Here is a 50601-nt window from a genome sequence, read left to right as displayed (position 1 = left end):
GCAATCTGTGGACCGGGCGCGAGAGCGACCGCGCCGGCGCCGTGTGCCGCTTTTGCGACACCGATTTCGTCGGCACCGACGGCGAGGGCGGCGGCAAGTTCGCGCAGGCGGTCGATTTGGCCGCGCGCATCGACGGCCTCTGGCCCGCCGCCTACCCGGCCCGCAAATATGCCGTGTTCACGGGCGGCGAGCCGCTGTTGCAGCTCGACGCCGCCCTGATCGCCGCCATGCACGCGGCCGGCTTCACGATCGCGATCGAGACCAACGGCACGCTGCCGGTGCCGGCCGGGGTCGACTGGATCTGCGTGAGCCCGAAGATGGGTTCCACCCTGGTGGTGCACAAGGGCGATGAGATCAAGGTCGTCATTCCGCAGACCGGGCAGGACCTGCGCGCCTATGAGCATCTTGATTTCGAGCATTTTTTTGTGCAGCCGATGGACGGCCCGCTGGCCCAATTCAACACGCGCCTGGCGATCGAGACCTGCAAACGCAATCCCAGGTGGAACCTGAGCCTGCAGACCCACAAACTTTTACACATACCTTAAGCCCAGGCACCCATGCTAACGATCACACGCAAGCTCGAATTCGACACCGGCCACCGGATTCCCGACCACAAAAGCCAGTGCCGCAACCTGCACGGCCACCGCTACACCCTGGAGATCACCCTGACCGGGGCCGTGATCGAAGTCGAGGGCAACTCCGACAACGGCATGATCATGGATTTTTCCGACATCAAGGCGCTGGCCAAGGAGCATCTAGTCGACATCTGGGACCACGCCTTCATCGTCTACGAAAAGGATGACAAGGTGCGTGAATTCCTCGCCTCGCTGCCGGGCCACAAGACGGTCGTGATCGACCGCATCCCCACGGTCGAGAACCTGGCGCAGGTGGCGTTCGGCATCCTGAAGGCGGCCTACAGTGACCGCTTTGGTACCGGGCTGCGCCTGCACAAGCTGGTGCTGCACGAGACGCCCAATTGCTGGGCCGAGATCACCGATGCCTGACCAGCGCTTCATGGCGCTCGCGCTCGAGCAGGCGCAGCTGGCCTGGGAGCAGGGCGAGGTGCCGGTCGGCGCGGTCGTGGTGTGCGACGGCGAAGTCATCGCCGTCGGCCGCAACGCGCCCATCGGCAGCCACGACCCGACCGCGCACGCCGAGATCGTCGCCCTGCGCGCCGCTGCGGCCAGGCTGGGCAACTACCGCCTGCCCGGATGCGAGTTGTACGTCACGCTCGAGCCGTGCGCGATGTGCGCGGGGGCGATGATGCACGCGCGCATCGCGCGCGTGGTCTATGGCGCCACCGATCCCAAGACCGGCGCCTGCGGCTCGGTGCTCAATCTGTTCGACCAGGAGAAACTCAACCACCACGCCGAGCTGGTCGGCGGGGTGCTGGCCGAGGAGGCCGGCGGCATGCTCAAGCGCTTCTTCGCGCAGCGGCGCGCGGCGGCGCGCCCGCCGCCGCCGCCGGTGTGAGGGCGGGGCGGGACCGGCGCGGCCAAAAATGGTATGCTATTTAGACCATAAAGATATAAGCGGGCCATGCGGCGCCTTGTTCCGGCGCGCAATGGCGACAGGAGACCAGCTTGCCACGCAACATGACCAAACCTACTATCGAAGAAACCGCACCCGGCCTGGTTCGCCTCGCGCTCGAAATGCGCGCGCCCTGGGAGCTCGGCGTCGCGCTCGCCTCGCTGCCCTTCATGCGCGGCGCCCCCGCCGGCGACGGCCACCCGGTGCTGGTGTTTCCGGGCCTCGCCGCCGGCGACATGACCACCGCCGTGATGCGCCGCTTCCTGCAGGGGCAGGGCTACCAGGCCTACGCCTGGGAGCAGGGCCTCAATTTCGGGCCGCGCCCGGGCGTGCTCGAGGCCTGCGTGGAGCGCGTCAAGCAGTTGCGCGCCGAGCACGGCTGCCGCGTCAGCCTGGTCGGCTGGAGCCTGGGCGGCGTCTACGCGCGCGAAATCGCCAAAATGCTGCCCAAGGACGTGCGCCTGGTCATCACGCTCGGCTCGCCCTTCACGGGCAACCCCAAGGCGACCAACGCCTGGCGCGTCTACCGGCTCGTGTCGGGCGAGAAGGAAATCGACCAGGCGCGCTTCGACGCGCTGCGCGTCGCGCCCAAGGTGCCGACCACCTCGATCTTCAGCCGCAGCGACGGCGTGGTGGCCTGGCAATGCAGCGTCGAGCAGGAGACCGCCAAGTCCGAGAACATCGAGGTCCAGGCCAGCCACGTCGGCATGGGCATGAACCCGACCGCGCTGTACGCGATCGCCGACCGGCTGGCCCAGCCCGAGGGCAAATGGAAGCGCTTCGACCACACCGCGCACACCGGCCTGAAAAAACTGCTGTTCCTCGACCCGGGCCGCGCGTCCTGGCCCAACCCCTTCTTCGGCTTCTACTGAGGGCCACGCCATGCCCACGCTGACCTCGAACGGCATCGACATCAGCTACCAGGCGAGCGGCGACCCCAAGGGATTGCCGCTGCTGCTGGTCATGGGGCTGGGCATGCAGCTCGTCGCCTGGCCCGACGAGCTGGTCGACGGCCTGGCCGAACTGGGTTTCCATGTGATCCGCTTCGACAACCGCGACAGCGGCCTGTCGACCAAATTCGACGCCGCCGGCATCCCGAGCGTGCCGCTGGCGATCATCAAATCCTTCCTGCGCCTGCCCGTCAAGCCGGTCTACACGCTCGACGACATGGCCGCCGACGCGCTCGGCGTGCTCGACGCGCTGGGCGTGGCGCGGGCCCATGTGGTGGGCGCCTCGATGGGCGGCATGATCGCCCAGACGCTGGCCGCGCGCCACCCCGGGCGCGTGCTGAGCCTGACCTCGATCATGTCGAGCAGCGGCAGGCGCGGCCTGCCGGGGCCGTCGAAGGCGGCGCGCAAGGCCCTGATGCGGCGCACGGCCGGGGCGCGCGACCACGAGGGCCGGGTCGAGGACATGGGCGAAAACATGAGCGAAAACATGTTCCAGATCATGCGCGCGATCGGCAGCCCGGCCTATCCGACCCCGCCGGCCGTGCTGCGCGCGCGCATCGCGCGCGCGATGGGGCGCAATGTCTGCGCCGGCGGCGTGGCGCGCCAGATGCACGCGATCATCGCCCATGGCGACCGCAGCGCGCTGCTCGCAGCGATCCGCGCGCCCACGCTGGTGATCCACGGCGCGGCCGACCCGCTGGTGCCGCCCGCCTGCGGCGTCGACACGGCCGACAAGGTGCCCGGCGCGCGCCTGGTGCTGATCGAGGGCATGGGCCACGATCTGCCGGCCCAGCTGATCGAACGCCTGCTCGCCTTGATAGATGCCCATGCGCACGGTAATATGTCGCCAGACTCCACCCTGCGGCTATTCGAAAAACAGTGATCACAAAGAAAATCGGCATTGCCATCGTCGCGCCGAGCGGCTACGCGCGCGGCGACGAAGCGATCGAGCGGGGCATCGCGCGGCTCGGCGCGCGCGGCTTCAGCGTACACAACTACTACGACCCGGACCAGGTGTTCGAGCGTTTCGGCGGCACCGACCAGGCCCGCCTGGAGCAACTGGCCGCCGCCGCCGCCAACCCCGCGGTGCGGATCGTGATGGCGCTGCGCGGCGGCTACGGCCTGACGCGCCTGCTGCCGCACATCAACTTCGAGGCGATGGCCGCCAGCGGCAAGATCTTCGTCGGCTTCAGCGACTTCACCGCCTTCCAGATGGCGCTGCTGGCGCGCACCGGCGCCGGCAGCATGACCGGGCCGATGTTCTTCGGCGACTTCGGCGCGCCGCTCGAGCCGGTCGACTTCACGCTCGAGAGCTTTTGGCGCTGCCTGGCCGGTCCGACCCACCAGATACTGACGGACACGCTGGGCAACCCCGAGCTCGAAACCGAGGGCAAGATCTGGGGCGGCAACCTGGCGATGCTCGTGTCGCTGCTCGGCACCCCGTATTTTCCCCATGTCGAGCAGGGCATCTTGTTCGTCGAGGACGTCAACGAACATCCCTACCGGGTCGAACGCATGCTCTTGCAACTGCACCAGGCCGGCGTGCTGGCGCGCCAGCGCGCGCTGATCCTCGGCGACTTCTCCTCCTACCAGCTGAGCCCGGCCGACAACGGCTACGCCTTCGAGACCATGCTCGCCTACCTGCGCGAGACGCTGCCCATCCCGGTGCTTGGCGGCCTCGAATTCGGGCACACGGCGCGCCGCGTGACGATTCCGTTCGGCGCCATGGCGCGCCTGTCGTCCGACGCCACCGGCTTCGCCCTGACCATGCGCGACTATCCGACGCTGCCCCATGACTGAGCCGTTGCCGGGGCAGAGCTACTACCAGGACGGGTCCAAGGCGCCGCGCTACGCGCGGCTCGAGGGCCAGCACGACTGCAACGTGTGCATCATCGGCGGCGGCTTCGCCGGCCTCGGCACCGCCATGTCTTTGATGGAGCGCGGCGAGAAAAACATGATCGTGCTCGAGGCCGAGAGCATCGGCTTTGGCGCCTCGGGCCTGAACGGCGGCTTCGTGTTCGGCGGTTTTTCGCTCGGCGAGCGCAGCGTGGTCGACGCGGTCGGGCCGGCCGAGGGGCGCAAGCTGTACCAGCTCACGGTCGACGCGGTCGAACACATAAGGCGCCGCATCGCGCGCTACGGCATCGAGTGCGAGGCGCGCCACGAGGGCATCTACCTGGCCAACTGGTTCGACGACGAGCGCATCCTCGACCAGCGCCGGCGCTTCATGGCCGACAGCATGGGCGTCGAGTGGCAGCGCGTGGGCCGCGCCGAGCTGGCCGAAAAACTCGCGACCAAACGCTATTTCGGCGGCTTGTTCGAGCCCGACGCCTTCCATTTCCATCCGCTCAAATACGCGCGCGGGCTGGCGCGCGCGCTCGACGATGTCGGCATCGGCGTCCACGAGCGCAGCAAGGTGGTGCGCATCGCGCCCGACGGCGGGGGCTGGCTGGTCAAGACCGCGCGCGGCCAGGTGCGCGCGCGCGAACTGGTGGTGTGCTGCGGCGGCTATATCGAGCGGCTCTATCCGCGCCTGGCGAGCGCGGTGCTGCCGATCGCCACCTATGTGATGGTGACCGAGCCGCTCGGCGAGCGCCTGGGCACCGCCGTGCGCACCGGCGCGGCCGTCTACGACACCCGTTTCGCGTTCGACTATTACCGTCCGCTGGCCGACACCCGGCTGCTGTGGGGCGGGCGCATCTCGATCCGCGCGCGCGGCGCCGGCGAGGTCGCGCGCATGCTGTACCAGGACATGCTCAAGGTCTATCCGCAGCTCGCGGGCACCCGGGTCGACTACGCCTGGAGCGGCATGATGAGTTACGGCCGCCACAAGATGCCGCAGATCGGGCGCCTGCCCGAGGGCCTGTGGTACGGCATGGGTTTCGGCGGCCACGGCGTCGGGCCGACCACGCTGGCCGGCGAGGTGCTGGCCGCCGCGATGCGCGGCGACCGCGTCGACCTGGCCCGTTTCGCGCCCTGGGGCCTGCCCTCGACGGGCGGCGCGGCCGGCCTCTACGCGGCCCAGCTGGCCTACTGGTACTACGAGTTGCGAGACTGGATGCGGCAGTAGGATGGCGCCCGCCGCGCGCCTCGAGCGCATCGACACCCTGCGCGGGATCGCCGTGTTCGGCATCTTGCTGGTCAACGTGTGGGCGATGGTCCACGGCGCCTCCAGCTACCGTTACGGGGTGCAGGCGGCCGCCGCGCCCCTGTTCGACCAGCTGGTCATCCTCCTGACCGCCGCCTTTGCCGAGGCCAAGTTCTATCCGATCTTCTCGTTCCTGTTCGGCGCCGGCTTCGCGCTGCAGACGCGCTCGCTTTGGCGCGCGCTGGGCGACTGGGCCGGCGCCAAGGCGCTCTACCGGCGCCGGCTCGGCTGGCTGCTCGGGTGCGGACTGGCGCATGGATTCCTGGTCTGGTTCGGCGACATCCTCGCGGCCTACGCGGTGACGGGTTTTCTGGTGCTGGGACTGGCGGGGAGCCGCCTGCGCACGGTGCGCACCTGCCTGCGCTGGCTGCTTGTCGGCAATCTGGGCTTGCTCTTCATCGTCTTGCTGCCGACGCTGGGCCTGGACGGGGCCGACCTGCGCGCCGAGATCAACCTGGCCCTGGCCGACATGGCCACCTATACGACGGGTGGATGGCCCGAAGCCTTCGCCCTGCGGGCGCGGGACTATGCGGTTTCCTTGTTCGGCATGTTGTTCATCGTGCCGGAACTGGCGCTGCTGTTCCTGCTCGGCGTGATGGCGGTGCGGCTTGGCTACCTGACCCGGCCGGCGCGCCACCGGGCCTTCTGGCGCAAGGTCCAGAGGATCGGTCTCGGTGTCGGCCTTCCCGTCAATCTGCTGTGGGGCTTCGTCGCGCTCGGCGACGCGCGCGCGCCGCAGGCGGCCGGCGCGGCCGGGTGGGCGATGGCGGTGGCGCTGCCCTGGTTCGGGCCGCTGCTCGCGGCCGGCTACGTGGCCACCGTCATGCTCGCGCGCCGGGCCGGGCTCGCGCGCTGGCTCGCGCCGGTCGGGCGCATGGCGCTGAGCAACTACCTGATGCAGTCGGTGCTCGGCGTCGCGCTGCTGCAGGGCGTCGGCCTCGGGCTGGGCGCGCGCCTGCCATACGCGGGCCTGTTCATGTATTGCCTGTGCGTCATGGCGCTGCAGGCGGGCTGGAGCCACTGGTGGCTGGCGCGCCACGCGCAGGGGCCGGTCGAGGCGCTGTGGCGCCGCCACACCATGGCCGGGATCGGGCGGCGGCCCTGAATTTGGGGGCGATCCGGCCGTGTGCACCGCACAATGGTAAAATAGTCGGTTAAATCTTCGCTTTTAAGGGCTTCGTCCGTGTTATCTACCGCAAACATCACAATGCAATTTGGCGCCAAACCACTGTTCGAGAACATCTCGGTCAAGTTTGGCGACGGCAACCGCTATGGCCTGATCGGCGCCAACGGTTGCGGCAAGTCGACCTTCATGAAAATCCTCGGCGGCGACCTCGACCCGTCGGGCGGCACCGTGATGCTCGACCCCAACGAACGGCTGGGCAAGTTGCGCCAGGACCAGTTCGGCTTCGAGGACCGCCGCGTGCTCGACGTCGTCATGATGGGCCACACCGAGTTGTGGAACGCCATCTCCGAGCGCGACGCCATCTACGCCAATCCCGAGGCGACCGACGACGACTACATGCACGCGGCCGAGCTCGAGAGCAAGGTCGCCGAGTACGACGGCTACTCGGCCGAGGCGCGCGCGGGCGAATTGCTGCTCGGCGCGGGCGTGTCGATCGACCAGCACCAAGGCCTCATGAGCGCGGTCGCGCCGGGCTGGAAGCTGCGCGTGCTGCTGGCCCAGGCCCTGTTCTCGAACCCGGACATCCTGCTGCTCGACGAGCCGACCAACAACCTCGACATCAACACCATCCGCTGGCTCGAGGACGTGCTCAACGAGCGCGATTCGACCATGATCATCATCTCCCACGACCGCCACTTCCTCAACCAGGTCTGCACCCACGTGGCCGACATGGACTACGGCACGCTCAAGATCTATCCGGGCAACTACGACGAGTACATGTTCGCCTCGACCCAGGCGCGCAACCAGCAACTGTCGAACAACGCCAAGGCCAAGGAAAAAGTGGCCGAGCTGCAAGACTTCGTGCGCCGCTTCGCCGCCAACAAGTCGAAGGCGCGCCAGGCGACCTCGCGCGCCAAGCAGATCGAGAAGATCAAGGTCGACGACATCAAGCCGTCCTCACGCGCCTATCCGTTCGTCCGCTTCGACGGCGAGAAGAAGCTGCACCGTCTGGCCGTCGAGGTCGAGGGTATCTCGAAGAAATACGACCGCCAGTTGTTCAAGAACTTCAACATCATGGTCGAGGCCGGCGAGCGGGTGGCCATCATCGGCGCCAACGGCGCCGGCAAGACCACGCTGCTACGTTCGATCGGCGGCGATCTGTGCGGCCTGCAGCCCGACAGCGGGCGCGTCAAGTGGGCCGAGAACGCCAACGTCGGCTATATGCCGCAAGATCCAACCGAAGAGTTCGCAACCGACCTGGTGCTGACCGACTGGATCGGCCGCTGGACCAAGGAGGGCGGCGACGACCAGGCCGTGCGTTCGATCCTCGGACGCCTGCTGTTCGGCGGAGATGACGTCAAGAAGTCCGTCAATGTGCTCTCGGGCGGCGAAAAGGGCCGCATGATGTACGGCAAGCTGATGCTCGGCCGCCACAACGTGCTGCTCATGGACGAGCCGACCAACCACATGGACATGGAATCGATCGAGTCGCTCAACATCGCGCTTGAAAAATACGCCGGCACGCTGATCTTCGTCTCGCACGACCGCGAATTCGTCTCCTCGCTGGCCACGCGCGTGCTCGAGATCAAGGAAAATGAAATCGTCGACTTCCGCGGCAACTACGAAGACTATCTGAAGAGCCAGGGCATCGACTAAGAGGCTGAGAGTCTTTCGATCATGCCCGCTCAGCACGCCAGAAAGCGCCAGTTCGTCGTTGCAAATGCTCGCCATAGCCCGCTATGGCTGTGCTTTGCGCCTCGATCTGCCGCTTTCTGGCGCGCTGCTCGGACACGCCCGAAAAACTCTCAGCCTCTGATTCCCGCAACATCCACCTTTTAGACGAGACAGGCTGCCCATGAAAATCCTACCAATCATGCCCGTCGAGTACGAGCGTCCCGAGGGCGATGGCAGTTGCACCGCCAAAGCCTGGGCGCGCGCGCCGGCGGCGCCCTCGGCGGCCGAAAAAACGGTCCTCAAGGAGCGCATCCGGCGCCTGCTCAAGGAGCGCGGGGCCGTGCTCGTGGCGCACTATTATGTCGACGGCGAGCTGCAGGACCTGGCCGAGGAGACCGGCGGCTGCGTCTCGGACTCGCTCGAGATGGCCCGTTTCGGGCGCGACCACCCGGCCAAGACGCTGGTCGTGGCCGGCGTGCGTTTCATGGGCGAGACCGCCAAGATCCTCAGCCCGGAGAAGACCATCCTGATGCCGGACCTGGACGCGACCTGTTCGCTCGACCTTGGCTGCCCGGCCGACGAGTTCGCCGCGTTCTGCGACGCCCATCCCGACCGCACCGTGGTCGTGTACGCCAACACAAGCGCGGCCGTCAAGGCGCGCGCCGACTGGATGGTGACCTCGTCGATCGGCCTCGACATCGTGGCCCACCTGCACGCGCAGGGCAAAAAAATCCTGTGGGCGCCGGACAAGCATCTGGGTTCCTACATCCAGAAGAAAACCGGCGCCGACATGTTGCTGTGGCAGGGTTCGTGCATCGTGCACGACGAGTTCAAGGGCATTGAACTCGACCTGCTCAAGGCCGAGCATCCCGAAGCGAGGGTGCTGGTGCACCCGGAGTCGCCGGCCAATGTGGTGGCGCTGGCCGACGTGGTCGGCTCGACCACGCAACTGATCAACGCGGCCGTGTCGATGGCCGCGACGACCTTCATCGTGGCCACCGACAACGGCATCCTGCACAAGATGCGCGCGGCAGCGCCCGGCAAACGCTTCATCGAGGCGCCCACCGCCGGCAACAGCGCGACCTGCAAGAGCTGCGCGCATTGCCCGTGGATGGCGATGAACGGCCTGCAGAACCTGGCCGACGTGCTCGAAGGCATCGGCAACGCCGGCGCGAACGAGATCCACGTCGACCCCGAGGTGGGCAGGCTGGCCGTGCGCGCGATCGACCGCATGCTCGATTTCGCCGCCGCCAAAAAAGCCAAGGCCCTGCCGTCCGGCGGGCTCGAGAAGGAAGCGACCTTGTTTTCGGGAGTGGGGCCAGCATGATCACCAATTTACGCAATCCCCATAAGGATTTCGACGCCGCGTTGCAAAAGGCGTTCGAGGGCAATCTGCTGGCCGCCTTGCTCGAGGATGTCGGCAACGGCGACCTGACGGGCAAGCTGGTGCCCAACGACACGGTCGTGAGTGCGCGCGTGCTCGTGCGCGAGGAGGCCGTGCTGTGCGGCGCGCCGTGGTTTGAAGCCGTCATGGGCGCGCTCGACCAGCAGGTCGAGATCGACTGGCGCTACGCCGAGGGCGAGCTGATGCAGGCCGACACCGTCGTTTGCATGATCAAGGGCGGGCCGCGCGCCTTGCTCACGGCCGAACGCAGCGCGCTCAATTTTTTGCAATTGCTGTCAGGGGTCGCGACGGCCACGCGCAAGTATGTCGACGTCATCGCCGGCACCAAGGCGGCCATCCTGGACACGCGCAAGACCCTGCCGGGCCTGCGGCTCGCGCAAAAGTACGCGGTGCGGGTCGGCGGCGGGAAGAACCAGCGCCTCGCGCTGTATGACGGCATCCTCATCAAAGAAAACCATATCGCCGCTGCGGGCGGCGTGACCTTGGCGGTGCGGGCGGCGCAGGCCCTCGACGCCGGCGTCTCGATCCAGGTCGAGGTCGAGAACCTTGAGCAATTGGGCGAAGCGCTGGCCGCCGGCGCGACCTCGGTGCTGCTCGATAACTTCAGCCTTGCGCTGATGCGCGAGGCGGTCGCTCTCAACGCGGGACGCGCGCTGCTCGAGGCGTCCGGCGGCGTGAACATGGACAGCGTGCGCGCGATCGCCGAGACCGGGGTCGACCGGATCTCGGTCGGTGCCCTGACCAAGGACGTGCGCGCGACGGATTACTCGCTGCGCATTGTCGGCTAAATTCCCGGGCACGGCTGTGGCCGCGGCGATATGATCATGCCGCGGCCCGGCTTGCGGCGGGCTTGTTGGCGGCGCCTTGCCCGCCGGAGCGCGCGAACCGACAATGATTCCAAGATCGGTGATGCGACGCCGATCCAGTGCCTTGTTTCAATCACCTCGCCCAGCACGCCCCCTACAACAATCCCGCCACGGGGTGGATCGCTGTGAGTAGTGCAGTCTAGCCGCCACTAAGCTTTGACGGGCCCCTGGTACCAGGGTTAGAAGCCGAGCACGGTTGGCATCAGGGCGTGGTAGACCGCCGCGCCGACGGCACGGTTGGCAAGGCCGCTTAGGATGCGTGCGTCCGCTGGAGCAACGCCAGCACCGCACAGAACGCCATCGACAACACCGACATCGCGCAGGCGACCAGCAGGCCCGAGCTTGGTGACGGGGTAAAGCATGCCCTGAGGCCGGGACTTCCCTGATCTCCTATTTCGATATCGCATCTATCACTTTTGCACCCGCTGGTCGACAAATATAAGCTTGCTGGTTTCGAAACCGAGCGCCTGCGCCTTGGCGACCAGCCTTTGCTGTGTTACCGGGTCCATGGTGGGGGTGCGCGAGAGCAGCCACAGATACGATTTGTCGGGTCCGCTGACGAGCGAATAGCTGTAGTTTTCGTGGTCGAGGTCGAAGATGACGTAGGCGCCGTAGAACGGGCCGAAAAAAGAGACCTTGAGATAACCCACGTCGGCCTGGTCGACGAAGTAGGCCTTGCCGCTCGCGTCTTTCCATTTTGAATCTTCGGCCTTGTAGCCGCGGTTGAGTACCTTCAGGCCGCCGTCTTCGCGCAGGCTGTACTCGGCCGTTACCTGGCTCAGGCCGCGCTCGAAGGAATGGTCGAGCCGGGCGATCTCGTACCATTTGCCAAGGTATTTAGCCGTTTCAAAATTCTTGACCGGGGTGATGTTGTCCGGCTTGGAAACACATGCCCCGAGCAGCAGGGCGAACAAGATGATCAGTTTTTTCATTGGGGTGCGCCTGCCTTTTGTTGAGCTCGCACCAGTGTAGCTGAAAGCGCCATATTGCTACGCCCCCGACGCCGCTTGGGCCATCTGTTGGGCGCGGCCCGGCTGGAACGGGGGCGGCGCTTCGGGCGGGCCGGCCTGCGACGACAGTTCGTCGATGGCGGCGATGATGTCGTCGGGCGTGGCGTAGTGGATCATGTGGCCCGTGCCCGGCTCGAGGTGCAGATCGCTGCCCGGGACTTGCTCGTGCAGGCGGCCCGACTGGTGCCCGGCGTCGGCCACGCGATCCTGTTCGCCGGCGATGATTTTCACGGGTACGGCCAGTTCCGGATAGTGCTTCTTGAGCATCATGGCGGCTGGCACCATCATCGCCGCCTCGGCGGCGCTGGCGCGCAACTGCGACGGGCGCAGCACCATCCACACGGGCAGGCGGCGGAACCGTTCTGGCAACGACAGCGGGCCGAACATCTTCTTGATCACGGACGGCCACATGAGCCGCCCCACCAGCGGCGACAGCGTGAAGCGCATCAGGTCGCCGATGATCGGGATCGCCGGTTGTGCCAGCAGGGGAACGTCGAGCCGCAGTGTCGGGAAGTAGTAGCCCGAAAGCAGCACGAGGCCGCGCACGTGGGCCGGTTGCGCGATCGCCATCGCGACGGCGACCAGCGTGCCCCATGAGTGGCCGAGCACGATGGGGGCCTCGACCCCGATTTGCCCGAGCGCCTTGTGCAGCAGATTGGCTTGCGCGACCGGGGTCCAGATGGTGCTGCGCGGCCGCTCGCTGTAGCCGTAGCCGGGGCGGTCGAAGAGGATCACGCGGTATTTCCGGGCGGCGCGTTCGACCAGGCCGCAGAGCTCGAAATCATTGGCGAGCACGCCGTTGCCGTGGAGGAGCACAAGCGCGGGCCCCCGCCCGAATTCGAGATAGTGCAGGCGGACGCCGTCGACCTCGATGAACTTGCCCCGGGGGGGATTGTTGCGCTCGGCCTTGGCGGTTTGCCTGCGCACGACCAGGAACGCCGCGCCAAGCGCGGCGGCGCCTATAAGAAGGGGCGTGGCGACGCCGCGCCGGGCGGGGGACGAATTGCTGATGCGCGCTGCCTTGGCCACGATCTCACTCCTGAAATTGCTCACTCAGGTATGACCATGCCGGGGTTTTTGAAGTTCGCGCGCGACGACGCGCCGCGACCGGGCTTTGCGAAAACGCTAATGCGCGCGCATGACGCGCGCGAGCATCGGCAACACGTCCTCGGCGCCGGCCGCGAGCTTGAGTTCAAGCAGGTCGTCGGCGCGCGTCCAGCCCAGATTGACGGCCGCGATCGGCTTGCCCGAGGCCGCCGCCATGCGGCAGAAGCGGAAACCCGAGAACACGGCCAGCGAGGAACCGACCACCAGCAGCGCGTCGGCGCGCTCGATCTGAGCCAGCGCGCGGGCGGTGCGGTCGGCTGGCACGCCGTCGCCGAAAAACACGACGTCGGGCTTGAGCGTGCCGGCGCAATAGATGCAATCTGGCACGTTGAAATCGTCGAGCGCCCCCGGTTCGAGCTGGGCGTCGCCGTCGGGCGCGGGCAGGGCGCCGGTGCCCGCCGGCGCCGGATTGGCGCGCTCGAGCTGGGTCTGGACGAAGGCGCGCGGGAATTGCGCATGGCAATCGAGGCAGACCACGGCGTGGATGTTGCCGTGCAGCTCGGTCAGGCTGACGCTGCCGGCGCGCTGGTGCAGGCCGTCGACGTTCTGGGTGATCAGCGAGGCGATCGCGCCGTCGGATTCGAGTTCGGCCAGCGCGTGGTGGCCCGCGTTCGGCCGGGCCTGCTCGAGCAGGGGCCAGCCGACCATGCTGCGCGCCCAGTAGCGCTTGCGCACCGCCGCGTGCCGGCGGAAGTCGGGGCCCTGGATCGGCGCCGCGCCGCGCCGCGCGCCGTCCCTGTCGCGGTAATCGGGGATGCCCGACGCCGTGCTCAGGCCGGCGCCGGTCAATACCAGCACCTGCCGGTGGCGTCCGAGAAAGGCGGCCAGTCTTTGCACCCCGTCGATTCCGTCTGAGCGATCAAGCATTGTCTTCCTCCGCGATGCTCGATCGTATCACCGGCGCGCCGATGCCGCAGCCATCCCGGATCGCTACGTGGCGCGCGGGGCGGAGGCGGCGATCCCGGCCACGATCATGGCGAACGCGAGCATATGGTAAAGGTGGGGCAATTCGCCGAGGAAGGCCGAGGACATGAGGGCGGCGAACAGCGGGGTCAGATTCGTGAAGAAGGCACCGGTGCCGGGGCCGGCGCGGCGCACGCCCTCGCCCCAGCAGCCCATGGCGATCACGGCCGGGCCGACGGCCACATACAACAACGCGGCCGCCAGCGCCCAGCTCCACTCGACGTGGGCGGAGCCGGCCGCCCATTCGGCGCCCGTGAACAGGCCCGACCACAGCACCCCGTAGCCGACCTGCGCCAGCAGGAAGGCGGCCCAGTCGGCGCGGATCTGTTGCGGCTCGCGCGTCCCGGCCAGCATCCAGCTGTAGAACGAGAATGAGATGGTGGCCAGGATCATGTACAGGTCGCCGGCGACGAGGCGCAGCGCGAGCAATTGTTGCCAGTCGCCACGGCACAGCACGAGCAGCACGCCGGCGACGGAGAGCAGGGCGCCGAGCACCTGCCTGCGGCCAATGCCGGCGCCGAAGAACAGCGCGCCGACGAGCAGCATCCAGACCGGCATGCCGGCCGCGACGAGCGTGACGTTGATGGGTGTGGAGGTTCGCAGCGCCAGGTATTGGAGCGAGTTGTAGAGGCCGATGCTGAGCAGGCCCAGCATGCAGAGGCGGCGCCAGTGGGTCAGCCAACCGCTGCCCGGACGCAGCAGCGCGCGTCCGAGCGGGAGCAGGATCAGCAGCGCGAGCGACCAGCGCAGCAGGTTCAGGGTCATCGGCGAGACGGCGTCGCGCACGAGGCGGCCGACGACGGCGTTGCCCGCCCACAGCAAGGGCGGCACAGTCAGCAGCAGGACCGTCGACGGCGTCAATGAAACGTTTCTCAATCGTGGCCCAAGCAAAATCGTTAAATGTTCACAATCGGGGTCAGACCCCGGTTGCGAAATGTTTCGCGGGCGCACTTGTACGCGCTCTGCGCCGCATGTTCGCGTCGCAATGTTCCGCTATCGGGGTCTGACCCCGATTGTTAAATGTTTGCAATCGGGGGCTTGGGAAACTAGCGGCGCGGCGGGGTCAGCACGCTGGGCAGCGCCTTCGGCAGCGTGTCCGGGTAGTCGCGGCTGAAGTGCAGGCCGCGGCTTTCGTGGCGCGACAACGCGCTCGTGACGATCAGCGAGGCGACGTCGACCAGGTTGCGCAACTCGAGCAGGTCGTGCGTGATGCGGAAGTTGCGGTAGTACTCGTCGATCTCCTCCTTGAGCAGCGCGATCCGGTGCTGGGCCCGCTCGAGCCGCTTGGTCGTGCGCACGATCCCCACGTAGTTCCACATGAAGCGGCGCAACTCGTCCCAGTTGTGGGCGATCACCACCTCCTCGTCGGCGTTGGTGACCCGGCTCTCGTCCCAGGCCGGCAGCGCCGGCGTCTCGGCGCGCGCCTCGCCGGCGATGTAGTGCGCGCACGCGCGCCCGATCACGAGGCATTCGAGCAGCGAGTTGCTGGCCAGCCGGTTGGCGCCGTGCAACCCCGTGCAGGCCGTCTCGCCGACCGCGTACAGGCCGGGGATGTCGGTGCGCCCGTCGAGGTCGGTGACGATGCCGCCGCACGTGAAATGCACCGCCGGCACCACGGGAATCGGCTCCTTCGTGATGTCGATGCCGAGCTCGAGGCAGCGCGCGTAGATCGTCGGGAAGTGTTCGATGAGGAATTCGGCGCTCTGGTGGCTGATGTCGAGCTGCACGTAGTCGAGCCCGCGCTTCTTCATCTCGAAGTCGATCGCGCGCGCGACCACGTCGCGCGGGGCCAGTTCGCCGCGCTCGTCGTACATCGGCATGAAGCGGGTGCCGGCCGCCGCGCCCGCCTCGGGCGGCAGCTTGAGCAGGCCGCCCTCGCCGCGGATCGCCTCGGTGATCAGGAACGATTTGGCGTACGGGTGGTACAGGCAGGTCGGATGGAACTGGATGAACTCCATGTTCGAGACGCGGCAGCCGGCGCGCCAGGCCATCGCGATGCCGTCGCCGGTGGCGGTGTCGGGATTGGTGGTGTACAGGTAGACCTTGCCGGCGCCGCCGGTGGCCATGACGGTGTGCTCGGCCTCGAAGGTGAGCACCTCGCCGCTTTTCACATTCTGCACGTACAGGCCGCAACAGCGCGGCTGGCTCGGGCTGTGCGGCGCGCCCGCGTGCACCTTGCCGCCGGCCAGTTTGTCGGAGGTGATCACGTCGATCGCGCAGTGGTGCTCGAACAGGCTGATGTTCGGGTGCGCGCGCACCTTCTGTTCGAGCGTGACCTGCACCGCGTGGCCGGTGGCGTCGGCCGCGTGGATGATCCGGCGCGCGCTGTGCCCGCCCTCGCGCGTCAGGTGGAATCCCATCTCGGCGCTCGGGTCGCGCGTGAACGGCACGCCCTGCTCGATCAGCCATTCGATCGCCTCGCGCCCGTGCTCGACGATGTAGCGCGTGGCCGCCTCGTCGCACAGGCCGCCGCCGGCGACCAGGGTGTCGTTGATGTGCTCGGCGTGGCTGTCGCTTGAATCGAGCACGGCGGCGATGCCGCCCTGGGCCCAGTTGCTCGCCCCGTCGAGCAGCGCCCGCTTGGAGATGATGGCGACGGTGCGCGTTTGCGCCAGGTGCAGGGCGACCGACAATCCGGCCAGGCCGCTGCCGACAATAGCGACGTCAAATTTCATGGCATGAATATTGTTTTGTAAGGAGGCATCACTATAGTCTATTTGCAATGGGAATGTCCGCGAAGGCTTAAACGGCCGTGGCCGCTTGTCGCCAATCAATGACTGTTTTGCAATAGTCATCCATGATGAAGTCGTCGTTCCTGCGCTTGCGCACGGGACAGGCGTGACTTTGCGGAGGGGCCGTGATACGCATTTTTAATCATTATGTTTCAAAAATGGCGTTCATCCTGCTGCTTCTGGAGTTGCTGATGCTGCTCGCCTCGGCCAGCCTGGCGTCGGCGCTGTGGGTCTCGGACGCACAGGGGAGGTTTCGGGCCGACAATTTGTATCTGTCCTCGCTCACCTTCGCGCTCGTCATCATCTTCAGCATGAGCGCGCTCGGCATGTACCAGCATAGCGCGAAGGAGGGCATCCGCACCACCCTGATCCGCATCATGCCCTCGTTCGCGCTCGGCTTCGGGCTGCTCAGCGCGCTGATCGCGATCCGGCCCGAGTTCTATTTCGGCCGCGGCATCAGCAGCGTCATCTTCGCCCTCGGCGCGGCCGGCGTGGTGCTCACGCGGCTGGTGGTGTTCAAGTCGGCCGAGTCGGCGCTGCTCGAGGCGCGCGTCATTTTCATCGGCAGCGGGGCGCTCGCGCGCGAGTGCATCGACCTGGCCGGCAGCAAATTCGGCCTCCACCAGTTCAATGTGGTCGGTTGCGTGCCGATTCCGGGCGAGGAGAACTGCGTGGCCGAGGCCGACCTGCTCCCGCTCGGCGAGACGCTGCTGGTCATGGCGCAAAAATACGAGGCCAGCGAGATCGTGGTCACGGTGTCGAACCGGCGCAGCAGCTTTTTTCCGAACCGCCAATTGCTCGAATGCGCGCTCGGCGGCGTCAAGGTGGTCGACGCGGCCACCTTCTTCGAGCGCGAGGCCTGCCAGATCCGCATCGATTCGCTCCAGCCGAGCTATCTGATTTTCGGCGGCGGCTTCGACCAGAGCTTCCTGCGCGCGAGCTCGAAGCGCATCTTCGATCTGCTCGCGAGCACCTTCATCACCATCGCCACCGCGCCCGTGATGCTCGTCACCGCCGCCTGCATCGCGTGCGAGGACGGCGCGCCCGTGTTCTACCAGCAGGAGCGGGTGGGGCGCAACGGGCGCATCTTCAAGGTGCTCAAGTTCCGCAGCATGCGGCGCGACGCCGAAAAGGGTGGCACGCCGACCTGGGCCTCGGCCAACGATCCGCGCGTCACGCGCGTCGGGCGCCTGATCCGCAAATTGCGCATCGACGAGTTGCCGCAGATGCTCAATGTCCTCAGGGGCGACATGAGTTTCGTCGGGCCGCGCCCCGAGCGCGCCTATTTCGTCGAGCAGCTCAATGCCGAAGTGCCCTACTACAACGTGCGCCACAGCATCAAGCCGGGCGTGACGGGGCTGGCGCAGGTGCGCTACCAGTACGGCGCCTCGGTCGGCGACGCCATCGAGAAACTGCAGTACGACCTTTACTACGTCAAGAACAACAGCCTGTTCCTCGATCTGCTGATCCTGATCGACACCGTGCAGGTGGTCGTGTTCGGCAAGGGCAGCCGCTGATGCAGGCCGTCGTCCTCGGTTTCAGCCATGGCATTGCCGCCCTCGGTTTCCTGATGCTGTTTTTGGTGCTGGCCGGACGCTGGCGCGCGCGCGTGCACGCCGCCGCGCTGGCGCTGGCCTGCCTGGTCAGCGCGTTGTGGAGCGGCGCGCTGGCCTCGGGCCTGGGCGCCATCGCCGGCGCGCCGCTCGAAACGGTGCGCACCTGCGGGTGGGCGGCGCTGCTGCTGATGCTGATCGGGCCGGCGCGCGCGCGCTGGAAGCTCTGCCTCGGCCTGATCCTGGCGCTGGGCGCGGCCAGCCTGGGCGGCGGCCCGCCGATGGCGGTCATCGGCGCGCGCCTGATGCTGTCGGTGCTCGGCATGCTGCTCGTCGAGCAGCTCTACCGCAACACGCCGGTGGCCGAGCGCTGGGCCATCAAGTTCGCCTGCATCGGCGTCGGCGCCTTGTTCGGCTACGATTTTTTCCTCTACAGCGACGCCGCGCTGTTTAGCCGGATCAACCCCGAAATCGACGCCGCGCGCGGCATCGCCAACGCGCTCACCGTGCCGCTCTTGGCCGTTTCGGCCGCGCGCAACCCGGCCTGGGCCAGCGGCATGGCGCTCTCGCGCCGGCTCATGTTCCACTCGGCCGCCCTGATCGGCTCGGCCATCTACCTGCTGGCGATGGCGCTGAGCGCCTACTACCTGCGCTTCATCGGCGGCGACTGGGGCCGCGTCATGCAGTTCGCGTTCCTGTGCGGCGCCTGCATCGTGCTGGCCGGGGTGCTGTTCTCGGGCGCCTTGCGCGCGCGCCTGAAGGTGATGATCAACAAGCACCTGTACACCAGCCGCTTCGACTACCGCGAGGAGTGGTGGCGCTTCACGCGGGTGCTGTCCGAGGATGGCCCCGACCTCAACTTGCGCGCCATCGCTGCCGTGGCGGGGCTGGTCGAGAGCCCGGCCGGCGCCCTGTGGCTGCGGCGCGACGGCGACATGTGCGAGGCGGCGGGCGCCTGGAACATGCCATCGCAGTCGCAGGGGGTCGATGTCAACGGCGATTTTTTCGCCTTCATCGAATCGCGCCAGTGGGTCGTCGACGCGGCCGGCGAGGCGCGCGCCAATCCGCATCCGCCGCTTCCGGGCGCGCTGCTGGCGGTGCCCGATTTGTGGGTGGTGGTGCCCCTGACCCTGCACGGACGCCTGTTCGGGCTGGTCGCGCTGGCGCGTCCGCGCGCGCCGCTCGCGCTCAACTGGGAGGTCACCGACGTGCTCAAGATCGCCGGCAGCCAGGCCGCCAGTTATCTGGCGCACCGCGAATCGCTCAACAGCCTTTTGGTGGCGCGCCAGTTCGAGTCCTTCAACCGCGTGTCGACCTTCATCGTGCACGACCTGAAGAACCTGGTGTGCCAGTTCTCGCTGCTGCTGGCCAACGCCGACAAGCATAAACACAATCCGGAGTTCCAGGCCGACGTGCTTGGCACGCTCGACCACTCGGTGCGCAAGATGCAGACATTGCTGCAAAAGTTGGGCCGCGGCGACCCGGACGACGCCTCGCAGCCGCAACGCCTCGCGCGCCTGCTCGAGCAGGCGGTGGAGGCCAAGTCGCTGGCCGAGCCGCGCCCGGCGCTGGTGGTGCGCGATCCGGCCCTGTTCGTGCTGGCGCACCGGGGCCGGCTCGAGCGCGTCCTCGGGCACCTGATCCAGAACGCGATCGAGGCCACCTCGCGCCATGGCGAGGTGGCGGTGCGCCTGCTGCGCGAGGGCGACTGCGCCGTCGTCGAGGTGGCCGACACGGGCCTGGGCATGAGCGCCGGCTTCATGCGCGAGGGCCTGTTCAAGCCTTTTGTGACGACCAAGACGGCCGGCATGGGCATCGGCGTGTTCGAGAGCCGTGAATACATTCGCGAACTTGGCGGCGAGCTGCAGGTGGCCAGCGCCGAGTCGGAGGGCACGACGTTCCGTGTGATCTTACCGCTGCACGACATGAGGGAGGCACTCGATGGGCAAGAAGAAGTTGCTGGTCATTGAGGACGACCCGGGCCTGCAAAAGCAGCTGCGCTGGAGCTTTGACGCCTACGAGGTGGTGGTGGCCGGCGACCGCGAGACGGCGCTGGCGCAGATGCGGCGCCACCAGCCGGCGGTGGTGACGATGGACTTGGGTCTGCCGCCCGACCCGGAAGGCGCGGCCGAAGGCCTGGCCACGCTGCAGCAGATGCTCCAGCATGCGCCCGAGACCAAGGTGATCATATTGTCGGGCAACCAGGAGCGCGCGCACGCCCTCAAAGCGATCGCGATGGGCGCCTACGACTTCCACCAGAAGCCGTGCGAGCCCGAAATGCTGGCCCTGGTGGTCGAACGCGCCTTCTACCTGCACGCGATGCAGCAGGAGAACCGGCGCATGCTGCAGATCGAGGCGGATTCGCCGCTGGCCGGCTTCATCACGCGCGACCCCGGCATGCTGCGCCTGTGCCGCAGCGTCGAGAAGGTGGCGCCGTCGTCGGCCACCGTCATGCTGCTGGGCGACTCCGGCAGCGGCAAGGAGTTGATCGCGCGCGCGCTGCACAAGATGAGCGGGCGCCAGGACAAGCGCTTCGTGGCGATCAACTGCGCCGCGATTCCGGAGACGCTGCTCGAGAGCGAACTGTTCGGCCACGAGAAGGGCGCCTTCACCGGCGCCGGCCAGCAGACCCTGGGCAAGATCGAGATGGCCAACGGCGGCACCTTCTTCCTCGATGAGATCGGCGACATGGCGATGGCGCTGCAGGCCAAGCTGCTGCGCTTTTTGCAGGAGCGCGTCATCGAACGGGTGGGCGGGCGCACCGAGATACCGATCGACGTGCGCATCGTGTGCGCCACCCATCAGGACCTGCGCGAGCTGGTGCGGCAGGGGCGCTTCCGCGAGGACCTGTTCTACCGGCTCAGCGAAATCGTGCTCGCGATCGCCCCCTTGCGCGAGCGCGTGGGCGACTGCGCGCTGCTGGCGCACTACTTCAAGAACCGCTTCTGCGCCGCCGAGGGCCGGCCTTCGATGGGCTTCAACGAGGAGGCGCTGTTGGCCATCGAGCAGTACGGCTGGCCGGGCAACGTGCGCGAAATGGAGAACTGCATCAAGCGCGCGGTGATCATGTCGGACGGCCCGCAGATCGGCGCGGCCGACCTCGGGCTGCCGCTGGCCCAGTCGGAGGCGACGCTGAACCTGCGCCAGGTGCGCGACGCTGCCGAATACAAGGTCATGGTGATGGCGCTGGCGCGGGCCGACGCCAACATCGTCAAGGCGGCCGAGCTGCTCGGCGTGAGCCGGCCCACCCTGTACGACCTGATGAACCATCACGGCATAAAGACCTAAGCTGGTTCGTGGCACGCCGCTTCGATGTCGTGCCCGTCAGGGCCGCGCACGAAGCCGCCGTGGCAATTCGGGTGGTGGTGCGGGCGCGGGCCGGGCGCGCCGTTGTCCGCGCCGCCGGCGGCGTGGTGGAGCGCGTCTACCATCAAGCGTTGGGCGACCCGGATGGCGACGTGGACCGGCGGCTTGTTCGGACTTCCCGAGCTGATCCAGAAGTCGGGCTTGGGCGCCTCGCCGAAGCCGGCGACATCGGCATGCCCGGTGACCGAGGCGGCGATCTCGAGCAGCATCGCGTAGCCGATCGGTTCGAACGCCGCCAGGTAAAACGCTTTTCTTCTTTCGATGTCGGAGACGACAACGCCGGTGTGGTCGATCATACTGTGCCGCTCCTGGCCTGGTTCGGGATGAGCGCCAGCAGGTCGGTGACGCCGACCTCGTGGCCGGCCTGGGAAAGCATGGTCGACAGCTGGCCGCGGTGGTGGGTTTGGTGCTTGAAGAAAAGCATGATGAGGCTGAAAAACCGCCTGTCGCCGACAACGCCCCCGCTGTTTGTGTAGTTGAGTATGACGCCAAGGTGGTCGTCGGCGATCGACGCCGCCCAGTCGCGGGGGGATTAAATTATATATCACAATTGCCGGGCCGGTTCGTCGGCTTTCCACTGGCCCGCCTGCACCAGCTTGTTCTTCAAGCCCTGCAGGGGGAAACCGCGCCGGTAGGCCTCGTGCGCGTGCTTGCGGGCCTGTTCGAAGTCCTTCTTCTTGAGCAGCAGAAGGCCGAGGTTGTAATGCGTGGTGGCGTTGGCCGGGTCGAGCCGCAGGGCTTCGCGCATCTGATCGAGCGCCGGCTCGGCGCGCCCCATGGTCAGCAGGTAGCTGCCGTAGATGGTGCGCACGGCGGCGTCTCCCGGCGCGAAACGCATGGCCCGGTCGAAGTAGCAATCGACCGAATGGCGCGCCCCCGCCGGTTTGGGCCGCTTTTCGCGCTGGCTCAGCCGCGCCATCGCGGCCAGCGCGCGGTGGTGGTTGGGGAAGCGCTCGAGCGTGTAGCCGATGTCGGCGCCAAGGCCGTCGGAGACGCCGCGCCGCAGCGCCTCGACCTCGGCCGTGAAGTGGAACGACTCGACCACGGCCAGCTTGCCGCTGTCGGCGGCGTTGGTGTAGTCGCCGCCGGCTTCGTTGGCCACCAGGGGCCCGCAGGTCGCGCCCACCGCGCCGCCCAGGATCAAAGCGAGGATCATGATGCCACCGTGATGCGGTCGAACAGCTGTGCCAGTTCGGCGGTCCGGGCCGCGCGCGACTGGGCGGCGACGATGGCGGCACTGGCGACCGGCGCCGCGCCGCCGCCGGCCAGGCGCATGAAGAGCAGCAACGCGGGCGCGATGGCGTTGGCCGAGTCGAGCGCGGCGATGGTGTCGATGCCGCAGGCGCGCAGTTTGCCCGCAGTGTCGCCGGCGGCGTCGGTCAGGGCCAGGATCGGGCGCCGCGCGCGCAGGTATTCGTACAGCTTGGCCGGGATCTGGGCGTTGCAGTTGGCCGCCTGCAGCAGCAGCAGGCCGTCGGCCGCCTGCATTTCGGCCAGCGCCTCGCGGTACGGCAGCGCGCCCCCGAGCTCGACGATGCCCCCGAGCCGGTGGCGCGCGATCATGGGCATCAGTACTTCGTCGTGTCCGCTGGCGCGCAGCAGCACGCGCAGCGTGCCGGGCGCGATGCGGCCCGCGTCGCGTAGCGTCGCGAGCGCGCAGAACAGCGCGCCGGGGTCGCGCTCGCTCGGATAGACCAGCCCGCTGTGCAGCAGCGTGAAGGGGGCGCCGGCCCGCGCCTGCTGCGGCGCCGGCGCGAAGCTGTCCTCGTTGTAGCCGTTCTCGATCAGCTCGAAGCGCGCCTCGGGCGCCGCCGGAAAGCGCGCGCGGCAGGCCGCCAGCGCGCCGGGGGTGGTGCACACCACGGCCGCGCCGCGGGCCACCGCGCGCGACTCGATCCAGCAGTGCAGGCGGCGCGTGCGCGGATCGGCCGGGTAGCCGTCCTCGATCATCGGATCGCGCTGGTCGGCCACCCATGGCAAGCCGCTCATGCGCTGCACGCTCAGCCCCACCAGGTGCGCGGTGGCGATCGGGTAGGTGCTCCAGATCGCGCTGGGCCGGTGGCGCCGGATCATGCGCAGCGCCGCCGGCACCGCGCTTAGCCACCAGCTCGACCAGCGGTCGGGCAGCGCGAGCAGCCCGGGGTAGCGCCCCCTGACGGCGAGGTCGCGCCCGGCGTCGAGCGAGAAGCTGCGCTGCACGGTGCAGCCGCCCTCGGCCAGTTGGTCGTCGCCGGTGGCGAGGTAGGCGCGCGGGTTGACCGACAGCACCAGCGGCTCCCAGCCGTGGCGCGGCAGGCCGCGCGCGAAGGTGAGGGTGCGCTGGATGCCGCTGCCGCCCCGCATCGGCGGATAGTGGAACGCGATCATGAGCACGCGCTTCACCATGAGATGACCCAGTTGGCGCTGATGTCGGCCACCTCGTCGCGCCACTTGCGGCAGGCGAAGGTGTGGTTGGCGCCGGCGATGTCGACGCGCCGCACCGGCAGCTCGGTCTCGGCCATGAGGTCGGAGAACTCGCGCGCGCTCAGGTCGTCTCCGCTGAGCACCACCAGCACCTGGCCGCCATAGCCGGCCAGCGTGTCGCTCACGCGCTGCGGCAGTGAGACCGAGCGTTCGGTGCTGGCGAGCCGGATCTGCTGGCTCAGCGAGGCGGCGCTGGCGCCGAAATCGAAATTTCCGGTGGCGACCTTTTTCCAAAACTCGCGCTCGCCCAGCCGCCCCAGGTAGTAGTGGCGCAGGTTGACGCGGGCGGCGCCCTCGGGCGAGCGGACCCACGGGTTGACCAGCACCAGCCCGCGCACACGCGCGTCGGTGACGGCGTAGAACACGGCGGCGGTGGCGCCGTCGCACAGGCCCCAGATGACCAATTCTTTCATTTCTGGCACCTGTCTGAAATATTCTTTCACGGCCGCCCCGATGTCGTCGTTGATGGTGTCGAAGCTGCGCGGATCGCCCTCGCTGTCGCCCATGCCGCGCTGGTCGAAGCGCATCACCGGCACGCCGCGCGCCGACAGCGTGCGCGCCAACAGGGTGAATTGGCGGTGGCTGCCGACCCGGTACTGGGGGCCGCCGGTGACGATCAGGACGCCGCGCGCGAGCGGGCGCTCGGGCACGTCGACGATGCCGACCAGGCCGTACCCCTGGCAGAAGAAGCGCAGCGCCCTTTGAACGACGTTCATTTCGACTCCCGCGCGAACACGGCACAGGTGGCGGCCAGCAGGGCCGGGCATTCGGCGATCTCGGCCGTGCTCCAGAACGGCGCGCCGGCCACCGGATGGTAGTGCAGCGCCACGCCGCCAGGGGCCCAGCAGGCGGCCAGGCGCTGGGCGGCGGCCGCCAGTTTTTCGGTCGCCGGCGCGCCGCAGGCGAACCAGTGCACGGTGCATGGCGGCAGCCTCAGGTTGGCCGCGTCGATCGCGTCGATCGAGCGCACCAGTTCGGCCGAGACCTCGTAGCCGGCCACCTCGATGGTGCCGCGCGCGGTCAGCTCGGCGCGCAGCGCCGCGTTGCCGCCCGCCGCCAGCTGCTCCATGGCGGGGTCCTCGTCGAGCATGTAGGCGGCCATGCGCAGGCGCAGGAACTGGTTGATGCAGGTGCGCCCGCTCAGGTAGGGCTGCCACAGGATGATGCCGGCCACCTGCGTGGTGCACGCGTAGTCGAGCGCGAGCAGGCCGCCCAGGCGCAGGCCCCACAGGTGGACCGGGCCGCCGTTGCGCTTGGTGAGCCACTGGTGGGCGACGCCGAGGTCGCGCCGCCAGAGCTCCCAGCGCGCCGCGCTGAAGTCGCCGCAGCTGTCGCCGCAGCCGAACAGGTCGATCTGCAGCACCGCGAAGCCCATCGCGGCGAAGGCGCGCGCCTGCAGCGCCGCCATCCGGCGCGACTTGTTGAGCTCTTCGGCGAACGGGTGGACGTACAGGATCGCGCCGCGCGCGGCCACCTGCGCGTTGGGCGCGTGGTACAGGCTGAAACGGGTGCCCGGCTCCGAATCGAAGAAAAACGGCTCCACGTGCGGCGTGGACGACATCGTTGGGTTCATGATCGGTCTCCGGTTCGAAACAACGCTTCAGGTGAGCGAGGTCAGCTTCTCTTGCACAAAGGCGGCCAGCGATCCCACCGTGGCGAAGTGGCGGGCGCAGATTTCGTCGTCCCCGACGTCGATCCCGAACTGGTCCTCGAGCGCGGCGATCAGGCCGATCACGGCCATCGAGTCGAGTTCGGGCACGCTGCCCATCAGGGCCGAAGCGGCGTCGAAACCGGCCGTGTCGATGCCCAGCGCGTCGGCGAGGATGCGTTTTACGTGGTCGAGGTGCTGCATGGCGGCTCCAGTCTCAGATGGGGGAACGAGGCCGGTCCGCGCGACAGGTGCACGTAGGGCGAAATTGTGGCGGCCATCCATTGCCAGCTGCCGCAGCAGATGAACACGGCGCCGCCCAGCTCAAGCGCGCCGAGCCGCCTGTGGGCCGCCAGCGAGGCCGCGTTGAAGGCCGATATGCGGCTGCACGACCAGCGCACGCCGCGCGCGGCGAGCAGGCCGTTGGCCGTGTCCCACAGGCGCGCGAACGCGAAGCCGAGCTGGTGCTCGCGCAGCACCTGGACGTCGAAGTCCCAGCCGGCGCGCGCGGGCGCCGGCATGAAGCGCGCGCGCACCTCGTCCTCCTGGTACGGCGCGAGCGTGAACCATAAAAATCCGAGCAGCTCGCCGGCGCGGAAGGCGCCCAGGCAGCGCGCGCCCTGGGCGTAGCGCTGCGCCAGCACGGCGGCGGGGCGGGCCATCGCGGCCGGGGTCTCGCCGGCGCCCAGTTCGCGCACCTCGATCGCGCGCCCGCGCCCGCGGCACAGCGGTTCGCGCGCCACCGCCTGCGCCATGAACCGGTATTTGAAGACCTGCCAGCGTCCGCCGCTGAGCCGGAAAAACAAAACGGAAAGCGCGTACCAGGCACCGTTGTACCAGCCGATCTGCCTTACTGTCTGATGCACGCGACTTTTCATCCCGATTCCTTGATTGCGCAATCGTGTCAATTAGACACCCCAAAAATTGCCCCATGTTGATAAGCCGCAAGGGGGCGGATGCCGCCCTGAAGGTTGACAAAAATCAATGAGGCGGCCCCGCTTTTTCTCAATCATCTGACTTTGGCTGTGCCGTCCGGCGCTGCCCGCGCAGCCATTTCGCGTACGCAACTTGGGGAAACCATGGTTCAACTCATCGATGAGTTCATCACCGAACGCGCGCGCGGCACGCCCGGGGCGCAAGCCCTGGGCGGCGACGGCGCCTGCCTGTCATATATGGAACTGGCGCAGCGCGTCGGCGCCGCCGCGCACGGCCTGCTCGGGCTCGGCGTCAGGCGGCTCGAGCGCGTCGCCGTGTACCTCGAAAAGCGCGAGGAGGCGGTGGCGGCGCTGTTCGGCGCGAGCGCAGCCGGCGCCGTGTTCGTGCCGGTCAATCCGCAACTGCGGCCCGAGCAGGTCGCCTACATCTTGCAAGACAGCGGCGCGCGCGTGCTCGTGACCTCGCCGGGGCGGCTGGCCGGCCTGGCGGCCGCGCTGCCGGGCTGCCCCGACCTGCGCCACGTGATCGTCACCGGCGCGGACGCGCCGGCGCCGGCGGCGCTGCCTTCGGTCGCCGTCCACGCCTGGGACGCGCTGATGCGCGACGGCCAGGGCGCGCGCCACCGCTGCATCGACACCGACATGGCCGCCCTGATGTACACCTCGGGCAGCACCGGCAAGCCGAAAGGCGTGGTGCTGTCGCACCGCAACCTGGTGGCCGGCGCGCAGAGCGTCTCGGGCTACCTCGGCAACACGGAGCGGGACCGCATACTGGCGGTGCTGCCGCTTAGCTTCGACTATGGACTGAGCCAACTCACCACCGCCTTCGCCAGCGGCGCCTGCGCGGTGCTCATGAACTACCTGCTCCCCAACGACATCGTCTCGCAGGTCGCGCATGGGCGCATCACCGGCCTGGCCGCCGTGCCGCCGCTGTGGATCCAGCTCGCGCAGCTCGACTGGCGCGGCGCCGGGACGCTGCGCTACATCACCAATTCGGGCGGCGCCATGCCGCGCGCCACGCTCGACGCGCTGCGCCGGGAAATGCCGCGCGCCAGCGTGTTCCTCATGTACGGCCTGACCGAGGCGTTCCGCTCGACCTACCTGCCGCCCGATCAGCTCGCGCTGCGCCCCGATTCGATCGGACGTGCGATACCGAACGCCGAGGTGCTGGTGCTCAAGCCCGACGGCAGCGCGTGCGGGGTCGGCGAGCCTGGCGAGCTGGTGCACCGCGGCCCGCTGGTCGCGCTGGGCTACTGGAACGACCCGGCGCGCACCGCCGAGCGCTTCCGGCCGCTGCCGGCTGCGCCCGGCCTGGCGCTGCCCGAGCTGGCGGTGTGGTCGGGCGACACCGTGCGCGCCGACGCCGAGGGGTATTTGTATTTCATCGGGCGCACCGACGAGATGATCAAGACCTCCGGCTACCGGGTCAGCCCGACCGAGGTCGAGGAGGTCGTGTACGCGAGCGGCCTGGTGGCCGAGGCGGCCGCGCTGGGCGTGCCGCATCCGGTGCTGGGGCAGGTCATCGCGCTGTTCGCGACGCCGCGCGCCGGCGCCGAGGTCGACGTCGCCGCGCTGCTGACGGCCTGCCGCGCGGCGCTGCCCGGCTACATGGTGCCGGCGATGGTCGAACTGTCGCCCGGGCCGCTGCCGCGCAACCCCAACGGCAAGATCGACCGCCGCCTGTTGGGCCAGGAACTGGCCCACCGGCTGGCCTGGGGAACGCCATGAGCGCGGCCCTCGACGACATGATTGGGGCGTGCGCGGGCGCGCCCGTGGCCGCGCCCGCGCACGCGCCCATGGACGGCTTCGCGGTGCACGCGGACTGCCTCCAGATCGGCGGCATGGACCTGACCATGCTCGCCGAGCGGGTCGGACGCACCCCGTTCTACGCCTACGAGCGGGCCTCCATCAGGCGGCGCGTGGCCGCCCTGCGCGCAGCGCTGCCGGCCGGCCTGCGCCTGCACTACGCGATGAAGGCCAATCCGATGCCGGCCCTGTTGGCGCTGATGGCCGATCTGGTCGACGGCATCGACGTCGCCTCGGGCGGCGAGCTTCAGGGCGCGCTCGACACCACCATTTCGCCATCGCGCATCAGCTTCGCCGGGCCCGGAAAATCCGACCCCGAATTGCGCCGCGCGGTCGCCGCCGGCGTGCTGGTCAACGTCGAATCGGGGCAGGAGCTCGAGCGCGTGGCGCTGGCCGGGGAGCGGCTCGGGCGCACGCCGCGGGTGGCGCTGCGGGTCAATCCGGACTTCGAACTCAAACACGCGGGCATGAAGATGGGGGGCGGCGCGCGCCAGTTCGGCACCGACGCTGAGGCGGTGCCCGAGCTGCTGCGCCGCGCCGGCCAGCTCGGGCTCGACTTCGAGGGCCTGCACATCTTCAGCGGCGCCCAGAACCTGTCGGCCGCCGCGCTGGCCGAGGCGCAGGAGAAAAGCGTGCGGCTGGCGCTGCGGCTGGCGCGCGCGGCGCCTTCGCCGCTGCGCACGCTCAACATCGGCGGCGGCTTCGGGGTGCCGTATTTTCCCGGCGAGCGCGCGCTCGAGCTGGGCGCGCTCGGCGCCTCGCTGCAGGCGGCGCAGGCGCTGCTCGAGTGGGAGTCGCCGCAGACCGAACTGGTGGTCGAGCTGGGCCGCTTCCTGGTGGCCGAGGCGGGCCTCTACGTGTGCCGCGTGCTCGAGCGCAAGAGCTCGCGCGGCAAGGTGTTCCTGATCACCGACGGCGGCCTGCACCACCACCTGGCCGCGTCGGGCAATTTCGGCCAGGTCATCCGCAAGAACTACCCGGTCGCCATCGGCAACAAGATGCGCGGCGACGCGCGCGAGCGCGTCAGCGTGGTCGGCCCGCTGTGCACCCCGCTCGACCTGCTGGCCGACAACCTCGAGATGGCGCGCGCCGAGGCCGGCGACCTGGTGGTCGTGTTCCAGTCGGGCGCCTACGGCCTCTCGGCCAGCCCCACCGCCTTCCTCGGGCACCCGGCGCCGCCCGAGGTGCTCGTATGAGCGGCCTGTGCGGCTGGTTCTCGCGCGAGCCGGCGGCGCTGCCGATCAGCCAGATGGCGGCGCCGCTGTGGCGCTTCGACAACGCCCCGCTGCGCACCGCGACCCATTCGGCCGGCTCGGTGGCGCTGGCGGCCGGCCCCGACTGCGCCCGCATGTACCACGAGGACGGGCTCCTGATCGCGATGTGGGGCGAGCGCGTCGACGGCCTGGCGCAGCTCTGGCGCAGCCACGGCGCCCAGGCCTGCGCGGCGTTGACCGGCGCGTTCGCCTTCGCCATCCTCGACGAGCGGCGCGGCGAGGCCTTCCTCGCGATCGACCGCAGCGGCACCCGGCCCCTGTGCTACCAGCTGGTCGGGCGCACGCTGGTGTTCGCCTCGTCGGCCGACTCGCTGATCCAGCATCCGGGGGTGTGCCGCGACATCAGCGCGCAGGCCATCTACAACTACCTGTACTTCCACAACGTGCCCAGCCCCGATTCGATCTACAAGGGCCAGCGGCGCCTGCAGCCGGGCGAGTACGTGCATTTCCGCAGCGGCCGGCTCGAGCGCGGGCGCTACTGGAAGATCCAGTTCCACGAGCGCGAGACGCTCGGCTTCGCCCAGCTCAAGGACGAATTCCTCGACACCGTGCGCGCCTCGGTGCGCGCCAGCCTGGGCGGGCAGGGCGCCGGCGCCTTCCTCAGCGGCGGCACCGACAGCTCGACCATCGCGGCCATGCTCGGGCAGGCCGGCGGCAACCGCGCGCGCACCTATTCGATCGGCTTCGACGTGCCCGGCTACGACGAACTCGACTACGCGCGCCTGGTGGCGCGCCACTTCGACCTCGACCACCACGAGCGCTACGTGGGCGCCGGCGACGTGGCCGAGGCGGTGCCGCGCATCGCCGCCGTGTTCGACCAGCCGTTCGGCAACGCATCGGCCGTCCCCGCCTATTATTGCGCACAGATGGCGCGCGACGACGGCGTGCTGCGCCTGCTCGGCGGCGACGGCGGCGACGAGCTTTTCGGCGGCAACGAGCGCTACGCGCGCCAGGCCCTGTTCGCGCTCTACGAGAAGATCCCGTCGGCGCTGCGCCAGCTGCTGATCGAGCCGCTGCTGTTCCGGCTCGGCGGGCGGCTCGACATCGGCCTGGTCAACAAGGCGCGCAGCTATGTCGAGCAGGCCCTGGTGCCGCTGCCGGCGCGGCTCGAGACCTACAACCTGCTGCAGTGCTACGGCGGCAAAAACGTGCTCGATCCGGAGCTGTTCGCCCAGATCGACCCGAGCGCGCCGCTCGACGCGCTCACCCGCTGGTACTGGCAGACGGCCGGCTGCAGCCAGCTCAACCAGATGCTCGCGCTCGACATGCAGTACACCCTGGCCGACAACGACCTGCCCAAGGTGAACCGCGCGTGCGAGCTGGCAGGCGTGGAGGCCGCGTTTCCGCTCCTGGGCGACGCGGTGGTGGCTTTTTCGGCGCGGCTGCGGCCCTGCGACAAGCTCAAGGGCACCAAGCTGCGCCACTTCTTCAAGCAGGCCCTGCGCGAGACCCTGCCGCGCGCGGTGATCAACAAGAAGAAGCACGGCTTCGGCCTGCCGTTCGGGCACTGGCTGCAGACGGACGATCGGCTGCGGGCGCTGGCCTACGACAGCCTGAGCGATCTCAAAGGGCGCCACATCGTGCGCGCCGACTTCGTCGACGAGCTGCTCTCGCACAAGGTGGCCGAGCATCCGGCCTACCACGGCACCATGGTCTGGGTGCTCATGATGCTCGAGCAATGGCACGCGCAGCGGCGCCACGGCGGCCCGGCCGCGTCGACACAAACGAGGACGGGCCATGAACCGCGAACCTGCAGGCAGTGAGCCCGGCTGGAACACCGGCGGCCACGCCGATTTCTACGACCGCTGCGAGGCCCAGAGCGCGGGCGTGGCGGCGCTCGAGCGCTTCGCGGCGATCCAGGCGGCCGTGATGCGCGCGCTGGGCGCGCCGACGCGCCCGCTCAACGTGGCCGACATCGGCTGCGGCGCCGGCACCCAGAGCCGCCTGTGGGCCTCCGCAGGGCACCGGGTGGCCGGCGCCGACATCAACGCCGCGCTGATCACGCTGGCGCGCCGGCGCGCGCTCGAGGCGGGGCAGGAGATCCGCTTCGAGCTCGCCTCGGCCACTGCGCTGCCGTGGCCCGAGCGCTCGATGGACCTGTGCCTCGCGCCCGGCCTGCTCGAGCATGTCGACGACTGGCGCGCCTGCCTGGCCGAAATGGCGCGCGTGCTAAGGCCCGGCGGCGCGCTGTATCTGAGCACCAACAACAAGCTTTGCCCGCTGCAGGACGCGTTCGCACTGCCGCTGTACGCGTGGTATCCGGGCTGGCTCAAGCGCCGCTGCGTGCGGCTGGCGCGCACCACGCGGCCCTCGCTGGCCGGCCATGCGACCTACCCGGCGCTCAACTGGTTCACCTACTACGGGCTGCGCGCCGACCTAGCGCGCCACGGCATGGACAGCCTGGACCGTTTCGACATGATCGACCCGCGGCGCCTGCGCCGCTTCCAGCGGCCCGCCTTTGCGCTGCTACGGGCGCTGCCGCCGCTGCGCTTTTGCGCCCATGTGCTGACCCCCTGCACGGCGCTGCTGGCGTTCAAGCGGCCGGCATGAACAGGTTGCCGCCCATGCGCAGCAGGAAGCGGCTGCTGCCGCGGTCCCACGGCGTGAAGCGGGGCAGCTCGAACGGGTCGGTGTCGGCGCGCGCGGCGCCCCAGGTGGTGGTGACGGCGGCCTCGAAGCCCTGGGTGCGCAGCATGTTGGCGTGGCGCTTCTCGAAGTCCCGTCCCGGCTTGCCGTTGGGGTAGGCGAACAGGCGCACCGGCGCCTGGATGATCTCCTCGAGGCGCGCGCGGCTGTTGCCGATCTCGCGCCGCGCGTCCGCGTTCGAGATCTTGGTCAGGATCGGGTGGTTGACCGTGTGCGCGCCGATCTCCATGCCGGCTCGGTGCAGCGCGATCACCTGGTCGGAGCTGAGCATGGTGGGCGCGAAGCGGCGCGCCATCGACCGCACGCGCGCCTCGCGCTCATCGGTGGGAAGGTACTTGAGGGCGTTGATCAGGGTGTCGATGACGGCGCGGCGGCGCTGCGGGCAGCTGATGTCGAAGCTGCCGAAGCCGCTGCGCGAGAGGTTCAGGCGCCCCCCCGGCGCGTTGCGCACCACCTCGATGACGGCGTCGTTCCACATGCAGCCGCCGTCGAGGAAGCCGCTGGCGATGAAGAACGTGGCCGGCACCCGCAGCCGCTGCAGGATCGGCAGCGCCACCTCGGCGTTGTCGGCGTAGCCGTCGTCGAAGGTGATGCAGGCGGCGCGGCTGGGCAGGGTGCGCTCGCGCAGGCGGCGCACCGCCTCGGCCAGCGGCAGCAGGTGGAACCAGCGCCCCAGCAGGCGCAGGTGCTGCTCGAAGCGGCGCGCGTCGACCTCCTCGGGAAACAGCGGGTCGGGCCGGGCCAGCACCCGGTGGTAGATCAGGATCGAGAGCGGGATTTGCATGTCAGGCCTTGGCGCTTGCCAGTTGTCGTTCGACCAAAACGCGGGTCGCCACGATGGCGCCCATCAGGTAGTAAGGCACGTCGAAATAGAGCAGGCTCAGGAAGGCGCCGCCGACCGCGAAGCCGACCAGGCTGATCTGGGTCATCGCGGCCAAGCTGGCGGCCCAGTCGAGCTCGGCGTGGCCGGCGGCGCGGCGGATGATCACGCTGGCGCTGCGCCAGGTGCTCCAGTTCAGCAGCAGGTACAGGCCGAGTCCGATGAAGCCGTGCTCGCCGAGCACCTGGAAGTAGATGCTGTGGGCCGCGTGCACCGCGTTCGGGTTGGCCGCGTAGATGGCGAACACGGTCGCGTCGGAGATCTCGAAGCCGCCGCCGAACAGGCGGTCGCGCGCCAGGTTCCACGCCATGCGCCAGGCGTTGATGCGGCCCTGGGCCGAGGCGTCCATGTCGTAGTTCTGGATCGAGTCCATCCGGTCGCCCCACTGCTCGGGCATAAACAGCAGCAGCAGCGGCGCGGCGCACAGCAACACGCCGCCCATGACCGCCTTTTTGCCGCTTTTGAGCCACCAGTAGAGGACCATGGCGGCGATGGCCAGCAGGCCGCCGCGCGAATACGAGCCGAGCGCGGCGAGCGCGCACAGCAGCATGGCGCCGTCGAGCCCGCGGCGCAGCCAGCGCTGGGGGCTGTTCTGGCGCAGGTGGAACATGAGCGGGATGATCATGATGAGCGCGAGCGCGATGGCGTTGTTGTCGCCGATGAAGGTCTGCTCGGGGCCCCAGACGCGCTCGCCGCCGCCGTTGCGCAGCGTGAAAATGCCGCCTTTGATGCCGTAGTAGCCGAGCGAGATGGCCAGCACCCAGACCAGCCGGTGGACGTCGCGGCGCGACTTGATGAGCATGATGCACACGAACGTCATGAGCATTATCTTCATGACCTTCTGCCACTGCCGGATCGAGTCGTCGAGAAAGATCGAGAACGGCAGCGTCACGTTCATCCACACCACGAAGGCGAGCAGCGTGAGCGTGACCGGGGTCCAGGGCATGGCGCGCGGCTCGCGCGTGAAGGCTAGGCTCAGCAGCGTGGTCAGCGCTATGACCATGGCGAACGGGAACGCGGTGGCGAAGCCCCAACCCTGGGTGTGCGGGTTCATCACGCTGATCCACACCCACATCAGGGCGCCGTTGACGGGCGAGCGCAGGATCAGCGGCAGCGACCCGAGAACGATCAGTGTAACGAGGATGTCGCGCATGGTCTGGAACTCCTTGACGCCCGTCAATCGGGCGGCGGAATGCATCGGTACACTGCATTGTTAGGTTCAGGCAATACTAGATCAGGGGAGGTGCGGGCTTGTTGACCGTTCTCATGGCTACTTGCAATGGTGCGGCGACCCTGCCAAAAGTGCTGGCCGCCTATTGCGCGCTGCATCCGCCCGGGGACGGCTGGTCGCTGATCGTCGTCGACGACGGCGGCGCCGACGTAACCGCCGAACTGCTCGCCTCGTTCGCCTCGCGCCTGCCGCTGCGCTGCGTGCGGCGCGCGCGCGGCGGCAAGAGCGCCGCGCTCAACGAGGCCATCGCGCTCGCGCTCGAGGGAGGCGCCGATCTGTTCGTGTTCACCGACGACGACGCGAGCCCCGAACCCGATTGGCTGCTGCGGCTCGACGCGTGCGCGCGCGCGCATCCCGATTACGCCGTGTTCGGCGGCGCCATCGTGGCCGACTGGGGGCGGGCGCCCCCAGAATGGGTGCTGCGGCTGGTGCCGCTGGGGGTCACGTTCGCCATCACCGACGTGGCCGAGGGGCCGGTGTTTCCGGGGCTGGTGTGGGGCGCCAACATGGCGGTGCGGCGCGCCGTGTTCGAGGCCGGCCACCGCTTCGACGAGCGGCTCGGGCCGGGCGCGGGCGCCTACGCGATGGGCTGCGAGACCGAATTCAACCGGCGGGTGGCCGCCGCCGGCCACCGCGCCTGGTTCTGCGCCGGGGCGAAGGTGGCCCATTTCATCCGGCCGCACCAGCTCGCGGCGGACAGCATTTTGCGGCGCGCCTTCCGGCACGGGCGCGGCGCCCGGGTGCAGGAGGGCGCCGACCCGTCGCCGCGCCTGTTCGGCGTGCCGCGCTGGATGCTGGCCAAGGCGGCTCGCGAGCTGCTGGGCGTGGCGCGCGCGCTCGCCGCGCGCGACGCCGACGCCGTTTTTTTGCGGCGCTGGGAATGGCACTACCTGCGCGGCTTCATCTTCCAGGCCTGGTTCGGGCGGCCCGCGCCGCCGCCCAGGGGCGCGCGGGTGCTGATCACGAGCTGCTCGGGCGAATTGGGCGGCATGGAGCTGCGCATGGCGCAGGAGGCGCGCCTGCTGGCCGGCGCCGGCCATGCGAGCATGCTCGCCACGCCGCGCTTCGCCGGGTTCAACCAGCTCGCCGCCGGCCTGCGCGCCGACGGCATCGCCGCCACCGTGTTCGACCCGCCCCAGTTTTTCGAGCGCTGGCGCTGGCGCCGCACCAACAAGCTGCGCGCCGAGTTGTTCAGCGCGCCGCAGCTGCGCCGCTTCCGCGCCGATCTGGTGCATGTGGCCTTTTGCTGGACCAGCTATGGCGCCTCGGCGCTGTGGTTGGCGCATCACTGCAAGCTGCCGCTCGTGCTCAGCGTGCACAACGCGTTTCCGCCGGCCGAGTTCCACCCCTGGCACGCGGCCCTGTACCGCGAGGCGTTCGGCTCGGTGCGCGGGGTGTACGCGGTCTCGGTCTCTGCGCTCGAGCACTTCATGGCCAGCTTCGGCCCCTATCTCGCGCCGGCCACGCGCCTGTGCGTGATTCCGAACAGCGTCGACACCGCGCGCTTTTATCCATCGCCGGCGCGCCGCCTGGCCGCGCGCGGGCGCCTCGGGCTGGCGCCGGACGCGCTGGTGATCGGCGCGGTGGGGCGGTTGTCGCCGCAAAAACGGCCCGAGGCGCTGATCGCGCTGGTGGCGGCGCTGCGCGGGCGCTTTCCTGCGCTGCGCCTGGTGCTGGCCGGGACCGGCCCGCTCGAGGCGCAATTGAAGCGGCAGGTGGCGCTGAAGGGCTTGTCCGGCCACGTCATATTCACCGGCTTCGTCGGCGCGGTCGAGGAGATCCTGCCCGCGTTCGACCTGCACCTGCTGCTAAGCCGCAATGAGGGCTTCGGCATCGCGACCATCGAGGCGATGGCCTGCGGCGTGCCGGTGGTGGGCACCGACGTGCCGGGCACCGCCGACATCCTGCGCCTTAGCATGGGCGGGCTGCTGGTGCCGCTCGGCGACGCGGACGCCACCGCCGCCGCGGTCGCCTCGCTGCTGGCCGACCCGGCGCGGCGCGCCCTGATGGGCCAACACGCGCGCGCCGAGATGGAGAACGGCTACACGCCGGCCATCCTGCGCGCGCGCGTGCTCGATTTCTACGCCGGGCTGCTGCCATGAACGGCACCTGCGGCGCGCTCGCCTTCTCGTTCGTCGAGAAGTACGCGCTCGTGCTGCTCGCGCTGGCCGGCGCCATGATCCTGTCGCGCCTGCTCACGCCCGACGAGATCGGCGTGGTCTCGGTCGGCGCGGTGCTGCTCGGGATCGTGCAGGTGCTGCGCGACTTCGGCGTCGGCCAGTACGTGATCCAGGCGCGCAGGCTGGACCGCCGGCGCCTGCGCGCGGTGCTCGGGGTCAGCTTCCTGTTCGCCTGGCCGCTGGCGGCGCTGGTGGCGGCGTTGAGCTGGCCGCTGGCGCGCTTTTACGCCGAGCCGCGGCTGGCGCCCGTGCTGCAGCTGTTGGCGGTCAACTTCGTGCTGATCCCGTTCACGGCGATCACGCTGCCGGTGCTGCGCCGCCAGTTGCGCCTCGGCGCCATCTGCGCGATCAACCTGGCCCACGGCGTGTGCAATTTCCTCGTCGCCGTGGCGCTGGCGTGGAGCGGCTTCGGCTTCCTGAGCCTGGCGCTGGCGTCGGTCGCGGCCACCGTCGCCGCGTTGTGCGTGAGCCTGGCGCTGCGCCCGCGCGAGCTGCCGTGGCTGCCCGCGCGCGCCGGCATGGGCCGGGTGATCTCGTTCGGCGCCTACGCCACCGGCGGCACCCTGATCGACGAGGCCGGGGTCGCCGCGCCCGACCTGATCATCGGGAAGGTGATCGGCATGGGCGGGGTCGGGGTGTTCAGCAAGGCGGTCGGGGTGCTGTCGGTGTTCCACCAGGCGATCACCAGCGCGGTCTCGCCGGTGGTGTTCCCGCTGTACGCGGCGCAGGCGCGCGACGGCGGCGACGCCAGCGCCGCCTATCTGCGCACGGTCAGCTACATGACCGCGTTCGCGTGGCCGTTCTACGCGTTCGTGGCGCTGATGGCCCTGCCCCTGGTGCGGCTGTTGTATGGCAACCAGTGGGACGCGGCGGCCCCGCTGGTGCGGATCATGTGCCTGTCCTCGGCGCTGTACAGCCTCTCGAGCATGGCGCGCTACCTGCTGGTGGCCACCGGAGGGGTCAAGGCGCAGGCGCGCATCGACGCGCTGGCCGTGCCGGTGCGGATCGCCCTGCTGCTGGCGGCGGCGCCGTTCGGCCTGGCCGCGCTGGCGTGGGCCGTGGTGGCCGGCACCGTGGTGCGCGCCGCGCTCATCTTGCGCAGCGTGGCGCGCCACAACCGGATCGGTTGCTGGCGCCAGGCGCGCGCCGGTTCGGGCAGCGCGGCGCTGGCGGCGCTGACCAGCGCCGCGCCCGCGTGCGCGCTGCTGGCGTTGCCGGCGGGAGCGGGCCAACTGGCCGCGGCCGCCGCCGGATCTCTGCTCCTGTGGCTGGCGGGGCTCGCGCTGCTGGGCCATCCGCTGCGCGCCGAGCTGACCCTGGCGCGGCGCAAGCTGGCGGCCGCATTCCCACACTGACCGGAGGCGCCATGCGAATCGGCATACTGTCCTATCCCATGCTGTTCCAGCGCGAGGGGGGGCTCCAGATCCAGGTGCGCGAAACCATCGCCGCGCTCAACCGGATCGAGGGCCACGGCCGGCGCAAAGTCTCGGTCGAACTGCTCGACCCGTGCCGCTCGCGCCTGGGCGACTTCGACCTGGTCCACGTGTTCGCGGCCACCAACGGCAACCACCGCATCGTCGAGGCGGCCGCCGAACTGGGCGTGCCGGTGGTGTTGTCGCCGCTGATCTCGCCGGGCTGGAACCGCGCCAGCGGCGGCTGCGCGCGCGTCGCCGAGCGCCTGATCGGCCGCCTGACATCATGGAACGTGCAGACCAGCTACGCGCAGATGCGGCGCGCGCTGCAGATGGCGAACCTGGTGGTGGCGCTGGGCGAGGCCGAGCGGCGCGCGATCAACGCCGCGTTCCTGATCGAGGACAGCAAGATACGGGTCTTCCCGAACGGGATCAGTCCGCATTTCTTCAAGTCCGGCGCCGACCACTTCCGCCGGCACACCGGCATCGGGGGCGATTTCGTGCTCATGGCCGGCGCCATCTCGCCCTACAAGAACCAGCTCGCGATGGCGCACGCGCTGGCCGACCTGAAGCTGCCCTTCGTTCTGATCGGCCAGGCGCAGGAGTGCGACCGTGACTACCTGCGGCGGGTGCGCAACGTGTGCGGCGTGACCTGGCTCGGGCCGCTGCGCCACGACGACGCGCTGCTCGCGAGCGCCTACGCGGCCGCCTCGGTGTTCGTGCTGCCCAGCCAGGGGGAGGTGTTTCCGCTGTCGGTGCTCGAGGCCCTGGCCAGCGGCACGCCGGTGGTGATGACGGCCGAAAGCGCGCTCGAACTGCCCGACAGCGAGTTCGCGCTCAAAAAGGTGCGCTGGGACGACACCGCCGCGCAAAAGCGGGCCGTGCTCGGGCTGGTCGGCGCGCCGCCGCCGCGCGAGCTGGTGCGCGCTCTGGTGCGCCGTTTCACGTGGGAGCGCGTGGCCGGCCAGATCGCCGGCTGCTACGCCGACGTGCTGTCGGCGCCGGCGCGGCGCGACGGGGGAGAGCGGCTTGCTGTTTAACTCGTTCAGCTTCCTGTTCCTCTACCTGCCGCTGGTGCTGGCGGGCTTCTTCGTGCTCGGGCGGACCAGTCCGCGCTGGGCCGCCGTATGGCTGGGGATGGCCTCGCTCGCGTTCTACGGGGTCGGGAGCGCGCGCCACGTGCCGCTGCTGCTGGCCTCGATCATGTTCAACTTCGCCGCCGCGCGCGCCATCACTCACGCCGCCGGGACCGCGCGCCGGCGCGTGCTGCTGGCCGCGGTGGCGGCCAACCTGGCGCTGCTGGCCTACTATAAATACGCCAATTTTTTCCTCGGCGCGGTCGGCGCGCAGTCGCAGCTGGCCATAATTCTGCCGGTCGGGATCTCGTTTTTCACGTTCACGCAGATTGCTTTTTTGGTCGACTGCCACCGGCGCGAGGCGAGCGAGGTGCGCTTTAGCCACTATTTTCTTTTCGTCAGCTACTTCCCGCATCTGGTGGCCGGACCGGTGCTGCACCACAAGGAGATGATGCCGCAGTTCGCCGACGCGCGGAACTACCGGCCGCTGGCGGCCAACTTCGCCATCGGGATGTCGATCTTCGTCGTCGGCCTGGCCAAGAAGGTGCTCATCGCCGACAACCTCTCGCCGCTGGCGGGACCCGTGTTCGCCGCCGGGGCCCATCCGCAGATGATCGAGGCCTGGGTCGGGGTGCTGGCCTACACGTTCCAGCTGTATTTCGATTTTTCGGGCTATTCGGACATGGCGATTGGCTTGTCGCGCATGTTCGGCGTCAAGCTGCCGCTCAACTTCAACGCGCCGCACAAGGCGCTCGACATCGGCGCGTTCTGGCGCCGCTGGCACATGACGCTGTCGCGCTTTTTGCGCGACTACCTGTATATAGCGCTTGGGGGAGGGCGCCTCGGGCGGCTCAAACGCTACCGCAACCTGATGCTCACCATGCTGCTGGGCGGCTTGTGGCATGGCGCCGGCTGGACCTTCGTGGCCTGGGGCGCGCTGCACGGCGGCTTCCTGGTGTTGCACCATTGCTGGCAGGCCTGGGGCGGGTTCAGGCTGGCGCCACTGGCGGCGCAGGCGCTCACCTTCCTCGCCGTCATGCTGGCCTGGGTGTTCTTCCGCGCGCCCGATTTCGGCACCGCCTTCGACATCCTCGGCGCGCTGGCCGGCGCCAACGGCGTGTCGCTGCCGCGCGCCTTCGCGCCGCTGGCGCAGTGGCTCCCCGGCGCGGTCGGATTCGACGGCCTGCGCTGGATCGAACTGGTCGGACTGGGCCTGCCGGCGCTCGCGCTGGCCGCCGTGCTGGCCTTTTTCGCGCCGACGACGCAGGAAATATTCTGTCATTACGAGCCCGCTTTTGAACGAATATTGCATCGGCCGGCGCGCCAGTGGATCACCTGGCGGCCGCGCCCGGCATGGGGGCTCGGCTTCGCCGGCTTGTTCATCGTCTGCGTGCTGAGCATGAACCGCGTCAGCGAATTCCTTTACTTCCAGTTCTGAGGGCGGCCATGCGCACCTACCTGACCGTGTTTTACTGTGCCAGCGGCTTGGCGATCGGCGGCGTGGCAGCGCTCAATTACATCGTCGATCCGCATCTGACGCACCAGTGGGATTCGCCGCGGGTGCAGCAATTGCGCCCGGCGCGCGAAAAGCTCAGCGCCTGGGGCAAAACCTATGCGTTGGCGCGCTACCGGCCGCAGGTGCTCTACCTGGGCAATTCACGCACCGAGCTGGCGCTGCCGGCGGGCGTGCCCGCGTTCGCGGGGCAGACCGTGTTCAACGGCGCGCTGTCGGGCGCCTCGCTCGGCGACGCCGCCGCCATGGCCCTGCACGCGCGCCGCGTCGGCCGGCCCGCCACCGTGGTCTGGGGCGTCGACGCGCCCTCGTTCTCGCTGGCGGTGGGCGCCGATTTCGACCGCGAGCTGGTCGCCGGCGGCGGCCACTTCTTCGCCCACCGCGGCTTGATCAACCTCAAGCGCGCCCTCACGCTCGACATGACGCAGGACTCGCTGAGCGTGCTGGCCGGCTCGTTCGGCGCGGTTTGCAAGTCGAGCCTCGCGCTCTACGGGCAGCGCGACGAACGCTGCATCAACGACCACATGCAGCACTGGGGCGGCACCAGCGCGGCGGTGGCGCCGCGGCTGCGCGAGTTCATTCGCGGCGAGGGGCCGACCGCCGACGCGCTCGAAGCCTTCGGCGTGGCGGTGCGCCAGATGTGCGGGGACGGCACGCGGGTGCGCCTGTACATCAATCCGACCCACGCGAGCATGCTCGACGCGCTGTACCGGCGCGGCAAGGGCGGCGCCCACGAACGCTGGCAGCAGGCGCTGGCGCGGATGGCGCAAACGCGCCGGCGCGAGGGCTGCGACACGCGCCTGTTCGATTTTTCGGGATTCAACTCGATCACGACGGAGCCGCTGGCGCGCTCGCGCGCCGGCCCCCAGATGGTCCACTATTGGGAGCCGTCGCACTACCGCGCCAATGTCGGGCGGATGGTCATCGCGCGCATTTTCGGCGGGGCCGGCGACGCCGCGCCGGCCGACTTCGGGGTTGAACTAAGACCTGAGATGATGAAGGCGCACCTGGCAAACCAGCTTGAGGGCGTGGCGCGCTACCGCCGGCAGCATGCGCGCGACGCCGAGTTGGTGCGCCTGCTGGCAGCCGAAGAGGCGCGCGCCAAGGCCCGGGGGATTTGATAAACCATCAAGGCACCATGGCCGGATTGGCGCGCATGACGGCGCAGCCCTTCTCGCACTCGCGGGTGCTGAAGGCGAGCGCCGGAAACTCGTCTTTCCAGCGCGAGAGGATGGCCTGTTCCTCAGGCCGCGCGGCGTCGTCGAGGAACACGGCCGCGTTGGGCGCGAGCAGGGGGAACAGGGCCGGGCCGGCCGGGTAGCGCGCCAGCGCGCCGGTGTCCTTGGGCGGGCCGTCGATCGCCAGCATGTCGATGGCCAGGCCGGGCGGCAGGGCGTCGCGCGCGTACCAGAGGCGTTCGGGCGCGCCGGCGGAAAATCCGCGCAGCGGCGCGAGCAACACCACGGCGAACTCGCCCAGGCCGTGGCGCGCCAGCTCGGCGCGCGTCTTTTCCGCGTACACCGGGTCGTGCTCGAGGCTGTAGACCCGGCCGGCGCCGTTGATCTGCATGCAGCGCGCCAGCACCAGGGTCGAGGCGCCGCTGCTGCACTCGACCACGGTGAGCGGTTTTTCCAGCAGCGCGTGGCGCGTCAGCTGGGCCAGGAAGTCGGGCGAGGCCGACCAGCCGCGGGTGGGCGGCAGGCTTTTGCTCAGTCCGAGGTCGTGGTAGAGGCCGATCAGCGCCTCGAACTGGCGGAACACGGCCGCCGTGTCGGTCTGCGCCTGTCCGCGCGAGGAGTACAGCAGCAGATGGACGTTGCGCAGCTTGTGCAGGATGCGCATGCAAATGACCAGAAGCGAGACGATCAACAGCACCGTGGTAATCGGAAACATGGCTACCCCCCCTAGGATAATTTGACGTGGCTGACCACATAACGGAATTTGCCCGAGGGGTCGGGGGCGATCGCGCCGACCTCGTCGATCAGCACCGTGACCCCGGCCCCGAGCCTGGCTTTGAAACCGGATTCGATCCGCGCGCGCAAGGTCGCGCCGAGCGCCGGCATGGCCACGACCACCACGCGCGTGAGCGCGACGCTCTCCTGGACGATCTTGAAGGCGCGCACCTGCGGCAGGTCGCGCAGGATGTAGATCAGCGCCAGCCCGTGCATCACGGTGCCGTCCTGCGCATGCAGGAAGTCGGTGCTGCGGCCCTCGATCCGCTCGAGCAGGGGCAGGGTGCGCCCGCACGGGCAGGGCGTGCGCCCGAGCGCGCCGACGTCGCCGGTGGCGTAGCGGATGAACGGATAGTCGCGCGTGGCCAGGTGCGTGACCACGATCTCGCCGGACTCGCCGTCGGGCAACGGCTGCCCGCCGGGGCCGAGGATCTCGACGATGATGTCCTCGGCCGTCACATGCATGCCGCCGGCCGGGCATTCGTGCGCGATGAAGCCGGCGTCGCGCCCGCCGTAGCCGTTGGCGACGGCGCAGCCGAACGCCTTGCCGATCAGGGCGCGCTGGTCGTCGTAGAGCCGCTCGGAGGTCACGAACGCGACCCGGATCCCGAGGTCGTCGAGCGGCACCCGGCGCGCGCCCGCGTGGCGCGCGATCAGGCTCAGGGACGATGGATAGCCGAACAGCATGGCCGGGCGCAGCTTGCGGATGCGGGCGACGTATTTGTCCAATTTGGCCGACGACATGTCGAACGCCGGGATCAGGGTCGTGCGCAGCAGCCGGTCGCGCATCTGGCGCATCCGGTCCTGGGCCGCCAGTTCGATCGGCGAGCCCCACACCACCACCTCGCGCTCGCCGATGTCGACATCCCACCAGCGCGTGGCGCGCCATTTGGCCGCGACGTCGTGCGCCACGCGCTCCTTGCCGATGAAGAAGACGAGCGGCTCGCCGCTCGAGCCGCCCGTGTTCGAGCGCGCCAGCGGCGGCGCCACGTCCGACTTGAAGCTGCCGGCGTGGGTGCGCAGGTCGTCCTTGCGCAGCACCGGAAGCCGGCGCAGATCGAGCAGGCTCTCGATGTTGTGCGGGTCGAAGCCGGCGCGCGCGAACAGGCGCCGGTAGTAGGGCACGTGCGCGTGCGCGTGCTGCGCGAGCGCGCACAGTCGTTCGAGCTGGATCTGGCGCAGCTGTGGAAGGCTGGCCCACTGGGACCGCTCCATCTCGCGGCGCAGGGCCACGCTCCGGTGGCGCTTGCACAGCTCCTGCAGTGGAAACAGCAGTCCCGCCACCAGCGAGCCGTAAAAATCGCGCCGTCCACGCGCCAGCACGCGCCGGTATTGCGCCTCGAGCAGCGGGCCGACCCGGTTCCAGTCGAAGCGCGCCGCCAGCTCGAGCCCGGCGGCGCGCAGGGCGTCTGCGCGCGGGCGGTCGTGCACCAGGCGGATCACGGCATGGGCCAGCGCGATCGGGTCGCCCGGCGCCACCAGCACGGCGCTGACGTCGTGCTCGAGCAGGTCGGGGATGCCACCGACATTGGTGCTCACCACCGGCACCCCGCAGGCCAGCGCCTCGAGCACCGAGACCGGCATATTGTCGGCCAGGCTGGGGTTGATGACGATGTCGGCGCAGCGGTACAGCGCGGCCATGGCGGCGTTGTCGAGGCGGCCGGTGAAGTGCACCGACTCGAGCACCTCAAGCTCGCGCGCCAGTTTTTCGAGCGCGGCGCGCTCGGCGCCCTCGCCGGCGACCACCATGGTGGTGCCGGGGCAGGCCTGGCGCACCAGCGCCAGCGCGCGCAGCGCGCACGCGTTGTCGTAGATCGGCTCCAGATTGCGCGCCACGAGCAGCGTGGGCGCGGCCGGCTGCGCCCGCCTGCACGGTGAAAAGCGTTTCAGGTCGATGATGTTGGGGACCACGTGCGGCTGGCAGCCGCGCCGCCCGAACACGCGCGCCAGGTAGACCGAGGGCACGATCAGCGCGTCGGCCAGGCGCATCGTCGGCATCACCAGCAGGCGCTGGCGCAGCAGGAACCTGTCGGCCTCGCCGCCGCGGTAGTTGACGATCACGCGCACCCCGCGCAGTCGTGCGATCCAGATCGCCGGCGCCGCGTACACGTGCCACGACCAGCCGGAATTGGCCATGATGTGGAACAGGTCGACCCGGGGGGCGGCGCGCCACAGGCGCAGCATGTATGGCAGCAGCCGGCACAGGGCGCGCAGGCCGCGCACCCGCTCGAGCATGGGCGGCAGCGGCCGGTTGAGCGCGACCAGTTCGACGCAGGCGCCGCCGGCCAGCAGCAGTTCGCACAACTGGAGCGTCTGGTTGGCCATCCCGCCGGCCGGCGGCGGCACGGGGCCGACCAGCCCGATGCGCATCCCGCTAAAGCTCATCGTCCGCTCTTTCGCTCGAGCAGGGCCCCGTACAGCGGCGCGTAGCGCGCCACGCTGGCCGACCAGGTGCGTTCGCTTTCGACGAAGGCGCGGGCCGCCTCGCGCAGCCCCTGCCAGCGCCACGGCGAGGCCAGCAGCGCGAGCACGGACTCGGCCAGCGCGGCGGCGCTGCCGGCGTCGAACAGGATGCCGGTCTTGTTGTGGGTGATCAGTTCGCGGTGGCCGCCGACGTTGGAGGCGAGCACCAGGCGGCCCTGGGCCATCGCCTCGAGCGGTTTGAGCGGCGTGACCAGCTCGGTCAGGCGCATCCGCAGGCGCGGGTAGACCAGCATGTCGATCAGCGCGTAGTAGGCGCCGACCTGGTCGTGGCCGACGCGGCCGGTGAAGACGACCCGCGCGGCCACCCCCAGTTGCGCCACGCGTTCGCGCAGGCGCGCCTCCTGCTGCCCGCCGCCGACCAGCAGCACGCGCATCGTGGGACAGGTTTGCAGCATCAGGGGGAGCGCCTCGAGCAGCACCTCGAGGCCCTCGTAGGCGTAGAACGAGCCGATGAAACCGAGCACCGGCCCGTCGTCCAGGCCGAGGCGGCGCGCCAGTGCCTGGTCGCGCGGCTCGGCATTGCCGAAGCGGCGCAGGTTGACCGCGTTCGGGATCACCGTGATGCGATCGCGCGCGATGCCGCGCGACTCGATCTCGGCGCGCAGGCCCTCGCAGATGGTGGTGACGGCGTCGACCCGGCGCGCGGCGTAGGTCTCGAGCGCGCGCGAGAGGCGGTAGCGCACCCCGTTCTTGCTGCTGGTGCCATGGTCGACCGCCGCGTCCTCCCAGAACGCCCGGATCTCGTAGACCACCGGCAGGCCGAGGCTGCGCCCGGCGCGCAGCGCGGCGAGCGCGTTGAGCGAGGGCGAATGGGCGTGCAGCACGTCGGGCCGGGTCAGTTTGGCCACGTGGCGCACGCGCCGCGCCAGCGCGTCGACCAGCGCCAGGTGGTTGAGCACCGGCAGCCTGGCCCAGGGCGCGCCGCTGGGCGCGGTGCGGAAGAAGTGCCAGCCGTCGATGCTGCGCTCGCCCGACCCGGCAGCCCCCTGTTTCGGGCCGGTCAGCTGGATCGTGTGCCAGCCGAGCGCGCGCTGCTGTTTGAGGATCGACAGGGTTCGGAACGCGTAACCGCTGTGCAGGGGGACGGAATGGTCGAGGATGTGCAGGATTCGCATGGCTCCATGTTCCGCATGTTTTGGCACGGGGCTGTTGCGTTCGATCAAGAGTTGCGATGCGGCCAATGCTGTTGTGCGGCGCGCAGCAGCGTGCGCGCGATCGAGCCGCGCAGCGCCGGCGCCCGCGGCAGGGCCGGCACCAGCGCCGGATCGAGCTCGCGGAACAGCGTGGTGGCGAACTTGCCGCGTTCGGCGTCGAGCAGGCGGCACAGCGACTCGAAGCGTCCGATGACGCGCCAGTCGGGCGCCGGCGTGTGCGGCGGGGAGCGTCCCCTAAGCAGCTCGAAGCTGTGCAGCACGATCACGAAGCTGTACCAGCGCGCCTCCCACGCCGCCATCAGCGCGGCGCGCATCTCGGCGAACGAGCAGGCGCACAGCTGCGCGTGGCGGCGGTGGCGCGGATAGTCGCCAAAGCTCGATACCGGGAACTCCCAGACGCCGTGCACGCGGGCCGGCTGCTCGAGCACGGGCGCGCGCAGAAAGTCCGGGTGCAGGCAGGTCGGGTTGTAGCTGCTGTCGAAGGCGAGGCCGCACGCGGCCAGCGCGCGCAGGGTGTCGGCGTTGGCGCCGAAGCTGCCGGCGCGGAAGGCGCACACGGGCGCGGCCCCGGCCCGCGCTAGCCGCGCCGCGCCCGAGCCGATCAGGGCGGCCTGCTGGTCCACGCTGAACTGGTGCATGAACTGGCGGTGGCGCCCAGGCAGCGCGGCGTCTTGCAGGTCGCCGAGCCATTCGGTGTGCAGGTGCAGTTGCACCTCGTGGCCGGCGCGCTGCACCTGGTCGACCACTTTCTCGAGCGGCGCCCGGCCGATCCGCGCGGCCGCGAGCGGTTCGACGAAGAAGCAGGCCTTCAGGCCGTGGCGGCCGAGCATGGCGAGCTGGTAGCCCACCCCGAACTCGCCCTCGCCGGTGGCGCCGTCGAGGTAGAGCGCGCTCTCGCGCGCGAAGTCGGTGCGCCCGGCGGCGATCGGCGTGCGCGGCCAGTCGGGCGCGTCGGGCCAGACCTCGGTGTCGACCGTGATGAAGACCTTCAACACAGTTGGCGCCTTCAGGCCGCGCGCGCGAGCGGCGTGCCTGCGGCCCGCAGCACGTTGCGCAGGAAGGCCTCGAACATAAGCAGCGACCACAGCGCCGCGCTGTGGTCGCGCCGCCCCGTTCCGTGCTGGGCCAGCATGGCGCCGATGCACGCCATATTGAAGATTCCTGTGTGCGCCAGCGTCGGGCCGAGCAGCGTGGCGGCCAGTTGCTGGCGCAGCGGGCCGCGGAACCAGTCCGCCAGCGGCACCGAGAACCCCATCTTGCTGCGGTAGAGCATCTGTTTCGGCAAGCGGGACTCGAGCGCCTTCTTGAACAGGTATTTGCCCTCGCCGCCGCGCAGCTTGAAGCCGGGCGGCAGGCCCGAGATCCACTCGACCAGTTCATGGTCGAGCAGCGGGACCCGCACCTCGAGGCCGTGCGCCATGCTGGCGCGGTCGACCTTGGTGAGGATGTCGCCCGGGAGGTAGGTCTTGAAGTCGAGGTACTGCACCAGCGACAGCGCGTCGGTGGCGGGGCACCCGGCGGCGTGTCGGCGCAGCACGTCGACGCAATCGTAGCCGCCCAACGCGCGTGTGAATTCGGGGCTGAACAGGCGCGCGCGCAGATCGTCGTCCATCAGCGAGACGGTGTGGAACCAGGCCGCCACGGTGTCGCGCGCGAGCGATTCGAACGTGGTCTTGGCGCGCAGCGGGCGCGGCGCCCAGTCGGCTTTGGGCCAGCTGCGTCCCAGCGCGCCGAACACCGGGCGGCGCAGACCGAGCGGCAGCAGCCGGCGCACCCGCTCCTCGTGCAGGTGGTAGCGGTAGCGGCGGTAGCCGGCCAGGTTCTCGTCGCCGCCGTCGCCCGACAGCGCCACCGTGACGTGCTCGCGCGCGAGCTGGCACAGGCGGTAGGTCGGCAAAGCCGAGCTGTCGGCGAACGGTTCGTCGTAGAGTGTGGCCAGCCGGTCGACCAGCGCGAAGTCCTGCTGCGCCACCTGCAGCGCGTGGTGGCGCGTGCCAAAGCGCCTGGCCACCTGCAGCGCGTAGCCCGATTCGTTGAAGCGCGGATCGCCGAACGAGATCGAGCAGGTGCTGACCGGATCGGGCATCAGATCGGCCATCAGTGCGACAATGGCGCTCGAGTCGACCCCGCCCGACAAAAACGCGCCGAGCGGCACCTCGGCCACGAGCCGGATCCTGACGGCCTCGCGCAGGCGCGCGATCAGCTCGTCGGCGGCGTCTTGCTCGCTCATGAAGGCGTGCGGCGCGAACGGCAGGTCCCAGTAGCGCCTGGGCGCGGCATGCGCGGCGCCGCGGCGCAGCGTCAGGCTGTGGCCGGGCGCCAGTTTGCCGACCTGGCGGAAGATGGTGCGCGGCTCGGGCACGTAGCCATAGGCGAAGTAATCTGCCACCGCGCGCAAGTCGAGCTCGCGCGCCACGCCGGGATGGGCCATCAGCGCCTTGAGCTCGGAGCCGAAGGCGCAGTGGCCGTCGGCCAGATGCGCGAAATACAGCGGCTTGACCCCGAGCCGGTCGCGCGCCAGGAACAGCACCTCGGCTTCGCGGTCCCACAGGCCGAACGCGAACATGCCGCGGAAGCGTTCGACGCAGCGTTGGCCCCATTGCTCCCAGGCGTGCACGATCACCTCGGTGTCGCAGCGGGTGCGGAAGCGGTGGCCGTGCGCTTCGAGTTCTTGCATGAGCTGCTGGAAATTGTAGATTTCGCCGTTGTAGACCACCACCACGCTGCCATCCTCGTTGAACAAGGGCTGGCGCCCGCCCTCGACGTCGATGATCGACAGGCGCCGGTGCGCCAGGCCTGCGCCGGCCTCGAGGTGGGTGCCGGCGCCGTCCGGGCCGCGGTGGCGCTGCGCCTGGTTCATGCGCTCGAGCAGCGCGGGATCGATCGCGCGGCGCGCGCTCAGGTCGACGAGTCCGGTGATGGCGCACATGGCGGTTCCTTTGGTTCTTGGCCGTTGCGGGCCAGGGCGTCGTACACGGCAAGGTAGCCGCGCGCCATGGCCGGCAGGCTGTGGGTGGCGATGATCTGGCTGCGCGCGCGCATGCCGTGGCGCGCGCCCATCTCGGGGATGCGGCAGTAGTCGGCGATGGCGGCGGCCATCAGGTCGGGCGAGCGCGGCGGCACCAGGATGCCGGTGAAGCCCGGGTGCACCAGTTCGGTGTTGCCGCCGACCGCCGTGGCGATCACGGGCAGGCCGCTGGCCATCGCCTCTAGGATGGTGTTGGAGCTGCCCTCGGCCAGCGACGGCAGCACGAACAGGTCCATCGCGCGCAGCAGTTGCGAGATGTCGCCGCGCTCGCCCGGCAGCCAGGCGCGGTGCGCGGCGCCGGCGCGCGCGAGCATGTCGAGGCATTCGGCGCGGGTCGGGCCGTCGCCCACGATGAGCAGGCGCATGCGCTGGTGCGCCGGATGGGGCGAGGCGATCAGGCGCAGGAAGGCCTCGACCAGGGTGGGGAAATTCTTGACGTCGACCATGCGCCCGACGCTGCCGATGACGAAGGCGTTGTCGCTCATGAAGCCCTCGGGGCCGACCGCGGCGGGCGGTCCCAGGCGCGGGTGGAACTGCACGCTGTCGACCCCGTTGGCGATCTGCGAGACCCGTCCCGGCTCGGCGCCGACGCTGTCGATGAGCCAGTGTTCGAGGTCGGCGCTGACGGCGATGAAGTGGCCGATCAGGGGCCGCAGCAGGCGCCGCAGCAGCTGGTACTTGAGGCGCTTGCCGTACAGGTCGAACATGTCGCGCCCGTGCTCGCCGTGCACGCGCAGCTTGACGCCGGCCAGCGCGGCCACCAGCTGGCCCTCGATCCCGCACAGGTTGCGGGTGTGGATGACGTCGGGCTGGAGCGCGCGTAGGGCGCGGAACATGCGCACGTAGTGGCCGAAGTCCTTGCCCTCGCGCTTGTTGAGGCTGATGATCTCGACCCCGCGCGTCTTGATGTGGGCATGGAAGTCGGAGTAGTCCTTGAGGCAGACGATGGCGTGGCGGTAGCGTTCGGGGGGCATGTGCTTGATCAGGTTGATCAGGCCGTTTTCGAGGCCGCCGACGTCGAGCTGGTGGATCAGATGCACCACCAGCCTCGGTTGTTCAGTTGACGCTGTCATGTTCGACTCCGCGCACTATGGATGGCCGCATGAGGATGAGAAAGCGGGTCAGCGCGGCCGCCGCCTGCTCCGGATTGTCGTCGAAGCTTGTGGCCACGACGATCTCGGTTCCGTCCTGGCGCAGCCGCAGCGCCTTGTGCGCGGCCAGCAAAATTTTGACGCGCGCCGCGCTGCTGGTCTCGATGCCCGACTGGCGGTACCAGCGCCACACCAGCAGCTTCTCGCCGCCGCGTTTGAGCACCGTCTGGCGCACGCTGAGCCTGTCCCGGTCCAGCGCGACGACGCGGATGCCGGCGCCGAGCTCGCGCCAGTCGCCGGCGAGGCGCGCGCCGCCGGCCGGCGCCAGCGCCGCCCCGGCGCGCTGATGCCGGTAGTGGCCGAGCTGCAGCACCACGTTGCGGCGATCGTCGAGGCGC

General features: G+C 69.4%; 46 protein-coding genes. 23 read left to right on the top strand and 23 right to left on the bottom strand.

Annotated features, from left to right (window positions below; genetic code table 11):
• The 11 genes from queE to nadC form a co-directional block, all read left to right on the top strand.
• On the top strand, positions 1-545 hold a 545-nt coding region (gene queE, locus C7C56_RS14585; RefSeq protein ID WP_106758103.1), incomplete at its 5' end, for a 7-carboxy-7-deazaguanine synthase.
• A 12-nt stretch (positions 546-557) separates the two neighbouring features.
• Entirely contained in the window at positions 558-1004 is a 447-nt protein-coding gene (queD, locus tag C7C56_RS14580) for a 6-carboxytetrahydropterin synthase QueD (protein ID WP_106758102.1), read from the top strand.
• Positions 997-1473, top strand: a complete 477-nt coding sequence (gene tadA / locus C7C56_RS14575; protein WP_106758101.1) for a tRNA adenosine(34) deaminase TadA — start codon at positions 997-999, stop codon at positions 1471-1473. Before queD ends, tadA begins: the two co-directional genes overlap by 8 nt.
• A gap of 122 nt (positions 1474-1595) precedes the next feature.
• Positions 1596-2402 (top strand): esterase/lipase family protein, encoded by an 807-nt coding sequence (locus tag C7C56_RS14570; RefSeq protein WP_106758100.1) that lies wholly within the window; start codon positions 1596-1598, stop codon positions 2400-2402.
• Between the two features lie 10 nt (positions 2403-2412).
• Positions 2413-3363, top strand: coding sequence for an alpha/beta fold hydrolase (locus C7C56_RS14565; RefSeq protein ID WP_106758099.1), 951 nt, complete (start codon positions 2413-2415; stop codon positions 3361-3363).
• Complete coding sequence (gene ldcA, locus C7C56_RS14560; RefSeq protein ID WP_106758098.1) at positions 3360-4280, top strand: muramoyltetrapeptide carboxypeptidase; 921 nt, start codon at positions 3360-3362, stop codon at positions 4278-4280. Before C7C56_RS14565 ends, ldcA begins: the two co-directional genes overlap by 4 nt.
• Positions 4273-5550: an NAD(P)/FAD-dependent oxidoreductase gene (locus C7C56_RS14555; RefSeq protein WP_106758097.1), complete on the top strand. Its 1278-nt coding sequence runs from the start codon at positions 4273-4275 to the stop codon at positions 5548-5550. The genes ldcA and C7C56_RS14555 overlap by 8 nt, the downstream gene beginning before the upstream one ends.
• Before the next feature lies 1 nt (position 5551).
• Positions 5552-6733, top strand: a complete 1182-nt coding sequence (locus tag C7C56_RS14550; RefSeq protein ID WP_106758096.1) for a DUF418 domain-containing protein — start codon at positions 5552-5554, stop codon at positions 6731-6733.
• A 78-nt stretch (positions 6734-6811) separates the two neighbouring features.
• Positions 6812-8410 (top strand): ABC-F family ATPase, encoded by a 1599-nt coding sequence (locus C7C56_RS14545; RefSeq protein ID WP_106758095.1) that lies wholly within the window; start codon positions 6812-6814, stop codon positions 8408-8410.
• A gap of 199 nt (positions 8411-8609) precedes the next feature.
• A complete protein-coding gene (gene nadA, locus C7C56_RS14540; protein ID WP_106758094.1) occupies positions 8610-9755 on the top strand; it encodes a quinolinate synthase NadA in 1146 nt (381 codons plus the stop codon).
• A complete protein-coding gene (gene nadC, locus C7C56_RS14535) occupies positions 9752-10621 on the top strand; it encodes a carboxylating nicotinate-nucleotide diphosphorylase (protein ID WP_106758093.1) in 870 nt (289 codons plus the stop codon). Before nadA ends, nadC begins: the two co-directional genes overlap by 4 nt.
• Positions 10622-10878: 257 nt before the next feature.
• Here nadC and C7C56_RS14530 read toward each other — a convergent pair whose 3' ends face one another.
• The 6 genes from C7C56_RS14530 to nadB form a co-directional block, all read right to left on the bottom strand.
• Positions 10879-11061: a hypothetical protein gene (locus C7C56_RS14530; protein WP_106758092.1), complete on the bottom strand. Its 183-nt coding sequence runs from the start codon at positions 11059-11061 to the stop codon at positions 10879-10881.
• A gap of 48 nt (positions 11062-11109) precedes the next feature.
• Positions 11110-11631 (bottom strand): lipocalin family protein, encoded by a 522-nt coding sequence (locus tag C7C56_RS14525; RefSeq protein ID WP_106758091.1) that lies wholly within the window; start codon positions 11629-11631, stop codon positions 11110-11112.
• 57 nt (positions 11632-11688) lie between these two features.
• The gene (locus tag C7C56_RS14520) at positions 11689-12738 is read right to left on the bottom strand and encodes an alpha/beta fold hydrolase (protein ID WP_229458783.1); all 1050 of its coding nucleotides are present in this window, start codon (positions 12736-12738) and stop codon (positions 11689-11691) included.
• A 96-nt stretch (positions 12739-12834) separates the two neighbouring features.
• A complete protein-coding gene (locus C7C56_RS14515) occupies positions 12835-13683 on the bottom strand; it encodes an NAD-dependent protein deacetylase (protein WP_106758090.1) in 849 nt (282 codons plus the stop codon).
• A 63-nt stretch (positions 13684-13746) separates the two neighbouring features.
• Positions 13747-14640, bottom strand: coding sequence for a DMT family transporter (locus C7C56_RS14510; RefSeq protein WP_106758089.1), 894 nt, complete (start codon positions 14638-14640; stop codon positions 13747-13749).
• A gap of 185 nt (positions 14641-14825) precedes the next feature.
• Positions 14826-16454 carry an L-aspartate oxidase gene (gene nadB / locus C7C56_RS14505; protein ID WP_106758088.1) on the bottom strand — a complete coding sequence of 543 codons (1629 nt, stop codon included), beginning with the start codon at positions 16452-16454 and terminating at the stop codon, positions 14826-14828.
• A gap of 215 nt (positions 16455-16669) precedes the next feature.
• Between nadB and C7C56_RS14500 the strand changes: the two genes are divergently transcribed.
• From C7C56_RS14500 to prsR, 3 genes are read left to right on the top strand one after another with little or no spacing between them, the layout of a single operon-like run.
• Entirely contained in the window at positions 16670-18028 is a 1359-nt protein-coding gene (locus tag C7C56_RS14500) for a TIGR03013 family XrtA/PEP-CTERM system glycosyltransferase (protein WP_229458782.1), read from the top strand.
• The gene (gene prsK, locus C7C56_RS14495) at positions 18028-20034 is read left to right on the top strand and encodes an XrtA/PEP-CTERM system histidine kinase PrsK (protein WP_106758086.1); all 2007 of its coding nucleotides are present in this window, start codon (positions 18028-18030) and stop codon (positions 20032-20034) included. Before C7C56_RS14500 ends, prsK begins: the two co-directional genes overlap by 1 nt.
• A complete protein-coding gene (gene prsR / locus C7C56_RS14490) occupies positions 20006-21352 on the top strand; it encodes a PEP-CTERM-box response regulator transcription factor (protein ID WP_106758085.1) in 1347 nt (448 codons plus the stop codon). The genes prsK and prsR overlap by 29 nt, the downstream gene beginning before the upstream one ends.
• Here prsR and C7C56_RS14485 read toward each other — a convergent pair.
• The 8 genes from C7C56_RS14485 to C7C56_RS14450 form a co-directional block, all read right to left on the bottom strand.
• The gene (locus C7C56_RS14485; RefSeq protein ID WP_106758084.1) at positions 21349-21726 is read right to left on the bottom strand and encodes a VOC family protein; all 378 of its coding nucleotides are present in this window, start codon (positions 21724-21726) and stop codon (positions 21349-21351) included. The genes prsR and C7C56_RS14485 overlap by 4 nt on opposite strands.
• Complete coding sequence (locus C7C56_RS29925) at positions 21723-21854, bottom strand: DinB family protein (RefSeq protein ID WP_229458781.1); 132 nt, start codon at positions 21852-21854, stop codon at positions 21723-21725. Before C7C56_RS29925 ends, C7C56_RS14485 begins: the two co-directional genes overlap by 4 nt.
• Positions 21855-21974: 120 nt before the next feature.
• The gene (locus C7C56_RS14475) at positions 21975-22586 is read right to left on the bottom strand and encodes a tetratricopeptide repeat protein (RefSeq protein ID WP_106758082.1); all 612 of its coding nucleotides are present in this window, start codon (positions 22584-22586) and stop codon (positions 21975-21977) included.
• A complete protein-coding gene (locus tag C7C56_RS14470) occupies positions 22583-23815 on the bottom strand; it encodes a glycosyltransferase (RefSeq protein WP_106758081.1) in 1233 nt (410 codons plus the stop codon). Before C7C56_RS14470 ends, C7C56_RS14475 begins: the two co-directional genes overlap by 4 nt.
• A complete protein-coding gene (locus tag C7C56_RS14465; protein ID WP_106758080.1) occupies positions 23809-24609 on the bottom strand; it encodes a hydrolase 1, exosortase A system-associated in 801 nt (266 codons plus the stop codon). Before C7C56_RS14465 ends, C7C56_RS14470 begins: the two co-directional genes overlap by 7 nt.
• On the bottom strand, positions 24606-25466 hold the full coding sequence (locus C7C56_RS14460; protein ID WP_229458780.1) for a hydrolase 2, exosortase A system-associated: 861 nt from the start codon (positions 25464-25466) through the stop codon (positions 24606-24608). Before C7C56_RS14460 ends, C7C56_RS14465 begins: the two co-directional genes overlap by 4 nt.
• Positions 25467-25493: 27 nt before the next feature.
• Positions 25494-25745 carry an acyl carrier protein gene (locus C7C56_RS14455; RefSeq protein ID WP_106758078.1) on the bottom strand — a complete coding sequence of 84 codons (252 nt, stop codon included), beginning with the start codon at positions 25743-25745 and terminating at the stop codon, positions 25494-25496.
• A complete protein-coding gene (locus tag C7C56_RS14450; RefSeq protein WP_229458779.1) occupies positions 25724-26407 on the bottom strand; it encodes a GNAT family N-acetyltransferase in 684 nt (227 codons plus the stop codon). Before C7C56_RS14450 ends, C7C56_RS14455 begins: the two co-directional genes overlap by 22 nt.
• A 213-nt stretch (positions 26408-26620) precedes the next feature.
• Here C7C56_RS14450 and C7C56_RS14445 point away from each other — a divergent pair, with 213 nt between their 5' ends.
• The 4 genes from C7C56_RS14445 to C7C56_RS14430 are packed head-to-tail and all read left to right on the top strand — an operon-like array spanning position 26621 to position 32106.
• Positions 26621-28204: an acyl-CoA ligase (AMP-forming), exosortase A system-associated gene (locus tag C7C56_RS14445; protein WP_106758076.1), complete on the top strand. Its 1584-nt coding sequence runs from the start codon at positions 26621-26623 to the stop codon at positions 28202-28204.
• A complete protein-coding gene (locus C7C56_RS14440; protein ID WP_229458778.1) occupies positions 28201-29478 on the top strand; it encodes a pyridoxal-dependent decarboxylase, exosortase A system-associated in 1278 nt (425 codons plus the stop codon). Before C7C56_RS14445 ends, C7C56_RS14440 begins: the two co-directional genes overlap by 4 nt.
• Positions 29475-31319 (top strand): asparagine synthetase B family protein, encoded by a 1845-nt coding sequence (locus tag C7C56_RS14435; RefSeq protein WP_106758075.1) that lies wholly within the window; start codon positions 29475-29477, stop codon positions 31317-31319. Before C7C56_RS14440 ends, C7C56_RS14435 begins: the two co-directional genes overlap by 4 nt.
• Positions 31294-32106, top strand: coding sequence for a class I SAM-dependent methyltransferase (locus C7C56_RS14430; protein ID WP_106758074.1), 813 nt, complete (start codon positions 31294-31296; stop codon positions 32104-32106). The genes C7C56_RS14435 and C7C56_RS14430 overlap by 26 nt, the downstream gene beginning before the upstream one ends.
• On the opposite strand, the gene C7C56_RS14425 is transcribed toward C7C56_RS14430, so the two are convergent.
• Positions 32090-32986 carry a polysaccharide deacetylase family protein gene (locus tag C7C56_RS14425; protein WP_106758073.1) on the bottom strand — a complete coding sequence of 299 codons (897 nt, stop codon included), beginning with the start codon at positions 32984-32986 and terminating at the stop codon, positions 32090-32092. The two genes, C7C56_RS14430 and C7C56_RS14425, sit on opposite strands and share 17 nt — an antisense overlap.
• Position 32987: 1 nt before the next feature.
• Complete coding sequence (locus tag C7C56_RS14420; protein WP_229458777.1) at positions 32988-34280, bottom strand: putative O-glycosylation ligase, exosortase A system-associated; 1293 nt, start codon at positions 34278-34280, stop codon at positions 32988-32990.
• A 68-nt stretch (positions 34281-34348) separates the two neighbouring features.
• Here C7C56_RS14420 and C7C56_RS14415 point away from each other — a divergent pair, with 68 nt between their 5' ends.
• From C7C56_RS14415 to C7C56_RS14395, 5 genes are read left to right on the top strand one after another with little or no spacing between them, the layout of a single operon-like run.
• Positions 34349-36415: a glycosyltransferase gene (locus C7C56_RS14415; RefSeq protein ID WP_106758072.1), complete on the top strand. Its 2067-nt coding sequence runs from the start codon at positions 34349-34351 to the stop codon at positions 36413-36415.
• Positions 36412-37848, top strand: a complete 1437-nt coding sequence (locus C7C56_RS14410) for an oligosaccharide flippase family protein (protein ID WP_106758071.1) — start codon at positions 36412-36414, stop codon at positions 37846-37848. The genes C7C56_RS14415 and C7C56_RS14410 overlap by 4 nt, the downstream gene beginning before the upstream one ends.
• A gap of 11 nt (positions 37849-37859) precedes the next feature.
• Positions 37860-38945: a glycosyltransferase family 4 protein gene (locus C7C56_RS14405; RefSeq protein WP_106758070.1), complete on the top strand. Its 1086-nt coding sequence runs from the start codon at positions 37860-37862 to the stop codon at positions 38943-38945.
• Positions 38935-40419 carry an MBOAT family O-acyltransferase gene (locus C7C56_RS14400; RefSeq protein WP_106758069.1) on the top strand — a complete coding sequence of 495 codons (1485 nt, stop codon included), beginning with the start codon at positions 38935-38937 and terminating at the stop codon, positions 40417-40419. The genes C7C56_RS14405 and C7C56_RS14400 overlap by 11 nt, the downstream gene beginning before the upstream one ends.
• Positions 40420-40427: 8 nt before the next feature.
• Positions 40428-41615: a hypothetical protein gene (locus tag C7C56_RS14395; protein ID WP_106758068.1), complete on the top strand. Its 1188-nt coding sequence runs from the start codon at positions 40428-40430 to the stop codon at positions 41613-41615.
• A 7-nt stretch (positions 41616-41622) separates the two neighbouring features.
• Here C7C56_RS14395 and C7C56_RS14390 read toward each other — a convergent pair whose 3' ends face one another.
• The 7 genes from C7C56_RS14390 to C7C56_RS14360 form a co-directional block, all read right to left on the bottom strand.
• Positions 41623-42387, bottom strand: coding sequence for a class I SAM-dependent methyltransferase (locus C7C56_RS14390; RefSeq protein WP_106758067.1), 765 nt, complete (start codon positions 42385-42387; stop codon positions 41623-41625).
• 11 nt (positions 42388-42398) lie between these two features.
• Positions 42399-44831, bottom strand: coding sequence for a glycosyltransferase (locus C7C56_RS14385; RefSeq protein WP_106758066.1), 2433 nt, complete (start codon positions 44829-44831; stop codon positions 42399-42401).
• A complete protein-coding gene (locus C7C56_RS14380; RefSeq protein ID WP_106758065.1) occupies positions 44828-46045 on the bottom strand; it encodes a TIGR04063 family PEP-CTERM/XrtA system glycosyltransferase in 1218 nt (405 codons plus the stop codon). The genes C7C56_RS14385 and C7C56_RS14380 overlap by 4 nt, the downstream gene beginning before the upstream one ends.
• Before the next feature lie 44 nt (positions 46046-46089).
• Positions 46090-47079 (bottom strand): polysaccharide deacetylase family protein, encoded by a 990-nt coding sequence (locus tag C7C56_RS14375; protein WP_146204489.1) that lies wholly within the window; start codon positions 47077-47079, stop codon positions 46090-46092.
• A gap of 11 nt (positions 47080-47090) precedes the next feature.
• The gene (locus C7C56_RS14370) at positions 47091-49013 is read right to left on the bottom strand and encodes an XrtA/PEP-CTERM system amidotransferase (RefSeq protein ID WP_106758063.1); all 1923 of its coding nucleotides are present in this window, start codon (positions 49011-49013) and stop codon (positions 47091-47093) included.
• The gene (locus tag C7C56_RS14365) at positions 48983-50185 is read right to left on the bottom strand and encodes a TIGR03088 family PEP-CTERM/XrtA system glycosyltransferase (RefSeq protein WP_106758062.1); all 1203 of its coding nucleotides are present in this window, start codon (positions 50183-50185) and stop codon (positions 48983-48985) included. The genes C7C56_RS14370 and C7C56_RS14365 overlap by 31 nt, the downstream gene beginning before the upstream one ends.
• A partial coding sequence (locus C7C56_RS14360; protein WP_106758061.1) for an exosortase C-terminal domain/associated protein EpsI occupies positions 50169-50601 on the bottom strand: 433 nt, incomplete at its 5' end. The genes C7C56_RS14365 and C7C56_RS14360, both read right to left, overlap by 17 nt.

This window comes from Massilia glaciei (assembly GCF_003011895.2).
In the GTDB taxonomy this organism is placed as follows: Bacteria; Pseudomonadota; Gammaproteobacteria; order Burkholderiales; family Burkholderiaceae_D; genus Telluria_A; species Telluria_A glaciei.
Note: the sequence above shows the minus strand (reverse complement) of the source record. Positions and strands in the feature narration are given on the sequence as shown.

Coding starts and splice junctions, on each gene's coding strand:
- nadB (WP_106758088.1), bottom strand. CDS start 16,454: ATGAAATTTGACGTCGCTATTGTCGGCAGCGGCCTGGCCGGATTGTCG.
- C7C56_RS14415 (WP_106758072.1), top strand. CDS start 34,349: ATGGCTACTTGCAATGGTGCGGCGACCCTGCCAAAAGTGCTGGCCGCC.
- C7C56_RS14550 (WP_106758096.1), top strand. CDS start 5,552: ATGGCGCCCGCCGCGCGCCTCGAGCGCATCGACACCCTGCGCGGGATC.
- C7C56_RS14470 (WP_106758081.1), bottom strand. CDS start 23,815: ATGGTGAAGCGCGTGCTCATGATCGCGTTCCACTATCCGCCGATGCGG.
- C7C56_RS14365 (WP_106758062.1), bottom strand. CDS start 50,185: ATGACAGCGTCAACTGAACAACCGAGGCTGGTGGTGCATCTGATCCAC.
- C7C56_RS14440 (WP_229458778.1), top strand. CDS start 28,201: ATGAGCGCGGCCCTCGACGACATGATTGGGGCGTGCGCGGGCGCGCCC.
- C7C56_RS14370 (WP_106758063.1), bottom strand. CDS start 49,013: ATGTGCGCCATCACCGGACTCGTCGACCTGAGCGCGCGCCGCGCGATC.
- tadA (WP_106758101.1), top strand. CDS start 997: ATGCCTGACCAGCGCTTCATGGCGCTCGCGCTCGAGCAGGCGCAGCTG.
- C7C56_RS14390 (WP_106758067.1), bottom strand. CDS start 42,387: ATGTTTCCGATTACCACGGTGCTGTTGATCGTCTCGCTTCTGGTCATT.
- nadC (WP_106758093.1), top strand. CDS start 9,752: ATGATCACCAATTTACGCAATCCCCATAAGGATTTCGACGCCGCGTTG.
- C7C56_RS14485 (WP_106758084.1), bottom strand. CDS start 21,726: ATGATCGACCACACCGGCGTTGTCGTCTCCGACATCGAAAGAAGAAAA.
- C7C56_RS14435 (WP_106758075.1), top strand. CDS start 29,475: ATGAGCGGCCTGTGCGGCTGGTTCTCGCGCGAGCCGGCGGCGCTGCCG.
- C7C56_RS14385 (WP_106758066.1), bottom strand. CDS start 44,831: ATGAGCTTTAGCGGGATGCGCATCGGGCTGGTCGGCCCCGTGCCGCCG.
- C7C56_RS14455 (WP_106758078.1), bottom strand. CDS start 25,745: ATGCAGCACCTCGACCACGTAAAACGCATCCTCGCCGACGCGCTGGGC.
- C7C56_RS14530 (WP_106758092.1), bottom strand. CDS start 11,061: ATGCTTTACCCCGTCACCAAGCTCGGGCCTGCTGGTCGCCTGCGCGAT.
- C7C56_RS14565 (WP_106758099.1), top strand. CDS start 2,413: ATGCCCACGCTGACCTCGAACGGCATCGACATCAGCTACCAGGCGAGC.
- C7C56_RS14460 (WP_229458780.1), bottom strand. CDS start 25,466: ATGAACCCAACGATGTCGTCCACGCCGCACGTGGAGCCGTTTTTCTTC.
- prsK (WP_106758086.1), top strand. CDS start 18,028: ATGCAGGCCGTCGTCCTCGGTTTCAGCCATGGCATTGCCGCCCTCGGT.
- C7C56_RS14410 (WP_106758071.1), top strand. CDS start 36,412: ATGAACGGCACCTGCGGCGCGCTCGCCTTCTCGTTCGTCGAGAAGTAC.
- C7C56_RS14465 (WP_106758080.1), bottom strand. CDS start 24,609: ATGAACGTCGTTCAAAGGGCGCTGCGCTTCTTCTGCCAGGGGTACGGC.
- C7C56_RS14420 (WP_229458777.1), bottom strand. CDS start 34,280: ATGCATTCCGCCGCCCGATTGACGGGCGTCAAGGAGTTCCAGACCATG.
- C7C56_RS14445 (WP_106758076.1), top strand. CDS start 26,621: ATGGTTCAACTCATCGATGAGTTCATCACCGAACGCGCGCGCGGCACG.
- nadA (WP_106758094.1), top strand. CDS start 8,610: ATGAAAATCCTACCAATCATGCCCGTCGAGTACGAGCGTCCCGAGGGC.
- C7C56_RS14475 (WP_106758082.1), bottom strand. CDS start 22,586: ATGATCCTCGCTTTGATCCTGGGCGGCGCGGTGGGCGCGACCTGCGGG.
- C7C56_RS14570 (WP_106758100.1), top strand. CDS start 1,596: ATGACCAAACCTACTATCGAAGAAACCGCACCCGGCCTGGTTCGCCTC.
- C7C56_RS14525 (WP_106758091.1), bottom strand. CDS start 11,631: ATGAAAAAACTGATCATCTTGTTCGCCCTGCTGCTCGGGGCATGTGTT.
- queD (WP_106758102.1), top strand. CDS start 558: ATGCTAACGATCACACGCAAGCTCGAATTCGACACCGGCCACCGGATT.
- prsR (WP_106758085.1), top strand. CDS start 20,006: ATGGGCAAGAAGAAGTTGCTGGTCATTGAGGACGACCCGGGCCTGCAA.
- C7C56_RS14430 (WP_106758074.1), top strand. CDS start 31,294: ATGAACCGCGAACCTGCAGGCAGTGAGCCCGGCTGGAACACCGGCGGC.
- C7C56_RS14555 (WP_106758097.1), top strand. CDS start 4,273: ATGACTGAGCCGTTGCCGGGGCAGAGCTACTACCAGGACGGGTCCAAG.
- C7C56_RS14515 (WP_106758090.1), bottom strand. CDS start 13,683: ATGCTTGATCGCTCAGACGGAATCGACGGGGTGCAAAGACTGGCCGCC.
- C7C56_RS14405 (WP_106758070.1), top strand. CDS start 37,860: ATGCGAATCGGCATACTGTCCTATCCCATGCTGTTCCAGCGCGAGGGG.
- C7C56_RS29925 (WP_229458781.1), bottom strand. CDS start 21,854: ATGCTTTTCTTCAAGCACCAAACCCACCACCGCGGCCAGCTGTCGACC.
- C7C56_RS14500 (WP_229458782.1), top strand. CDS start 16,670: ATGGCGTTCATCCTGCTGCTTCTGGAGTTGCTGATGCTGCTCGCCTCG.
- C7C56_RS14380 (WP_106758065.1), bottom strand. CDS start 46,045: ATGCGAATCCTGCACATCCTCGACCATTCCGTCCCCCTGCACAGCGGT.
- C7C56_RS14395 (WP_106758068.1), top strand. CDS start 40,428: ATGCGCACCTACCTGACCGTGTTTTACTGTGCCAGCGGCTTGGCGATC.
- C7C56_RS14425 (WP_106758073.1), bottom strand. CDS start 32,986: ATGCAAATCCCGCTCTCGATCCTGATCTACCACCGGGTGCTGGCCCGG.